Source organism: Pseudomonas sp. PS01297 (assembly GCF_029959305.1).
Lineage (GTDB): Bacteria > Pseudomonadota > Gammaproteobacteria > Pseudomonadales > Pseudomonadaceae > Aquipseudomonas > Aquipseudomonas helleri.
In genome coordinates, this window is record NZ_JASCPQ010000019.1 from 1 (window position 1) to 55,044 (window position 55,044).

Consider the following 55,044-nt stretch of genomic DNA (forward strand, 5'->3'; position numbering starts at 1 on the left):
GAGCTTGCCTCGCGATCTTTGGGGCTTTTAAAAGATCGCGAGGCAAGCTCGCTCCTACAGGTTGGATGCGTAATAAACCGAATTGATTGAATGGCGCGGTCCGGTTGTGATCGCGTTTAAGACTGCTGGAGGTCGAATTGGACAAGAACATGAAAATCCTCATCGTTGATGATTTTTCAACGATGAGGCGGATCATCAAAAACCTGTTGCGTGACCTCGGGTTCACCAACACGGTCGAGGCGGATGACGGCACCACGGCGATTCCGATTCTCAATCTGGGGCATATCGACTTTCTGGTCACCGACTGGAACATGCCGGGCATGACCGGTATCGACTTGCTGCGCCACGTGCGTGCCGACGAAAAACTCAAGCACTTGCCGGTCTTGATGGTCACCGCCGAAGCCAAGCGCGAGCAGATCATCGAGGCTGCCCAAGCCGGTGTGAACGGTTATGTGGTCAAGCCATTCACCGCCATCGCCCTCAAGGACAAGATCGAAAAGATCTTTGAACGCATCGGTTGAACGGTTCCCCGGGGGGCACTATGGAGCGGCAGGAATCAACAGTGGGCGAGTTTGAATCGACCCTCAAAAAACATGCTCAAGAACTGGTAGAAAGCCTTGAAAAAGGCCAGTTCGGCGACGCGGTACAGCTGATTCATGAACTGAACCAGACCCGCGATCGTGGCCTTTATCGTGAAGTCGGCAAGCTGACGCGTGAATTGCACAGCGCGATTGTCGATTTTCATATTGATCCGACCATGCCGCGCGCCGAAGAAGTGTCGCAGATCACGGATGCGACCGAGCGCTTGGCTTATGTTGTGAAGCTGACGGAAGCCGCCGCTAACCGGACCATGGATCTGGTCGAGAACTGCACGCCGCTGGTCAATGGCCTTGGTCAGGAAGCCAAGGCTCTGAGCGCGGACTGGGGGCGTTTTATGCGCCGCGAAGTCGGTGCTGAGGAGTTCCGCGAGCTGGCGCGTCGGGTAGACAGTTTTTTGACGCGCAGCGAAGCCGAACAGCAGATCGTCTCCAGTAACCTGACTGACATTCTGCTGGCCCAGGATTACCAGGACCTCACCGGTCAGGTGATCAAACGGGTCACGCAGTTGGTCACCGACGTCGAGCAGAACTTGCTCAAGTTGGTACTTATGGCCAGCCAGGTCGATCGCTTTGCCGGGATCGAGCATGACCACGAAGCGCTGCGTGCTGAAAATAATTCGCAAAAAAACCTGGCGAAGGGTGAAGGTCCGCAGATTCATGCCGATAAGCGTAGTGACGTCGTGTCCGGCCAGGATGATGTAGACGATTTGCTGTCCAGTTTAGGTTTCTAGGTCTTGAGTAGGCGTGCGGGCGCTGTTGTCCGGCGCTGAAAGGTCCTCCTTCAAGGAGCACACACATGAGCTTCGGCGCCGATGAAGAAATCCTTCAGGATTTTTTGGTTGAGGCCGGCGAAATTTTAGAGTTGCTGTCTGAACAACTGGTCGAGCTGGAAAGCCGACCGGATGATGCTGACTTGCTCAATGCTATTTTTCGCGGTTTTCACACTGTAAAAGGAGGCGCCGGCTTCCTGCAGCTCAATGAGTTGGTGGAGTGCTGCCACATCGCCGAGAACGTGTTCGACATCCTGCGCAAGGGTGAGCGCAGCGTCGACGCGGAACTGATGGACGTGGTGCTTGAGGCCCTGGACGCGGTCAACGGGATGTTTGCCCAAGTGCGCGAGCGTAGCCCGATCACCGCCGCCAGCCCCGAGTTGCTGGCCGCGTTGGCGCGTTTGGCCGAGCCTGCCGCCGCACCGGCAGCGGTCGAAGCGCCTGCTGCGGTGGTCGAGGCCGTGTCGATCGACAGCAGCGGCGACATTACCGATAACGAATTTGAACAACTGCTCGACTCGCTGAATGCGGTCAAAGCGGATGCGGCGCTTGTCGAACAAGCCCCTGAAGACGCGACCCTGAGTGACGAAATCAGCGACGCCGAGTTCGAGTCATTGCTCGATCAGTTGCACGGCAAAGGCCAGTTCTCTGCGAACGCCGTGGCCACGCCCGCAGCCGCTACAGCTCCGGCAGCGTCAGCTGCGGCCAGCAATGAAATCACTGACGATGAATTCGAAGCGCTGTTGGACCAGTTGCACGGCAAGGGCTCGTTCAGCGCAGAAGCCCTTGAGGCTGTCGCTACTACCCCTGCTGACGTTGCGGCTGAACCCGTCGCGGACACCCCGGCAGCCCACATCACCGATCAAGAATTTGAAGCGCTGCTCGACGAGTTGCATGGCAAAGGCCAGTTTTCGGCCGAAAGCCCAGCGGTTGCCGCGACGGTCAGTGCGGCTGCAGCGCCGGTCGCCAACAAGGTCGAAACCAAGCCCGAAGCCAAGCCTGCCGCCCCGCGCCCGGCGCCCGCCCGGGCAGCACCGGCACCGCAGGAAAAACCGGTGGCCAGCGAGGCCGAAACCACGGTGCGGGTAGACACCGCGCGGCTCGACGAAATCATGAACATGGTTGGCGAACTGGTGCTGGTGCGTAACCGCCTGGTGCGCCTGGGCCTGAGCATTCATGACGAGGCCATGGCCAAGGCGCTGTCCAACCTCGACGTGGTCACCGCAGACCTGCAAACCTCGGTCATGAAGACCCGCATGCAGCCGATCAAGAAAGTTTTCGGCCGCTTCCCTCGTCTGGTTCGCGATTTGGCCCGTCAGCTGAAAAAAGAAATCAGCCTGGAACTGGTGGGCGAAGACACCGACCTCGACAAAAACCTCGTGGAGGCGCTGGCCGACCCGTTGGTGCACTTGGTGCGCAACGCGGTTGACCATGGCTGTGAAACCCCTGAAGAGCGTGAAGCCGCGGGCAAGTCGCGGTGCGGGCGGGTGGTGCTGTCCGCCGAGCAGGAAGGCGACCATATCTTGCTGTCGATCTCTGACGACGGCAAAGGCATGGACGCCAATGTGCTGCGCGCCATCGCCGTCAAAAAAGGCCTGATGGACAAGGACGCCGCCGATCGCCTGAGCGAAAACGACTGCTACAACCTGATCTTTGCCCCGGGCTTTTCGACCAAGACCGAGATTTCTGACGTGTCGGGCCGTGGCGTGGGCATGGACGTGGTGAAAACCAAGATCGCCCAGCTCAATGGCTCGTTGGCCATTGAGTCGACCTTGGGCAAGGGCTCAAAAATCGTCATCAAGGTGCCGCTGACCCTGGCGATCATGCCAACCCTGATGGTCATGCTGGGCAATCAGGCGTTTGCCTTCCCGCTGGTCAACGTCAACGAAATTTTCCACCTGGACCTGTCGCGCACCAACGTGGTCGACGGCCAGGAAGTGGTGATCGTGCGCGACAAAGCGTTGCCGCTGTTCTACCTCAAGCGCTGGCTGGTGGCCTCGGCCGCCCATGAAGAGCAACGCGAAGGGCATGTGGTGATTATCTCGATTGGTACCCAGCGCATCGGCTTTGTCGTCGATCAACTGGTGGGCCAGGAAGAAGTGGTGATCAAACCGTTGGGCAAAATGCTTCAGGGCACGCCGGGCATGTCGGGCGCCACCATTACCGGTGACGGTCGCATTGCCTTGATCCTGGATGTGCCGAGCATGCTCAAGCACTACGCCTCGCGGCGTATTTGATTCTCGTAGCAGGGCGCGCCAGCGTGCCCTGCCGCCTAACGGAGTGTTTATGGTAGTCAAGGTCCTGGTGGTGGACGATTCTGGGTTTTTCCGCCGTCGTGTGTCGGAAATTCTGTCGGCTGACCCGACGATTAAAGTGATCGGCACCGCCACCAATGGCAAGGAAGCAATTGATCAGGCGTTGGCGCTCAAGCCCGACGTGATCACCATGGACTACGAAATGCCGATGATGGACGGCATCACCGCGGTGCGCCACATCATGCAGCGCTGCCCGACGCCGGTCTTGATGTTCTCGTCGCTGACCCATGAAGGCGCGCGCGTGACCCTCGATGCGCTGGACGCCGGGGCCGTGGACTTCCTGCCGAAAAATTTCGAAGACATCTCGCGCAACCCCGACAAGGTCAAACAGCTACTGTGTGAAAAGGTCCATACCATTTCGCGCAGCAACCGGCGCCTGTCCAGCTACAGCGCGCCGCCGCCCGTTGCCGCACCGGCACCTGTGAGCCGTGCGCCGCTGGCTGGGGCGCCTGCGCCTGCCCCCGCGCCGACCCGCACCACACCGATTGCCAGCCGTGCGGCGCCAGCCCCGGCCGCTCATTCGCCTGCACCCAAACGCAAGCCTTACAAGTTGGTGGCCATTGGCACGTCAACCGGTGGCCCGGTCGCGTTGCAGCGGGTATTGACCCAGTTGCCGGGCAATTTCCCGGCGCCCATTGTGCTGGTGCAGCATATGCCGGCGGCGTTCACCAAAGCCTTTGCCGAGCGTCTGGACAAGCTGTGCCGCATCAGCGTCAAGGAAGCCGAAGACGGCGACACCTTGCGCCCCGGGCTGGCCTTGCTGGCACCGGGCGGCAAACAAATGATGATCGACGGTCGCGGCATGGTACGGATTCTGCCGGGCGATGAGCGCCTGAACTACAAGCCCAGTGTCGACATCACCTTTGGCTCGGCGGCCAAGACCTACGGTGACAAAGTTTTGGCGGTGGTCTTGACCGGCATGGGCGCAGACGGCCGTGAAGGCGCGCGCTTGCTCAAGCAGGGCGGCAGCCAGGTGTGGGCGCAAGACGAAGCCAGCTGCGTGATCTACGGCATGCCCATGGCCATTGTTAAGGCCAACCTCGCTGACGCGGTGTACAGCCTTGATGACATGGGCCGCCACTTGGTTGAGGCGTGTCACTGATGGACGTGCTCAGCCTGATCGGCATCATCATGGCCTTTGTCGCGATTATCGGCGGCAACTACCTCGAAGGCGGGCACCTGGGCGCGCTTGCCAATGGCCCGGCGGCACTCATCGTTTTGGGCGGCACCATTGGCGCCGCACTGTTGCAGTCGCCCATGAGCGCCTTCAAGCGGGCGATCCAGACCGTGGGCTGGATTTTCTTCCCGCCGCAGATCGACATGGCGGGCGGCATCAACCGCGTCGTCAACTGGAGCCTCACGGCGCGCAAGGAAGGCTTGCTGGGCCTTGAAGGCATGGCCGATTCCGAGCCCGACAGCTACTCGCGCAAGGGCCTGCAACTGCTGGTGGACGGGGTTGAACCCGAAGCCATTCGCAGCGTGCTGGAGGTCGACTACATGACCCAGGAAACCCGTGACATTGAAGCCGCCAAAGTGTTTGAGTGCATGGGCGGTTATGCGCCGACCATCGGCATCATTGGCGCGGTGATGGGCTTGATCCATGTGATGGGCAACCTGGCCGACCCGACGCAGTTGGGCAGCGGCATTGCCGTGGCGTTTGTGGCGACCATTTACGGGGTGGCCAGCGCCAACCTGGTGTTGCTGCCCATTGCCAGCAAGCTCAAGGCCATTGCGTTGCGCCAGTCGTTGTACCGCGAGATGTTGCTTGAAGGCATCCTGTCGATTGCCGAGGGTGAGAACCCGCGGGCCATCGAACTCAAACTCCAAGGGTTTACGGGGTAACGATGAGCCGACGCCGCCGCGCTGCTGAAGAGCACGTCAATCATGAACGCTGGCTGGTGTCCTACGCAGACTTCATCACCTTGCTGTTTGCCTTTTTTGTGGTGATGTACTCGATCTCGTCGATTAACGAAGGCAAGTACAAAGTGATCTCGCAGGCGCTGGTGGGGGTGTTCAACGACACCGAGCGCAGCATCAAGCCGATCCCGGTGGGCGAAGAGCGCCCGCTGACCACCAAGCCGGCCGAGCCGCTGATCAAAGACAGCGAAAACACTGACGCGGGGTTGGGCCAGGCCCAGGACGATCCGCTGAAAACCATCGCCAATGACATCACCCAGGCCTTTGGCGACTTAATTGCCTCGCACCAGCTCACCGTGCGTGGCAACGAGCTGTGGGTCGAGATCGAACTCAACTCCAGCCTGCTGTTTGGCAGCGGCGATGCGATGCCCAATGACCTGGCGTTCAGCATCATCGACAAGGTGGCGGCGATCCTTAAACCCTTCGACAACCCGATTCACGTCGAAGGGTTTACCGATAATCTGCCGATTCGTACTGCGCAATATCCCACCAACTGGGAGCTATCGTCAGCGCGCTCGGCGAGCATTGTGCGCATGCTGGCGATGCAAGGCGTAGACCCGGGGCGCATGGCGTCGGTGGGCTACGCCGAGTTTCAGCCGGTGGCCAATAACGCAACGCCAGAAGGGCGTGCGCTCAACCGTCGCGTGGTGCTGGTGGTGTCACGCAACCTGGAAGTGCGTCGCAGTTTGACCAGCAGCGGCGCCGCCAACGTCACACCGGATGCCGCTTTGAAGCGTGCTGGCACACAAACTGCACCGCCACGATCAACGCCGCTGGTTCGAGGGAATGCCGTCAATTCCCCGTCACCGTCCCTATAAGTGCATGGCAATTCTCGGTCGGCACGCGTGCAACCGGGAGGAATAACTGAATGAGAGTCTGGACTGTAGCTAATCAAAAAGGTGGGGTCGGCAAGACCACCACCTCCATCGCCCTGGCGGGTTTGCTGGCCGAGGCGGGCAAGCGCGTGGTCGTGGTCGATCTCGACCCGCATGGCTCCATGACCAGTTATTTCGGTTATGACCCGGACGCCCTTGAGCACAGCAATTACGACCTGTTCTTGCACAAGGGGCAGGTGCCCGACGGCCTGACCGCGCAACTCCTGTTACCCACCAGCAACGAGCAGATTGCCTTGTTGCCGGCCAGCACCGCACTGGCAACGCTTGAGCGCCAATCGCCGGGCCAGAGTGGCCTGGGGCTGGTGATCGCCCGTGCCCTGGCGCAACTGTGGCAGGACTACGACTACGCGATCATCGACAGCCCGCCCTTGCTCGGCGTGCTGATGGTCAATGCATTGGCGGCCAGCCAGCAGTTGATCATCCCGGTGCAAACCGAACACTTGGCCCTGATGGGCTTGGAGCGCATGGTCAACACCCTGGCGATGATCAACCGCTCGCGCAAACAGGCATTGCCGTTCTGCATCGTGCCGACCCTGTTTGACCGCCGCACCCAGGCTTCCATGAGCACCTTGCGGGTACTGCGTGACTCACACCCCGAAACGCTGTGGCAGGGCTTTATCCCGGTCGACACGCGTCTGCGTGACGCCAGCCGGGCAGGGCTCACGCCTTCGCAGTTCGACGGCAAAAGCCGGGGTGCGATTGCGTATCGCGCGTTGCTCAAACACATGTTGACCCAGCAACTCACACCGCAGCCGGTGTGAGCTGGGCGTGCATTCAAGTATCTGCATGGCGTGGCCGATAACCCTTAGAGGTCATGGTCGCGCCAAGGTTGAGTGAGGCACCTGATGAAGCAACCGGTCGCGCTGTCTACAAGCCCGCAAGTAGCCTTGCAGGCTTACCTGGACAACTTGCTGTTTGATACAACCGAAGAGGCGCTGCAAGCGCCGGAGCCTGTACTGACGGCCGAGCCCGAGGCGCTGGACGAATTCGCCGCTGCGGTGCTGGAAGAGCAAGTCCGTGATGCCCGCCTGACGCCTCAGGAGCCTGTGCAGGAACTGGCGGTGCCGGTGCCGTTGTCAGAGGTGCTGCCGAATGCCGACTTACTGGCGCCACCGCTGCTCGACGTGCCGCGCCCTAACGCAACCGGCACCCGCTTGCCGGTGCAGGACGATGGTCGCCCGGCGTGGGCCAGCGAGCCGTTTGAATGCCTGTTGTTCGATGTCGCAGGTCTGACCCTGGCGGTGCCGCTGGTGTGCCTGGGTTCGATTTACGCGTTGCACAATCGCGAGTTGACCCCGCTGTTTGGTCAGCCTGACTGGTTTTTGGGCATTCTGCCGAGCCAGAGCGGCAAGCTCAACGTGCTCGACACGGCGCGCTGGGTAATGCCGGAGCGTTACCGCGACGATTTTCGTGAAGGACTGCAATACGTTATTTCGGTTCAGGGCTATGAATGGGGGCTGGCGGTGCATCAGGTCAGCCGTTCATTGCGCCTGGACCCTAACCAGATCAAATGGCGTTCGCAGCGCGGGCAACGCCCGTGGTTGGCGGGCACTGTGATCGAACACATGTGCGCGTTGCTGGACGTGGCAGAACTTGCCGACTTGATCGCCAGCGGCGCGACCCGCCATCAGGTGGATACATAAATGACCGGGCTTGAGCGCGGTTAGACAACACACACCGTTAAGTTTTTAGTCAGGGGTTTGGGGTATGAAGCAATCAGCCGCACAGGGTTCCGATGATCCGATCCTGCAATGGGTCACCTTCAAGCTGGACAACGAGACCTACGGCATCAACGTCATGCAAGTGCAGGAAGTGCTGCGCTACACCGAAATTGCCCCGGTGCCGGGTGCGCCAGCCTATGTGTTGGGCATCATCAACCTGCGCGGCAACGTGGTGACCGTCATCGACACCCGTCAGCGTTTTGGCTTGTACAACGCTGAAATCACCGACAACTCACGCATCGTCATCATCGAAGCCGACAAGCAAGTGGTGGGCATTCTGGTCGACAGCGTGGCGGAAGTGGTGTATCTGCGTCAGTCTGAAATCGAAACGGCGCCGAACGTGGGCAACGACGAGTCGGCCAAGTTCATTCAAGGCGTGTGCAACAAGAACGGCGAGTTGCTGATTCTGGTTGAGCTGAACAAAATGATGACCGAAGACGAGTGGTCAGACCTGGAGAACATCTGATTGATCCTTGAGGTGGCGGTAATCGTGCTGGCCCTGCTGTGGGCTGCGAGCCTGTGTGCGTTTGTGCTCTACGTGCGCAAACAGCGCGTGGCCGCCGTGCAGCAGGCCGAGGCCGACGCCCGCCGCGACCGCCGCCTCAAGGAACTCAGCCGCCGTCTGGATACTTACCAGAACGGCAACGTGCAAATGGGCGAAGAACTGCACGAAATGCGTTCGGTGGTGGCCCCCCTGCCCGAAAAACTCACCCGCCTTGAACAACGCGACCCTACCAGCCTGTCCTTTGACCAGGCCGCGCGACTGGTCGGCATGGGCGCCAGCGTCGACGAACTGACCCAGTCCTGTGGCCTGACCCAGGCCGAGGCCGAGTTGATGAGCAAGATGCACAAGGGTTGAAACGGGACGTCTCTTAGTCCGCAGCGTATTGATAAAATATTGTTTCTTTAGAGTGAGTATTTAGGCGTTTCGGATGTTTTTAAGTGAGTTGTGAATATGAATAAGTCGGTTTTGTTTGTTGTACATTATCTGGTGGCTTAATTTATTTAATTCATAATTATGCCTTTCACTTCTTTGGTTTGTTGGTGTGTTTAGTAGTTGTTTTTTTTTGCTTTCAAAGTAAATATTGGTGGCGTCAAATGCGGTGGTGTCTACTGCGGAAGGGTGGCCGGGTGGGCCAGGGAAATAATAGGGTTCTATGTTGGGTCGAGGCTTTACATTAAATTTGTAAATTGCTTGAGCATCTGTATACGCTTTATTGATATCGATAGTCGATGAGGGTGTCTCATAGACTGAGACACGACCTATAAATTCACCCCGTTTTTCAGCGTCGACGGCTAGATAATAATCTAACCTTTTTTTAAGTGCACTCTGAGTGTTGCTGAACGCCTGTTTTGCGCGCTCAACTGCAGTCTTTGCAGGCTTGACTCTTGGTATTTTAGTGACTAAGGAAGCTATCTTCTTTATGGGAATATTGCCCGACGGGTCATTCCAGTTAATGGGGTCGTTTCTACAATAGGCATAAGCATTTATGCCTCCGCCCTCAAAGGGGCTCATGGGGTCAGGGCTATTGAATCTCATCAGTACGGGATTGAAAGCGCGAGTGCCATTGCCCAATAAATAATGTCCGGTCAACGACTCGCAACGCTCGCCATTAAAACCTAATAGACTGACGAACCCGCTGTGATCGGACTGATATCCGTAAAGGGTATAAGTAAGGGTATTAAACTGTGTTTCTGTTATTGCTTGAGTCACCGAACCTTGTGGGTCATTGGCTAATAGAATGTTTTCCCGTTGAGGTCCTTGTTGGCGAAACTGTGCCAAGCTGTTTTTGTCGTATTGGAACAGCGAATAACTGGCCGGTCCTTGAATGTCTGTCACAAGTTTATTGGCGCAATAAAAGCGTTGTCCGCTGGCTTGCGTGTCTGACAAACAACTCATCAATCGATCCAGCGGATCATAACGATACATAGCGGCCATGCCCGGAACTCCTGTCAGGTAAGTTCAAGATCGCAGAATCGGTTGTATGAATGGCGTTGTCTACTAGCAGAACTGACAGGTAGATCATGGTCATTGTCTGCGACGTGAACTCAACACAACCCCTGCACAAATTCCAGAAACGCCCGCACTTTAGCCGCCGGTAAATGCCGCGACGGGTAGAACGCGTACAGCGGAAAACGCTCATCGGGCCAGTCGGGGAATACGTCTACCAGGCGCCCGTCCTTGAGCGCGGGCGCCAGCCCCAGATCGAGCATTTGCGCCACCGCGTGACCGTGCTCGCACACGCTGTACAAGGTGCTGGCGTCGTTGATGATCAACCGGCCATTGGTGGGCACGATGAGTATGTGCCCGTCGCGATGAAACTCCCACGCAAACGGTCGTCCGGTCTGTGTGTCGCGAAAGTCGATGCACACGTGCTGGCCGTGTTCAAGGTCCTGCGGCCTGTCAGGGCGCCCGTAACGCTGGAAATACGCGGGTGCGGCGACGGTCAGTACGCGCACCTCCATGAGCTTGCGCGCCACCAGCGAAGACGACTGCGGGTGGCCAAAGCGAATGGCCAGATCAAAGCCGTCAGCCACCAGATCGCCCAGTTGGTCTTTGGTGTGCAAGTCCAGCTGCAATTGCGGGTGGCGGCGCATGAACTCGCCCAATACCGGGCCCAGTACCAGCCTTGAGAAATACGGGTCGATATTGACCCGCAAGCGCCCGCGTACGGTCAGCGCGCTGTCAGCCGCCGAATTGGCCGCGTCTTCAAGCCCGGCCAGCAGCGGGGCGACTTCCTGATAAAAGCGACACCCTTCATCGGTCAATTGCACCGAGCGCGTGGTGCGGTCGAACAGGCGAATGCCCAAGCGTTTCTCCAGCCGCGAAATTGCCCGGCTTACCCCGGAAGGCGTGATGTCCAGCCGGTCGGCGGCCTTGGCAAAACTGCCGCTGTCGACCACCGCGCTCAACACGCCCATGCCGCTGGCCAAACCCGGATCAAAGCTCATTAGTGATTACCTGTCACGTATGCAATGACACTGATGCTATCGAAGAATCAGGTGTCTGCGCTTGATAATTTCTGCCAACACAACAGCCGTTGTTTGAGTTGAGGAGAGGCACATATGTACGCAGTCACAGGCATTACCGGGAAAGTGGGTGGCGCTGTCGCGCGGGCATTGCTAGGTGCCGGTCAGCCGGTGCGGGCGGTGGTGCGCAGTGCCGAAAAAGGGCTGCCTTGGGCCCAATTGGGTTGTGAGCTGGCGCTGGCAGAAGTCGACGATGCCCAGGCCATGACGCAGGCGTTTAGCGGTGTCGACGGGGTGTTCATCATGTTGCCGTCCAACTTCGACCCTTCGCCGGGGTTCCTTGAGGCGCGGGTGCTGGTCGACAACATTCGCCAGGCACTGCAATGCGCCCGGCCGGGCAAGGTGGTTTGCCTGTCAACCATCGGCGCTCAGGCCGCACAGCCCAACCTGCTGAACCAGTTGCAGCTACTTGAACAGGCTTTGGGGTCGCTGGCCATGCCGGTGACGTTTCTGCGCCCCGGCTGGTTTATGGAGAACGCCTTGTGGGATGTCGCCCCGGCGATTGAGAGCGGGTTGATCCCAAGCTTTCTGCAGCCGTTGGACAAGCCGGTACCCATGATTGCCACGGCGGACGTGGGGCGGGTAGCTGCCGAGTTGTTGCAGGAGACCTGGCAAGGGCAGCGCATTGTTGAACTGGAAGGCGCGCAGCGTATTACCCCGAACCAGATTGCCGAGACCTTCGCCCGCTTGCTCGACAAACCGGTGAGCATGCAGGTCGTGCCGCGTGATCGCTGGCAGGCGCTGTTTAGCGAGCAGGGCATGCGCAACCCGTTGCCACGCATGCAGATGATCGATGGCTTCAACGAAGGCTGGATCGAATTTGCCGGCACGCCGCGCAAAGAGCAGGTTGAGCTTGAGACGGTGTTGAAGGGGCTTTTGCTGTAGCTGCAGCTCCATCTTCGACACCACGCTGTCGCGTAGTAAACAGGCCACCGATAATCTTCAGCATCCCCCAATCAGTTCCCTCTCCTTCGGGAGAGGGCTAGGGTGAGGGGGCTCTTGATCTGGGTAGATAAAACCTGCGTTCGGCCAGCGTGATTTAACGGGGCCTCCTGGATCAACAGCCAGATCAAGATCAAAAGATCGCGAGGCAAGCTCGCTCCTACAGGGGAGGGGTATAGATCGTAATTTACGGCTGCAACAACGCACTGCTCAGCGCTGCAACCATCCGTGGTTTGGCGCTGTGTGCGTGGCTGATCAGGACGATCTCGCGGTGGTAACGCTCGTCGCCCACGGGCTCTGCCACGCAACCGCTGGCCCAGCGTTCAAAGCCGGACCAACGGGGCACCAGGCTCACGCCCAACCCTTCAGCGGTCAGCAGGGCTATTGTTTCCAGGGCGTCCAGTTCCAGCACGGCGGTAGGCAGCAAACCGTGGTCTTGCAGGTACTGCGAAGCATGCCGGGCGCCCCAGGCGTCGGGGTCGTATTGAATGTAGGGCTGGCTCTGCAAACGCAGGTTGACGCTCTCGGGCGAGGTTTCACGGGCAATAAACACCAAGGGTTCCCGGCGCAACAACTGCGCATTAAACCGCTTGGCCAGATCAAATGGCGGTGCTACCACAATCACGGCATCCAGCTCATTGGCTTCTAATGCCTGAAACAGCGAGCGCGAGGTGCCCGGCACAATGATCGGCTTTAGCTGCGGGCTTGTGCCGGTCAAGGTGCGCAAAGCAGCTGGCAGGATGCCAGTGAGCGCGGTTGAAATCGCGCCGATGCGCAACGGGCCGGTCAGCCCCTCAGCGTCGGCATCGCCGGCCAGCAGCGCTATTTCATGGGTGATGCGCCGTGCTCTGGGCAATAAGTCCAGGCACGCGGCGCTGGGCTTGGCCTCATGCCCGACGCGCAGCAACAACTCCAGCCCCAGTTGGCGTTCCAGCGCGACGATGCGCTGGCTGATCGCGGCCGCGGTCAATCCTTCAAGGCGTGCGGCCTTGGCAATGGATCCGCATTCCACCACTGCGATCAGGCTTTTCAGGTAGCGCGTATCCATAAGAATTAATTTCGTTCTGGAAAAAAATAACAGGTTATCTCTTTTGAGCATGACGCGGCATGCTTTCTGCCCCGATCATGTGGCCGCATCCGGCTCAAGGAGCTTGCTGTGAAATCGCTATTTCATTTCGCTTACCACGTTCACGATTTGGCCGCTGCGCGTGGGTTCTATTGCGGGGTTTTGGGCTGCATCGAGGGGCGCAGCACTGAGACCTGGCTGGACATCAGCTTTTTCGGCCATCAATTGTCACTGCATCTGGGCGAGCCGTTTGCCGTCACTAACACTGGCAAAGTGGGCGAGCATTGGGTGCCCATGCCGCATTTTGGGGTGGTGCTGGAAATGCCGGACTGGCTGGCGTTGAAAGCGCGGCTGGAGGATCGCCGCGTCGACTTTGTGATGGTGCCTACCCGACGCTTTGTGGGAACGCCGGGTGAACAGGCGACGATGTTTTTTCTTGATCCGTCGGGCAATCCCATTGAGATCAAAGGATTCACCGATTGGTCATCGGTGTACGCCGTTTAACACCCTTAAAGCCAAGAGGTGAGTTCAACCATGAGCCTTCTAGACACCGCCGATGCCGGGATGATTGCCGAGCAGGTGCGCACTGCGCGTATCAGCCCCGCCGAAGTTGCTGAGCATTTTTTGGCGCACACCCATGCGCGCGAAGCTGACATCCAGGCCTTTGTTTCGCTGGACCCCGCCGCGCTGCGCACGCAAGTGGCGCAGTTGAAAGGGCCTGCACTCAACGGTTTGCTCGCGGGTGTGCCGGTGGGCGTCAAGGACATCATTGACACCCATGATCATCCCACGTGTTTTTACTCTCCGATCTATCAAGGCAACCAACCCTCGCGCGATGCCCATGTGGTGACGCTGCTGCGCCAGGCGGGCGCGCTGATCATGGGCAAGACCCATACCACCGAGTTTGCTTATATGCAGACCGGGCCAACGCGTAACCCCCATGACCTGAGCAGAACACCCGGTAGCTCCAGCGCCGGTTCTGCTGCGGGCATGGCGGCCGGGTTTTTTCCTCTGGCGCTGGGCACGCAGACCGCTGGATCGTTGCTCAAGCCTGCGTCGTACTGTGGCTTATATGCGTTCAAACCGTCCTACGGGCTGGTCTCTCTGGAGGGGATCAAGCCGCTGGCGCCGAGCTTTGACACGTTGGGCTGGTATGGGCGCTCGGTGGGGGATCTGGCTTTGGTTGCGCAGGTGCTGATTCCGGGGCTGACCAGCAGCCCTAGGGCGAGCGGGCGCAGAGCGTTTGGATTTTGCCGCACGTCACGCTGGGGCGACATTGAACAGCCGGTGGCCGACGCGTTGTTGGCGTCACTCGAGGTGCTCAGCGCGGCGGGGCACACGGTGACGCAGGTCGAGTTGCCCGAGGCGTTTGCCGGGGTGTTTGACGACCATCTGTTGATCAACGATTGCGAGGGTGCGCGTTCGCTGGCTAAAGAATGGCAAGCCAGCCCTGAGTTACTCAGCCCGCAGGTAGTGGCCATGATCGAGCGGGCCCAACAGACCACGTGGCAGCAGGAAACCGCCGCCAAGGCCCGCCTGGCCGCGCTGGTCCCGGTCCTCAAAGCGCTGTTTGCTCCTTATGACGCCATGCTCGGGGCCAGCTGCGGCATGGTCGCGCCCCTGGGGCTGGAGGCCACAGGGCCGTCTGACTTCTGCAAGTTTTGGATGGCATTTGGCTTGCCGCAGATCAACCTTCCGCTGCCCAGAGCGCCGGGCGAACTGCCGGTCGGGCTGCAAGTGGTGGGAGGTTTTCGCAGCGACAGCCAACTGCTGGACGCGGCGCAGCACGTCGACAGTGCGCTGAACGGTGGGGTTACGGCGGCGTGATGTCGCGCTCCACCGGCCCTGCATCCGGGTCAAATCCTTGTGGGTATTTGCCTTTTAGCTGCCAGGCAAAAGCAATGATTTCAGCCAGGGTTCGGTACAGCTCCTGGGGGATGCTGTCGCCCAGCTCCATGCGCGCCAATAATCTGACCAGCTCAGCATTCTCATAAATAGGCACTTCGTACTCGCGGGCCAGTGCGAGGATGGCTTCGGCCAGTGCGTCGTCGCCTTTGGCGGTCAGGGTGGGCGCCTGTTTGCCGTCGTACTTGAGGGCAATCGCCTGACGCGGTTCGGGGGGTGTGCTCATGCGGTTTCGTCGACCCAGCGTTGTTCAAGGGGGGTATGGCCATGGGCGGGCGGAGTGCCCTGATGGCAATCGAGATCGGTCACGCTGAGCCCCGCGTCCTTCAGGCGCTGGCGCAGCACGTCCAGTTGGCTGGCGATCAGTTCGGCGGTGGCGCTGTGTTGCGCCCACAACTGGCCGGACAGGTTGCCGCGCAGCAGTTGCGCCTGCACATGCAGCGGGCCCAGCGGCGTGAGGTCAAAGGCCAGTTCAACCCGCCACAGTTGATCTTTGCTTTCGCGGTGTTCGCGTTTGTCTTCAGGCCCTTGCTCGGGCGGATCTTCACGCTGGAACTTGACCTGCAACGGCACGATGTCGTGGGCGTTGCGCAGGGGGATTTCCAGTTGCCAGGTGGTCAGCAGGCTACCGTCTGCGGTGCGCCCGCTTTGCTCCAGGCTCGACAATTGATGGCTTTGCAGGCGCGAAATGGCAGCGGCGGCGAGCTTGAGCAGGTTTTCCAGGCTGTCTTCGCCTTCGCCCCGTTGCAGCAGGCGCGGCGGCAGCGGAAAACCGCCCGGCTGCGGTTTGGCGCTGACTTGCCCAAGCATGCCCAGTGCATTGCGCACAAACGTCGGCAGGGCTTGCGCCTGGGTGCTGGCGGCGACACCGGGGTTGAAAGTGGGGTTAGCCGGCACGCCGGGTACCATTTGCGCAATGAGTCGCAACAAGGTGGCTTTCATGTCGGGGGCGAGGTTCTGTAACTGCCCATCGAGCAGCTTGGCTTCGAGAAATGCGCCGCTGTTGAGCAGGGCATTACTGAGTGTGGCGGGGTTGCTCAGTTGTTGCGGCGTAAGCAAGCCGCTCAACAACTTGTCGATAGAGGCGCGCAAAGCGTCGGGCATGCTCTCGCTGGGTGGAAGTTTCTGCAGGGCGTTCAACAGGCCGTCGAGCGAGCCCTGGCGGCTTTGTTGGGCAGCCAGTTGCTGGGTAATCGCCAGTTGGTCTTGGCGGCCGCTCAGGGGTACGAAGTTCAGGCTCTGGCTGCCTTGCACTTGCGCGGTCAGCAAGCTGTCAACGCGCAAAGGTCGCGGGCTGTCGACGGTCAGGGTGCTGCCGCTCAAGGCGCTATTAAGCAAGGTCACCAGTGAGCGATAGACGGCCGGTTGCCCGGCGGCTTGCGCCAACACCTGGGTGCTCAGCACTTTGCCTTGTACTAACGTGCCCACCGGCAGTTGCTGCGGATCAAGGCGGGTGAGGGCGCTGGCATTGTTGCTCAGGGCTTGTTGCAGGCTGATCGCCAGGCTGGCGGGTGAAGGTTGCGTCACCGACAGCAGCGTGCCCAGAGGCAACGGCTGGTTGCTGCTGACCTGCACGTTGGTTTGGCGGCCGCTGTCCAGGGTCAGCTTGAGCAGCAGCTGAAACACCGCATCGCCCTGTTTAAGTGACAGCACTTGCGCCTGGGCGCTTTGCCCCGGACTGATCAAACCCTCGAGCGGTTGCAGCAACTTGAGCACTTCACCGCCTGCTGCACCGGGGCGTACGGGATTGGACGCAGCAGGTGGGATGGGTGGAATATTCATGTCGCTTTTCATTGTTACAACCTTATGAATATGCCCTCTTTAGAGTAGGACATGGCATGTATAATGCTGCCCCATCGTTTAAGGTGCCTAAAAACAACACAATTCTTTGATCCAGCTCTCTTAAACAGGCCGCAAATGTATCTATCCTGCATCACTTTAACGGCCACGCCCGGGCCGACTTGAACCGTGAAGGCCTCAACGACGTGACCAGCCCTCTTTTAGAAACCGTATCGCTGACCTGTGAGCGTGACGGGCGCCTGCTATTTGAAAATCTCGAATTGCGACTCAGCTCCTGCGACATGCTACAGATCAGCGGCCCCAACGGCAGCGGCAAGACGAGCCTGCTGCGCTTGTTGGCGGGCCTGATGCAGCCCACCGAGGGCGAGATTCGGCTGAGCGGGCAACGGTTGAACGAGCAGCGTGCAGAACTGGCCAGCAATCTGCTGTGGATCGGCCATGCGGCCGGGATCAAAGATTTGCTGAGCGCCGAAGAAAACCTGCATTGGCTGTGCGCCCTGCATCGTCCGGCGAGCCGTGAGGCGATTTGGGCCGCATTGGCCGCCGTGGGCTTGCAGGGGTTTGAAGACGTGCCGTGCCATACCTTGTCGGCCGGGCAGCAGCGGCGCGTTGCTTTGGCCCGGTTGCACCTGGACAGCCCGGCGCTGTGGATTCTCGACGAGCCGTTTACTGCGCTCGACAAACAAGGCGTTGCGGCCCTTGAAGAACACTTGGCCAGCCACTGTGAGCGGGGCGGCATGGTGGTGTTGACCACGCACCATACCTTGACCCGCACACCTGCCGGTTATCGCGACATTGATCTGGGGCAGTGGGCCGTATGAGTGTGTTTGCATCGTTGTTGGCCCGTGAAGCGCGCTTGTTGTTTCGCCGCCCGGCCGAGTTGGCCAACCCGCTGGTGTTCTTCGCAATTGTGATTGCGATGTTCCCGCTGGCGGTTGGCCCGGAGTCTCAATTGTTGCAAACCTTGTCTCCCGGACTGCTCTGGGTGGCAGCGCTATTAGCGGTTTTACTCTCGCTGGACGGGCTGTTTCGCAGTGATTTCGAAGACGGTTCACTGGAGCAGTGGGTCCTTTCGCCGCACCCTCTGGCGCTACTGGTGTTGGCCAAGGTGCTGGCACACTGGGCGTTTTCCGGGCTGGCACTGGTGATTTTGTCACCGTTGCTGGCGCTGATGCTGGGATTGCCGGTGGCCTGTTTGCCGGTGCTGTTGTTGTCGTTGTTGCTCGGAACGCCCGTGCTGAGCTTGCTCGGCGCGGTGGGCGCCGCGCTGACCGTGGGGCTTAAACGCGGCGGCTTGCTGTTGGCGTTGCTGATTTTGCCCTTGTATATCCCGGTGCTGATTTTGGGCAGCGGGGCTTTGCAAGCAGCTTTGCAAGGCATGCCTGCGACCGGTTATCTGCTCTGGCTTGCCAGCCTGACCGTGCTGGCAGTCACCCTTACACCTTTTGCAATAGCGGCCGGCCTGAAGATCAGTGTCGGCGAATAAATAATGAGGTCTGGCCCTGCACAGGCCAGTAAAGACCCGCGCGTTGATGAGGCCGTGCACAGGCCGCGTCAAAGCACCGTGATGGAAACAGCGTGATGAACTGGACTTGGTTTCACAAACTCGGCTCACCCAAATGGTTCTATGCCATCAGTGGACGTTTACTGCCTTGGCTGAGCATTGCCGCCGTGCTGCTGATGGTCGTCGGCGTGATCTGGGGCCTGGCTTTTGCGCCACCGGACTACCAGCAGGGTAATAGTTTCAGGATCATTTATATCCATGTTCCGGCCGCCATGCTGGCGCAGTCCTGCTATGTGATGCTGGCGGTGTGCGGGGTGGTGGGACTGGTCTGGAAGATGAAAATCGCTGACGTCGCGCTGCAATGCGCCGCCCCCATCGGCGCGTGGATGACCGCCGTGGCGCTGGTGACCGGGGCCATCTGGGGCAAACCGACCTGGGGCTCGTGGTGGGTCTGGGATGCGCGCCTGACCTCGATGCTGATTCTGCTGTTTCTGTACTTCGGCCTGATTGCCCTGGGCAACGCCATTACCAATCGCGACAGCGCGGCCAAGGCCTGCGCGGTGCTGGCGATTGTGGGCGTGATCAACATCCCGATCATCAAATACTCGGTGGAGTGGTGGAACACCCTGCACCAGGGTGCCACTTTTACCCTCACTGAAAAACCGGCGATGCCTGTAGAAATGTGGCTGCCGTTGCTGCTCACCGTGCTGGGTTTTTATTGTTTTTTTGGCGCGGTGCTGTTGCTGCGCATGCGCCTCGAAGTGCTCAAGCGCGAAGCGCGCAGCAGTTGGGCCAAGGCTGAAGTGTTAAAAGCGCTGGAGGGTACGCGATGAGTTTTGCTTCTTTCAGCGACTTTGTCGCCATGGGCCAGCATGGCCTGTATGTGTGGTCGGCCTACGGCATTTGCCTGGCGGTGCTGGCGCTTAACGTGGCGTTGCCGCTGACGGCGCGTCGGCGTTATCTGCAACAAGAGGCGCGTCGTTTGCGCCGGGAGAATTCGAAGTGAATCCGCAGCGCAAGAAACGTTTGATCATCATTTTGGCGATTCTGGTGGGCATCGGCGCGGCCGTTGCCCTGGCCCTGAGCGCGCTGCAGCAAAACATCAACCTGTTCTACACGCCGACCCAGATCGCCAATGGCGAAGCGCCGTTGGACACGCGGATCCGTGCGGGCGGCATGGTTGAAAACGGTTCGCTGAAACGCTCTGGCGACTCGCTGGACGTCGAATTTGTGGTCACCGACTTCAACAAGGGCGTGACCATTCAATACCGTGGCATCTTGCCGGACCTGTTCCGCGAAGGGCAGGGCATCGTTGCGTTGGGCAAGCTCAACGCCCAGGGTGTGGTGGTGGCCGACGAAGTGCTGGCCAAGCATGACGAGAAGTACATGCCGCCCGAGGTGACCAAGGCGCTGAAGGAGAGCGGCCAATCCGCCCCGGCACCGGCTAACGAGGTTAAGTGATGATGTCTGGACTGTTTATTCCTGAATTGGGCCACCTGGCCATGATTCTGGCGCTGTGCTTTGCCATCGTGCAGGCTATCGTCCCGCTGCTCGGTGCCTGGCGCGGCGACAAACTGTGGATGGGCCTGGCCCAGCCGGCGGCCTGGGGGCAATTTGCTTTTATGCTGTTTGCCTTCGGTTGCCTCACCTACGCCTTTATGGCGGACGATTTTTCGGTCCGCTACGTGGCCAGCAACTCCAACAGCGCCTTGCCCTGGTACTACAAATTCAGCGCCGTGTGGGGTGCCCACGAAGGCTCGCTGTTGCTCTGGGCGCTGATTCTAAGCGGCTGGACATTTGCCGTGTCGGTGTTCTCGCGCCAGTTACCGCAAGTCATGCTGGCCCGCGTGCTGTCGATCATGGGCATGATCAGCGTCGGATTTTTGCTGTTTCTGATCCTCACCTCCAACCCGTTCGCACGCCTGCTGCCGCAAATGCCTGCCAATGGCAACGACCTTAACCCGCTGCTGCAAGACATCGGTCTGATCGTGCACCCGCCGATGTTGTACATGGGGTATGTCGGTTTCTCGGTGGCCTTTGCCTTTGCCATTGCGGCCTTGCTCGGTGGTCGACTGGATGCGGCATGGGCGCGCTGGTCGCGGCCGTGGACCATTGTCGCGTGGGCCTTTCTGGGGATTGGCATCACCCTGGGTTCGTGGTGGGCGTATTACGAGCTTGGCTGGGGCGGCTGGTGGTTCTGGGACCCGGTTGAAAACGCCTCTTTCATGCCATGGCTGGTCGGCACGGCGCTGATTCACTCGTTGGCAGTGACCGAAAAACGTGGTGTGTTTAAAAGCTGGACCGTGCTGCTGGCCATTGCCGCGTTTTCGTTGAGCTTGCTCGGGACATTCCTTGTGCGTTCCGGGGTGCTGACGTCGGTGCATGCGTTTGCGGCCGACCCGGAGCGCGGCGTGTTTATCCTGATCTTCCTGCTGTTTGTGGTGGGCGGTTCGCTGACGTTGTTTGCGTTGCGTGCGCCCGTGGTCAAAAGCCATGTCGGTTTTAACCTGTGGTCACGTGAGACGTTGCTGCTGGGCAACAACCTGATTCTGGTGGTGGCCGCTTCGATGATTCTGCTCGGCACCTTGTACCCGTTGATTCTCGACGCGATCAGCGGGGCGAAGATGTCGGTCGGCCCGCCGTACTTCAATGCGCTGTTTATCCCGTTGATGGCCTTGCTGATGGTGGTCATGGCGGTGGGTGTGCTGGTGCGCTGGAAAGACACCCCGGTCAAATGGCTGCTGGGCATGTTGACCCCGGTGTTGCTGGGCAGCGCGGCGCTGTCGGTGATTGCCGGTGTGGCCTATGGCGACTTCAACTGGGCGGTGATCGCGACCTTTATGCTGGCGGCCTGGGTGTTGCTGGCCGGGGTGCGCGACATCGGTGACAAAACCCGTCACAAGGGCCTGGTCAAAGGCCTGCGCAGCCTGACCCGCAGTTATTGGGGCATGCAGATCGCGCACTTGGGTATCGCGGTGTGCGCGCTGGGTGTGGTGCTGTCGAGCCAAAACAGTGCCGAGCGCGATCTGCGCCTGGCGCCGGGCGAGTCGATGGAGCTGGCCGGTTATCAGTTCATTTTTGACGGCGCCCAACATTTTGAAGGGCCGAACTTCACCTCGGACAAAGGCACCGTGCGGGTGCTGCGCAATGGCAAGCAAGTGAGCGTGCTGCACCCGGAAAAACGTTTGTACACGGTACAAAGTTCGATGATGACCGAGGCCGGTATCGACGCCGGTTTTACCCGCGACCTGTATGTGGCGCTGGGTGAACCGCTGGGCGATGGCGCCTGGGCAGTGCGGGTCCACGTTAAACCGTTTGTGCGCTGGATCTGGCTGGGCGGTTTGCTCACCGGCTTTGGCGGTTTGCTGGCGGCGCTGGACCGACGTTATCGAGTCAAGGTTAAAACCCGCGTGCGCGACGCGCTGGGCATGAAAGGAGAAACAGCATGAGACGCTGGCTAATGCTGGCCCCGCTGGCGGTGTTTTTGGGCATGGCGTGGTTTCTGTACAAAGGCTTGTATCTGGACCCGACCGAACTGCCGTCGACCCTGATCGACAAGCCGTTCCCGGCGTTCAGTCTGCCAGCGGTCGAGGGCGGAAAAACCCTGACCGAAGCCGACCTCAAAGGCAAACCGGCACTGGTTAACGTCTGGGCCACCTGGTGCATCTCGTGCAAGGTCGAGCACCCGGTGCTGACCAAACTGGCCGAGCAGGGCGTGGTGATCTATGGCGTCAATTACAAGGACGTCAACGAGGACGCGAAACAGTGGCTCAAGGAATTCCACAACCCGTACCAGCTGGACATCAACGATGAGGCCGGTTCGCTGGGCTTGAACCTGGGCGTGTACGGCGCCCCGGAAACCTTCCTGATCGACAGCCAGGGCATCATCCGCCACAAGTTTGTCGGCGTGATCGACGAGCGCGTGTGGCGCGAACAACTGGCCGGCAAGTATCAGGCGCTGGTTGATGAGGCCAAGCCATGAAGCGTTGGTTAGCAGCGCTGGTGTGCGGGCTGGCCTTGACCGGCATCGCCCATGCGGCCATCGACACCTATGAATTTGCCAATGACGCTGAGCGCGCGCGTTTTCGCGAGCTGACCCAAGAACTGCGTTGCCCCAAGTGCCAGAACCAGGACCTTGCCGACTCCAACGCGCCGATTGCCACCGACCTGCGCCGCGAAATTTTCCGCATGCTGGGCGAGGGCAAGGACAACCAGCAGATCATCGACTTTATGGTCGACCGTTACGGCGACTTCGTGCGCTACAAACCGGCGTTGACCAGCAAGACCGCGGTGCTGTGGTTCGGCCCGCTGGCTTTGTTGGTGGGCGGTGTAGTGGTGATCGGGGTGATTGTGGGGCGTCGCCGTCGTACAGCGCGGGCCGAAGCTTCGGACACTCTTTCTGCCGAGGAGCGTCAGCGCCTCGCTACCTTGCTGGATAAAAACAAAAATGATTGATTTCTGGCTTGCAGCGGGCTTGCTGCTACTCATCGCCCTGAGTTTTTTGCTGATCCCGGTGCTGCGTGGTCGCCGTGCCCAGCGTGAAGAAGACCGCACTGCCCTGAACGTGGCGCTGTACCAAGAGCGCGTGGCGCAATTGCAGGGCCAGCGCGAAGAGGGCGTGCTGACCGAACAACAACTGCAAAGCGGTCGCGACGAAGCCGCTCGTGAGCTGCTGGCAGACACCGAAGGCGTGGCGCCGGGGCGCAGTTCCAGCTTAGGCAAAGTAGTGCCCATACTGGCGGCGTTCATGGTGCCGGTGCTGGGTGTAGGCCTGTACCTGCACTTTGGTGCCAGCGACAAGGTTGAACTGACCCAAGAGTTCGCCACGCCACCGCAATCGCTAGAGCAAATGATCTCTCGTCTTGAGCGGGCCGCTGCTGCCCAGCCGGACTCGGCCGAGAGCTGGTACTTCCTGGGGCGTGCCTACATGGCACAAAATCGTTCGGCAGAGGCCGCCAAGGTGTTTGAACGCGCCGTAGCGCTGGCCGGGCGCCAACCTGAGCTGTTGGGCCAGTGGGCGCAGGCGCAGTACTTTGCTGACGATAAAAAGTGGAGCGACAAGACCCAGGCCCTGACCGACGAAGCCTTGAAAGCCGACCCCAACGAAGTCACCAGCCTGGGCCTGCTTGGCATTGCGGCGTTTGAGGGCCAGCGTTATCAGGAGGCCATCAATTACTGGCAGCGACTGCTCAATGAACTGCCTATAGGCGACCCGTCCCGCGAAGCGCTGGAGGGCGGCATCGAGCGCGCCCGCGGGCAATTGCTGGCCAGCGGCGGCAAGGTTGAAAGCGCCCCCGTGCCTGCGGCGCAGGCGTCGATCAAAGTCAGCGTCGATTTGGCTGATGCTGTCAAAGCCAGTGTGTTGCCGGGCGACAGCGTGTTCATCTTCGCTCGCGCCGTGTCGGGCCCGCCGGCCCCGTTGGCGGTCAAACGCGTGACCGTGGCGGACCTGCCGATCACCGTGGAACTGAGCGATGCCGACGCAATGATGCCGCAGTTGAAACTGTCTAACTTTCCTGAAGTCCAACTGGTTGCGCGCATCTCCCGTGCAGGCCAGCCCACCGCTGGCGAATGGGTAGGGCGCGGCAAACCGCTGCCCAACAGCACCCAGACGTTGCAACAGCTGACAATCGACAGCCCGGATAAATAAATACATCAGGGCCAAATCTGTGGGAGCGGGCTTGCCCGCGATGAGATCGGCAAGGTGTAACAGATACACCGCGTCGTTTGCATCGCGAGCAAGCCCGCTCCCATAGGTCCTTAGGACTTGCACGAGACCCCGTTATGGCCGTATTTGCTCGAATCACCCTGCTTAGCCTGGCCATCGGCCTGAGTGCTTGCTCGGTTCATCAACCGTACGAATCCACGCCGCCTACGCCACCCAGTCCGATCCCGCAACCGCAACCCTCGGACAAGCCGCTGCCGGACATGCCCATCCCGCAGCCGCCCAAACCGTTGCCGCGCACCTCGGCCACCTTCGCCCCGCCACCGGGCGGCCCGAGCCACTGGGACGCCCGCCTTGGCGTGTATGTGCTGGATGACCAGAGCAACATCTTCTATCGCCAGCGTACCTACTACCGCTGGGACAACGGCTGGAGCCGCGGGATCAGCCCGAACGGGCCCTGGGAAGAAACCGATACCAGCGGCGTACCGCCGGGGTTGAGCCGGCAGTTCAAGTAACGCGGTCGATTACCCCGGCGCCGCGCTGTCGCGCAGCATACAGGCCACCGATTATCTTCAGCATCCCCCAATCGGTTCCCTCTCCTTCGGGAGAGGGCTAGGGAGAGGGTGCTCTTAGATAAAGAGCCAGATCAAAAACATAGCCCTGCGCTACGCAAAAATTTTGTAGGAGCTGCCGCAGGCTGCGATCTTTTGATCTTTTTAAAAAAAGCGCCTGCATAGCGGTAGGATGGCCCACTCACTACACAAGGAACCCGCCATGAGCCTCTTCGATTTCAAGCAAGTTGATGTGTTTAGCACGGTGGCCCTCAAGGGCAACCCGGTGGCGGTGGTGTTGAATGCCGACGGCTTGAGTGATGAGCAAATGGCCGATTTCGCGCGCTGGACCAATCTCAGTGAAACCACGTTTGTACTGAAGCCACAAAACCCCGAGGCGGATTATCGGCTGCGGATTTTTACCACCCTGCGCGAGTTGCCGTTTGCCGGGCACCCTACGTTGGGCAGTTGCCATGCCTGGCTCGAAGCCGGTGGCAAGCCGCGTGGTGAGGAGATCATTCAGGAGTGTGCGGTAGGCCTGATCCGGGTCCGCCGCAACGCAGGGCAATTGGCCTTTACCGCGCCGCCCTTGTTGCGCACTGGGGAGGTCGATGAGGCGTTGTTACAGCGTGTGTGCCAAGGCTTGGGCATTGAGCCGCACGCCGTGCAGCAAGCGCGTTGGGTCGATAACGGGCCGGGCTGGTTGGCGCTGCTGCTGGCGGATCGCGAGCAGGTGCTGGCGATTAAGCCGGACTACTCGCAATTACACGGTCTGGCCTTGGGTGTGGTGGCGCCTTGGTCGGCTGAGCGTGATGGCGCTGAGGCGCAGTTTGAAGTGCGGGCCTTTCTGGCGGGCGACGGGATGCAGGAAGACCCGGTCACCGGCAGTTTGAACGCAGGCTTGGCGCAATGGTTGATCGCTGACGGCCTGGCACCGCAGCGCTATGTGGCGAGCCAGGGCACGGCCCTGGGGCGGGCAGGGCGGGTGTTCATTGAACAGCTCGGCGAGGACATCTGGGTCGGTGGCGCGGCGGTGACGTGTATTTCTGGCACGCTGAGCCTTTGACCCTCGTCAGGCACTTTTAGCTTTTGTGACGCGCTTTGGCTTGGCCTTGCTGGCCGGGCTTTTGCGTTTTTTCTTCCAGGGCGGTGTGACGCCCGCCGGGCTGGCCGGGCCGCTGATGGTCATGCTCATGCCGCTGCAGCGCTCGATGTGTTTGCTCATCCAGGCAGCCTGCTTGGCGACGAAGATATCAAGGGACATTTCGCCGCTTTGCACCATGTCCAAAGCCTGTTCCCAAATGGCGGTGGTGCCGGGGTCGGCGATGGCGCGGGGCACCGCGTCGATCAGGCTGAAGGCCGGAGGCGTGGCGGCCAGCGCCTTGCCGTTTTTGATCAGGTAGCCGCGATCGAGCAAGCCTTGAATGATCCCGGCACGGGTGGCTTCGGTGCCGATGCCGGTGGTGTCTTTGAGCTTTTGCTTGAGTCGCGGGTCCTGGACCAGTTTGGCGACGTTTTTCATTGCCTTGATCAGGTCACCTTCGGTAAACGGCTTGGGCGGTTGGGTCCACAGGTCTTTGAGGTTGACGTTGGCGACCGCGCAGTCGAGCCCTTCGCGCAAGGCCGGTAAGGGTTGCGGGGCCGGGGCTTCGCGACCTTTGGCCGGGGCCAAAGCTTCGGGCAGGGCGCGTTTCCAGCCGGGTTCGACGATTTGCTTGCCGACGGCCCGCAAGTGCTGGCCCGCGCAGTCGAAATCAGCCTGGGTGCGGTCGTATTCATGGTTGGGCAGAAACTGCGCCAGGTAGCGGGCACGAATCAAGGTGTACACGGCGCGGTGTTTGCCGCTCAGGCGTTCGAGGTTCTTCGCCGCTGCCGTGGGGATGATGCCGTGGTGGGCGCTGACCTTGGCGTCGTTCCAGGCCCGTGAACGGCGTTGCGGGTCGAGGTGCCCGGCCAGTGGCGCAAGGCTGGGGTCGGCCTGACGCAAGGCGGCCAGTATGGAGGCAGCCTCGCTGTGCTGGCTGAGCGGCAGGTAGCCGCAATCGCTGCGCGGGTAGGTCACGACCTTGTAGGTTTCGTACAGCGCCTGGGCGACGTCGAGGGTTTCTTGCGCGCCGAGGCCGAGTTTTTTTGAACACACTTCTTGCAGGGTGCCGAGGTCGAAGGGCAACGGCGCGACTTCGTGCATGCGCTCGGTGTGCAATTTGCTGACCCGCGCGTGGCTGGCGTTGCTGATGGCGGCAGCAGCCTGTTGCGCGTGGGCCTGGTTGAGGCAGCGGTCCTGATCGTCACAGGTGTCGGGATCGGCTCGCCATTGCGCGGTGAACAGTTGCTCGTCGTGCTTGAGTTGCACGTCGATCGCCCAGTACGCCACCGGCACAAAGTCACTGATGCTGCGATCACGGTCGACCACCAGGCGCAGGGTCGGGGTTTGCACCCGACCGACCGGCAATACACCCTGATAGCCGGACTTGCGCCCGAGCAGGGTGAACAGGCGGCTCATGTTCATGCCGATCAGCCAGTCGGCCCGCGAGCGGCCCAAGGCCGAGTGATAGAGGTTAAAGGTTTCGGCACCGGGCTTGAGTGCCGCCAGGGCTTTGCGAATGGAGGCGTCGTCCAGTGCGGACAACCACAGGCGCTGGATGGGCCCGCGATAGCGGCAATGTTCGACCAGTTCGCGGGCGATCATTTCGCCTTCGCGGTCGGCGTCGGTGGCAATCACCAGTTCGCTGGCTTCACCGAGCAGGCGTTTGACGGCTTTGAACTGGCTGGCGGTTTTGGGCTTGACCCGCATCTTCCATTTGTCAGGGATGATCGGCAGGTCGGCCAGCACCCAGCGCTTGTAGCGCTCGTCGTAGGCGTCTGGCGGGGCGGTTTCGAGCAGGTGGCCAATGCACCAGGTGACGGTTGCAGTGGGGCCCACCCAGCAGCCATCACCGCGTCGGCTGGCGCCGAGCACGGCCGCAATATCTTTGGCCTGGGAAGGTTTTTCACACAGAAACAGCCGCATAGCTCCACTCATTCATGCATCGCAGAAGAGGTGCAGCATGGGCAGTCATTGGCTGGAGATCAAGCGTTTTTACTGTGTTTTTGTACAGGTTGTGAGGGCGGGCTTGCTTCGCGAGCTTTTAGAACGTCAAAAGATCGCGAGGCAAGCTCGCTCCTACGCGGGCGTGGGGTTATTGGCCGCTGTAGATCTGATCGAACACGCCGCCATCGCTGAAGTATTTTTTCTGCACTTCACGCCAGTCGCCGAAGGTTTTCTCAACCGACAGGAAGTCGACTTTCGGGAAGCGGTCGTTGTACTTGGCCAGGATCGCTTTGTCGCGTGGGCGCAGGTAGTTTTTGGCAGCAATTTCCTGGCCTTCTGGAGACCACAGGTATTTGAGGTATTCCTCGGCCTCGGCGCGAGTGCCTTTTTTGTCGACGACTTTATCGACCACGGTCACTGGCGGCTCTGCTTCGGCGGAAACACTTGGGTAAATCACTTCGAACTGGTCACGACCAAACTCGCGGGCAATCATTTCTGCTTCGTTTTCGAAGGTCACCAGCACGTCGCCGATCTGGTTGGTCATGAACGTGGTGGTGGCCGCACGGCCGCCGGTGTCCAGTACAGGTACTTGCTTGAACAGTTTGCCGACAAACTCTCGGGCTTTTGCTTCATCGGCGCCGTGTTTTTGCGCATAGCCCCAGGCCGAGAGGAAGGTGTAGCGGCCGTTACCCGAGGTTTTCGGGTTGGGCACGATCACTTGCACGCCGTCCTTGAGCAGGTCTGGCCAGTCGTTCAGGCCTTTAGGGTTGCCTTTACGGACGATAAATACGGTGGCCGAGGTGAACGGCGCGCTGTTATCCGGCAGGCGGGTGACCCAGTTTTCCGGGACCAGTTGGCCGTTGTCAGCCAGGGCGTTGATGTCGGTGGCCATGTTCATGGTGATCACGTCGGCCGGCAGGCCGTCGATCACTGCGCGTGCTTGTTTGCTCGAACCGCCGAAGGACATCTGCACAGTCGGCTTTTCGTTCTTCTCTTTTTCCCAGTGCTTTTGGAACGCAGGGTTGTAGTCTTTGTAGAAGTCGCGCATCACGTCGTAAGACACGTTAAGCAACGGTTTGTTGTCGGCGTGGGCGAGGCTGCTGAGTGCAAGGCCTGCGACCAACAAAGAGGCGCTAAAGAGTTTTTTCACTGCGTATTCCTTGTTATAGGGGGCAAAAGAGGCAATATGCCAGCGACTATAGCGGGTGGCGCATAGTCCTTAAAAGATTAAAAAGCACTTTGTTTATACGTTTTTGACGAACAGCGCATTACCACACCGGGAACAAAAAGACGCCGAGGCCTCATGTTGGGCTTTTTTGCAGGTAGTGCAGGTGTGTTGCAGCTGTTCGCCGCGCATGGCGTTGGCCAGTTCGGCGGTAAAAATACCGGTGGGCACGGCGATGATTGAGTAGCCGGTGATCATCACCATGGCCGAGATCACTTGCCCGGGTATGGTCTGCGGGACGATGTCGCCATAGCCGACGGTGGTCAGGGTCACGATGGCCCAATAGATGCTGACCGGGATACTAGTAAAGCCGTGATCCGGGCCTTCAACCACGTACATCAAGGTGCCGAACACAGTGACCAGGGTGGATACCCCGACCAGGAATACGATGATTTTCTGCTTGCTGCCGCGCAAGGCCGAGAGCAGGTAGTTGGCCTGGCTCAGGTAGGGCAACAGTTTGAGGATCCGGAAGATCCGCAGCATGCGGATGACACGAATAATCAACAGGTACTGCGCGTCGCTGTAATAAATCGCCAGGATCCCCGGCACGATGGCGAGCAAGTCCACCAGCCCATAGAAGCTGAACGCGTAGCGCAATGGTTTGGACGAGCAGTACAGGCGCAGGCCGTATTCGATGGCAAACACAAAGGTGAAGCCCCATTCGATATACGCCAGCAGGTCGCCATATTGCAGGTGAATGCTGTTGATGCTGTCGAGAATGACCACCACCAGACTCGCCATGATGATCAGCAGCAGGGTGGTATCGAAACGGCGCCCGGCGGGGGTGTCAGACTGAAACACCATCACGTACAGGCGCTGACGCCAATCCTGATTCTTCATGTAGATCGCTCGATACCCAAAACCCAGAAGATTCGGGTATTAACGTTCGATGCGCAACCTGCTTTGCGCTTCTCTGTCAGCGGGCTTGCGGCTTAACACGCGAACACCGCCACCGATAATCCAGCAACTGAGCACAAAGGGTGCGGTTAAAAGAGGCAGCCCTAGCGCACTGAAGCCTGGCGCCAGAGCCAAGGTCACGACGATGCCCAGCAACGGCTTGCAGATTCGGCTCCCTTGCTGGCTCAAGGCCAATGCTGCCAGCGCCGGGTTGTAGCCAGCCAGCCCGTTGAGTGCGGCCCCGGTGTCTTGTTGGTAGAGGCTCCATAGCAGCCCGGCGAGTGAGCCGGTCAGCGCCCACAGGGCCGCCCGCCAGTGGCTCAGGCACAAGCCGATAACAATCAGCAGCCCGGCGACCGGGTGATTTAGCAGCATGACTTGGCTGATCCCTTTGAACAGGGCTTGCAGCAGCGTCCAGGCGTTGAGGGCATATGGCTCAACGCTGTACTCCGGTGTTCCTTGCAGGGTGAGCAGTACCCAGCCGATGGCGACAAAAGGGGCGGTGTAAATCATCACACTATGGGGGTGAGTGGCACGTTTGAGCCATTGATGCACCACCATGCTGCTGATCCCGGCGCTGGCGATGATCAACAGTGGCAGCATGGCTGACCACGGCAATTGATGGCTCAGCAGCAGCCCCAGCAACACACCGTTGTAGCAGTAGAGCCCGGCCTGACGTTCGGTTTTGGCGTAGCCGCGACGTTGTGCCGTCAGCAAGCCTGCGACTGCACCGAGCAACGCCCCGCCGAGCAGCGCAGGAGCGCTGACGACAATGGCCAGCAGGCACAACACGCCGCAGAGTGGGTGACGTTGCAGGAAGACTTGGCTGAAACCATTGCACAGGGCCGTGGCCCAGTCGGGGCAATGAGTCATGGCGCAATCAACTTTCTTGAGGGTGAACGAATGCCCCGCAGAAAGTGCAGCAGGCTGCGATCGTTTTAAAAAACTAAAGATCGCAGCCTGCGGCAGCTCCTACGGTGGGTGGACCGCAGAGGTTATTTGTCGCGAATGGAGAAGTTGGCCATGTGTTCCAGGCCTTTGATCAGCGCCGAGTGGTCCCAGTTGCCGCCACCGAGAGCGGCGCAGGTGCTGAACACTTGCTGGGCGCTGGCGGTGTTGGGCAGGTTGATCCCCAGCTCGCGGGCGCCAGCCAGCGCCAGGTTGAGGTCTTTCTGGTGCAGGCTGATGCGGAACCCCGGATCGAAGGTGCCTTTGATCATGCGCTCGCCGTGTACTTCGAGGATTTTCGAAGAGGCGAAGCCGCCCATCAGGGCTTCGCGAACCTTGGCCGGGTCCGCGCCGTTTTTGGCGGCAAAGACCAGGGCTTCGGCCACGGCCTGAATGTTCAGGGCGACGATGATCTGGTTGGCCACTTTGGCGGTTTGGCCGTCGCCATTGCCGCCGACCAGGGTGATGTTTTTACCCATGCTTTGCAGCAGGGGCAGGGCACGGGCGAAGGTTTTTTCGTCACCGCCGACCATGATGCTCAGGGTGCCAGCCTTGGCGCCGACTTCACCGCCAGACACCGGGGCGTCGAGGTATTGCGCACCCTTGGCGTTGATTTTTTCGGCGAAGGCTTTGGTCGCAGTGGGCGAGATCGAACTCATGTCGATCACCACTTTGTTCGGGCTCAGGCCTGCGGCAATCCCGTTTTCACTGAACAGGACTTCGTCGACCTGCGGGGTGTCGGGCACCATGATGATGATGAATTCGGCTTCCTGAGCGACTTCTTTCGGGCTGGCCAGGGCGATGGCGCCAGCTGACAGCAGGTCGCTAGGTGCTGCGCCGCGATGGGTCGACAAAAACAGGCTGTGCCCGGCCTTTTGCAGGTTGCTGGCCATAGGCGAACCCATGATCCCGGTGCCGATAAATCCGATTTTAGCCATGACAAATCCTCTTGTTTTTATTGAATAGTCAGCAAATTCTTACACCGCGTTATGCGTCTTCAGCCACACCAGCCCGGCTTCGGTGCTGGTCAGCGGCTTGTACTCGCAACCGACCCAGCCCTGATAGCCGATGCTGTCGAGGTGGTCGAACAGGAAGCGGTAGTTGATCTCGCCGGTGCCCGGTTCATGGCGGCCGGGATTGTCGGCCAGCTGGATGTGGTTGATCTGCGCCAGGTGCGTTTGCATGGTGCGCGCCAGGTCGCCTTCCATGATTTGCATGTGATAGATGTCGTATTGCAGGAACAGGTTGGCGCTGCCGACCTTGTCCTGAATCGCCAGTGCCTGCGCGGTGTTGTTGAGGTAGAAGCCTGGAATGTCGCGGGTATTGATCGCTTCCATCACCAGCTTGATGCCTGCCGCTTGCAGTTTGTCGGCGGCGTATTTGAGGTTGCTGATGAAGGTTCTTTCGACGGTGGCGTCGTCTACGCCTTGTGGGCGAATCCCGGCCAGGCAGTTGATTTGCGTGTTGCCCAGTACTTTGGCGTAGGCGATGGCCTTGTCGACGCCTGCGTGGAACTCCTCGACCCGGTCGGGGTGGCAGGCAATCCCGCGCTCGCCCTTGGCCCAATCGCCGGCGGGCAGGTTGAACAGCACTTGGGTCAGTTTGTTGGCATCCAGGTGATGTTTGATTTCTTCAGCGCTGTAGTCGTAAGGGAACAGGTATTCAACGCCGTGGAAACCAGCGTTGGCAGCCGCTTGGAAACGGACAAGGAAATCCTGTTCGGTGAACAGCATGGACAGGTTGGCGGCAAAACGCGGCATGGTGAACTCCTGCTTTTTTGTTCCCTCTCCACGCAGGAGAGGGCTAGGGCTTAGGGGTTAATCGAGCATTGAAATGGCGGTCGGTGCATCGTTACCCACCAGCGCCAGATCTTCAAATTCATTGACGGCGTTGATTTCGGTGCCCATCGAGATGTTGGTCACGCGCTCCAGAATAATCTCTACGACCACCGGTACGCGGAACTCTTTGAGCATGTCTTGCGCCTTGCGCAGTGCAGGCTGGATCTGGGCCGGTTCGAATACGCGCAGCGCTTTGCAGCCAAGGCCTTCGACCACGGCGACGTGGTCGACGCCGTAGCCATTCAGTTCTGGGGCATTAAGGTTGTCGAAAGACAGCTGCACGCAGTAGTCCATTTCGAATCCACGCTGTGCCTGACGGATCAGGCCAAGGTAGGAGTTGTTCACCACCACGTGGATATAGGGCAGGTTGAACTGAGCGCCCACGGCCAGTTCTTCGATCATGAACTGGAAGTCATAGTCACCCGACAGGGCAACAACGTTGCGGCTCGGGTCGGCTTTGACCACGCCCAGCGCCGCCGGAATAGTCCAGCCCAATGGCCCTGCCTGACCGCAGTTGATCCAGTGGCGTGGCTTGTAAACGTGCAGGAACTGCGCGCCGGCAATCTGCGACAAACCGATGGTGCTGACATAGCAGGTGTCTTTGCCGAACACTTGGTTCATCTCTTCGTACACGCGTTGCGGCTTGACCGGCACGGAGTCGAAGTGAGTCTTGCGATGCAGGGTGGCTTTGCGTTGTTGGCAGTCTTGCAGCCAGGCGCTGCGGTTTTTCAGCTTGCCGGCGGCTTTCCATTCGCGGGCCACTTCGAGGAACACAGTGAGGGCTGCGCCTGCGTCGGAAACGATGCCCAGATCCGGGGTGAAAACGCGGCCGATTTGCGTCGGCTCAATGTCCACGTGGATGAATTTACGGCCTTCGGTGTACACCTCGACCGAACCGGTGTGGCGGTTGGCCCAGCGGTTGCCGATGCCCAATACTACGTCGGATTTGAGCAGGGTGGCGTTGCCATAACGGTGCGAGGTTTGCAGGCCGACCATACCGACCATCAGCGGGTGATCGTCGGCAATGCTGCCCCAGCCCATCAACGTCGGGATCACCGGGATGCCGGTCAACTCGGCGAACTCCACCAGCAACGCGCTGGCGTCGGCGTTGATCACGCCACCACCGCTGACCAGCAGCGGGCGTTCGGCCTGGTCGAGCATGGCCAAGGCTTTTTCGACCTGTACACGGGTGGCCGAAGGTTTGGCCAGCGGCAGGGGTTCGTAGGCGTCGATGTCGAATTCGATTTCAGCCATTTGCACATCAAATGGCAGGTCAATGAGCACAGGGCCAGGGCGCCCGGAGCGCATTTCATAAAAGGCTTTCTGGAAGGCGTAAGGCACTTGGCCCGGCTCGAGCACGGTGGTTGCCCACTTGGTCACCGGCTTGACGATGCTGGTGATGTCGACGGCCTGGAAGTCTTCTTTATGCAGGCGGGCCCGTGGCGCTTGGCCGGTGATGCACAGAATCGGGATCGAATCGGCAGAGGCGCTGTAAAGGCCGGTCACCATGTCAGTGCCCGCAGGGCCGGAGGTGCCGATGCACACGCCGATATTGCCGGCCTTGGTCCGGGTGTAGCCCTCGGCCATGTGCGAGGCGCCTTCCACGTGACGAGCGAGGACGTGATCGATGCCGCCCACTTTTTGCAAGGCTGAATACAGCGGGTTGATGGCGGCGCCCGGAATACCAAAAGCGGTGTCAACGCCTTCGCGACGCATCACCAAAACTGCGGCTTCGATTGCTCTCATTTTGCTCATTTGATTGTGCCTCTTACGTTTTATAATTGTATACAAGTGGCTGATGGCTGAGTTTATTCATGGTCCGGCCTGCAGGTCAATGGCTTTTGTTTAATCCATGGCAAGACGGTTAGGAGGCCCTATTTCAGGAGGTTTTAGATTTTTTGGAATTTGTTATTCTAAAAACTGTATACAAATAATCGTATTTTTGTGTTCTATTGCTCTCATTGGTTCTGCCTGAAGCAGGCGGGGCAAGGCTTCCAATAACAAAATAAGGACGGCAACCATGAGTGCTTTAACCTTGAAAGTCGCTTTAACCCTGGCGGCTCAAGCCTTGAACGCGGGTCGCAGCATCAACGCATCCCCGCTGACGGTCGCGGTACTCGATTCGGGTGGGTATTTGCTGGCGTTGCAGCGTGAAGACGGCGCCAGTCTGTTGCGCCCCAACATTGCGATTGGCAAGGCCTGGGGGGCGATTGCCCTGGGCAAGGGATCACGTGCACTGGCGCTGGACGCGCAGCAGCGCCCGACGTTTTTCGCGGCGCTCAACGGCATGGGCCAGGGCGATATCGTGCCGGTGCCAGGTGGCGTCTTGATCCGCGATGCTCAGGGCAAGGTACTGGGGGCGATCGGTATCAGTGGCGATACCTCGGACATTGATGAGCAATGCGCCATCAGTGCGATAGAAGGGCAAGGGTTGCGCGCGGATGCGGGAGTGGCGGCTTAATCACGTTTTTCTGTAGGAGCGAGCTAGCCTCGCGATCTTTTGATCTTGATCTTGCTTTTGATCTTGATCTAAAAGGCCCCATTAAACCACGCTGGCCGAACGCAGGTTGTGCGCAGTGGGTAACCCGGCAGGACGCCGGGTTAGCCGCGACACGGCCATGGATGGCCGATCGCGGCGGGCCTACGGAGCAAGGCCTGTGGTGAGGGCATGCCGAGCCAAAGCGAGGCACCGAGGGGTAGGGGCAAAAGCGTTTTGGTTACTTTGCCGCTTTTGCAAAGTGACGCGGCGTAAGGCCGGAACCCTAAGTGGCCGTTGCCGCAGCAACGGATATGTACTCAAGTCAAAAGCCCCCTCACCCTAGCCCTCTCCCGGAGGAGAGGGAACCGATTGGGGGATGCTGAAGATACTCGGCGGCCTGTTTGCTGCGCGACAGCGCGGCGTCGAAGACGGGGCGGCCCCTCCTACAGGTTTTGCGCCGTAGCAGTTGACGAGCTTTGCGAGGCTACGTCCAATGTCCAACATCACCTTAGCGGTTATAGTGCTGGCAGTTTTTATACGGAGATGGCTCTGTGCGCATTGCTCTTTTTTTGTCGGCCTGGCTGGTGTGTCTGGGGGCAGTGGCGGCGCCCAATGATCCGGCGACGCTGGACCGTACGACCTGGCCAGAGCCATTGAGCAGTCCGGCCCTGTTCGATGTCGCCTCGCGTGCCGAGATCCTGACGTTCGCCCACGCCTTGCTGGTCAGCGAAGGGCTGGATGAGAACGGCCTTAAAGAGCGACTGGGCCTCAAGGTCATCAATATGGATGCGATTGATAAAGTCCGTCAGCGCCTGTGGCAACGCTTGTTGGCCAATTACAACTTTGCTCAGCAAAGCTGTGATCAGGATGCTTCGTTCTGTTATTACGTCGAAGACATGGCCAGCCTGCGTGAACAAGCAGGCAAGTTCGAAGTGGCCGATGATTCTTTCTACGTGAAGTGGGCCGAACCGAGTGCCGGGTTTCACCGCCGCTACTTGGATGAACAGTTGCGGCTGGCCGCACTGTCGCCACAAATCAGCAGCGAAATCGCTCTGCTGGGTGATCAGGAGTTCAATGGCGAGGACATGCACGACCGGCTATTCATGCTGACCTTCGACAGCGGCCCGACGGTCATCGGCAGCACCACCGACTGGCTCACTGACTATCTGCGCAAACAGTCCATGAGCGCGACGTTTTTTGTCTTGGGCAACAGCTTGAAAGCTCGCCTCGACAAAAGCTCCGACCAAGCCCTGAGGGCGCTGTACAAAGGTCAATGTGTAGGCGTGCAAGGGTGGGAATACCGGGCCCACAGTCATTGGCAAAACTGGCAGGACTCGGTGCTGCGCAGCACCGCGCTGGTGAAGCAGGTGTTGCCGCAAAACTACGTGCCGTTGTTCCGGCCGCCTTACGGTCAGCGCCGGGCTGACAGCGGGGCGTTTTTTGAATCCCAGGGCTTGCAGGTGGCGTTGTGGAACATTGACTCGCAAGACCTGGCCGGCAGCCTCACGGCCGAGCAGTCGGCACACCGCGTATTAACCTTGATGCTGTTGTGGCGCCATGGGCTGATTGCCTTCCACGACACCCAGGACAAAGTCCGCAGCGCATTGCCCTGGCTACTCAAGGCGACGGTGCAGAGCGGGCTGGGCTGGGAGGCGTGCGAGGCTTTGGGAGCTCAGTAATCAGGGCGCCCGCCCGATTGGGCGAGCGCTTTGCTGTGACCGTTACAAAAGGTGTAAGGCCAGGTCGGCACCGACACGAAGGTATTCCACTTGTGACACCACGGCATCTTTGACGATGGCTTCCCCGGTATCCGTCAGTTGGGCTTTTTTTGCATCAATGACCGACAGCTGTAGCAGTTGCATGGCAACGTCCATGGCTTTTTGAAAAGCGGTGATGTTGTTGTGCTGGCCAAACTCATTGATGACCGCCGCCATACGTTCGTCAGCGTTGTCGCGCAGCTGGCGGTATTCAGTAACAGACACGCTGCCGTCCTGGTAAATCTCGAGCAGCATTTGCTCCAGGGTTTTGGAAATAGGGGTCATACGGATTCCTTTGGCATAAAAAATGTGAGCGCAGGCCTTAATGAACCGGTGCGTCACGAAGCTTAGTGCTGCCAAAGAGAAAGACGGGTAGGGGGCATCCCAGCGTTTTGTAAGAGCCGTCCGGCCTTGTGGGGAGAGATTTCGAGGCGGTATTTTCGGCGCGCTGATGCAGGCAAATAGTGAATTTAATGCCCAAGCGTTGTGTCACGTAATCATTGAGCCTAGTAGCAATTTTGCAGGTCGCCAAGGCTATTCGTCAGGCACAAAAATAAAACCGCCAAACTGTAAAAATACTTTTTTTTGTCACACGAATTGGAGTATTACCAAGACAGACCGCCGAAACCTGCAACACAGGTGGCGTCTTCCAAGACCCATCGGGCAGGGCATTCATCTGACAGAAACAGATGAATTCGGCAGTCACTCGAGGCGCAGCACTGTTGCGGTATTGCGTCGAATGGCTCCCACAAAGGTGACCGAGTATGGATGATCACGGACGCACTCCTTCTTCCAACCAGCCAATCCTTTATGTACTCGATACCAATGTTCTGATTCACGATCCAAATGCTTTGCTCAACTTCGAGGAACACCACGTCGCTATCCCGATGACGGTGCTTGAAGAACTCGACAAACTCAAAACCGGCAAGCTACTGGTGGCAGCGGAGTGTCGCCAGGCAATTCGTTTGATCGATCAGACCCTGGGCGTAGCTTCGCCAGAAGACGTTGAAAAGGGCGTGCCGATCCAGCGCGGCAAAAGTGGCCCCAAGGGTTTTCTGTCAATCCTGATGAACAAGCGCAGAGAGCCTAATGCGCTGCTCCCTGAAAACCTCAACGACAACATCATCATCAATCAACTGATTGACCTGCACGCCCGTGAACCGAACCTGCACGTGGTGCTGGTAACCAAAGACATCAACATGCGGCTCAAGGCGCGCGCCTGTGGGGTCGAGTCCGAGGACTACAGCACTGACCAACTGGTTGACGACGTGTCGATGCTGTCACGCGGCTATCACACCATGACCGGTTCGTTCTGGGACCGCGTGAGCAAGGTCGAAACCCGTCAAGGGCATGGCCGCACCTGGCATCAGGTGCAAATGAACGAAAACCTGCCGGCGGTGCACATCAACGAATTCATCATTGATGAGCAAGGGTTTGTGGGCTGGATCAAAGAGGTGCGCAAGGACCACCTGCTGATTCTCGACATGCACCAGGAACCGTTGCTGCACCAGGAAGCCTGGGGCCTGAAGCCGCGGGATATTTACCAGGGGCTGGCGCTGTTTGCCTTGCTCGATCCGGATATCCATCTGGTTAATCTGTCGGGTGCGGCGGGTTCGGGCAAGACCATTCTGGCGCTGGCGGCGGCGATTGAACAAACCATGGTCAGCAAGCGCTACCGGCGGATTATCTGTACCCGCAGCGTGCAAGGGCTGGATCAGGAAATCGGCTTCCTGCCGGGCACCGAGGCCGAGAAGATGGAGCCGTGGCTGGGGGCCATCACCGACAACCTTGAAGCCCTGCACATGGATGACGAAAACACCCACGGCAGCGTGGATTACATCCTCAGCAAAGTGCCTTTACAGTTCAAATCGCTGAACTACATCCGGGGGCGTAGTTTCCAGCAAAGCCTGATCTTGATTGACGAGTGCCAGAACCTCACGCCGCACCAGATGAAAACCATCATCACCCGGGCGGGCGCGGGCTCTAAAGTGGTGTGCCTGGGCAACCTGGCGCAGATCGATACGCCTTACCTGTCAGCCACCAGTTCGGGGCTGACCTACCTGACGGAGCGTTTCAAAGACTTCCCCAACGGTGTGCACATCGCCCTGCAAGGCGTCCCTCGTTCGATCCTGGCCGAGTACGCAGAGTCGCATCTCTAACACTTCTGACATAACCTTGATCCGGGCGGCCTAGAGCCGCCCGGTTTCGTTATGGCACCAGCCATGTTTATTCAGGAGCTGCCAAGGTGTTACTGCGCACTATCGATTTGAACCTACTGGTGGTGCTCGATGCGCTGCTCACGGAAAAGCACGTAACCCGCACCGGTGTGCGTTTGCACTTGAGCCAGCCGGCCATCAGCCATTCGCTGAGCAAGCTGCGGTTATTGCTCAATGACCCGCTGCTGATTCGGCAGGGCAACGAGGTGGTACTCAGTACGCTGGCGCAAAACCTTCAGGCGCCGCTCAAGGTGATTCTGGGGCAGATCGAAACCCTGCTCGGTCAGTCGGTCGACTTTGTGCCGGAGGAATCGCAACGCACATTTCGCGTGGCGATGTCCGATTACGGCGCGGCCATCGTACTGCCCAAGTTGGTGGAGCAATTACGCGAACTGGCGCCCGGCATCTCGCTGGTGGTGGTCCAGGACAGCCGCCTGGGCATGCTCGAACAACTCGAACACGGCAAGATCGACCTCGCGCTGGGTGTTTTTGCCACGCTGCCCGAGTTCCTCTGCAGCGAGGTGTTGTTCGAAGAAACCTTTACCTGCCTGCTTAACTGCAACGCCCTGCCCGAGAATGGCGTGCTGGACCTCGATACCTATCTGCAAAGCCCCCACGTATTGGTGTCGATGGACGGTAACACCCAGGGCGAAGTCGACAACGTGTTGCGCGCCCAAGGCTTGCAGCGCCATGTCGCGGTGAACGTGCCTCATTGGAGCGCAGCCCCGAGCGTGATTGGCGATACGGACCTGATCCTGACGGTTGCCACCCGCACCCTGGACAGCCTGCCATTGGCCGATTCACTGGTCAGATTGCCGCCGCCGTTGAACGTGGCGCCGTTTAACTACGTGCAGGTCTGGCATCAGCGTTTCAGCGACGATCCGGGGCATCGCTGGCTGCGGGGTGTGCTTCGCCAGATTTCACTGTAGGAGCGAGTTTGTCTCGCGATCTTTTAAAAAATCAAAAGATCGCGAGGCAAGCTCGCTCCTACACACATAATCAGCCGCGCGAAGCGATCAAAAATCCGGCCAGCACCACACTCACGCCCAACAGTTTTTGCAGGCTGGGGGTGTTTTTTGGCAGTCCGAGCAAACCGAAGTAATCAATCGCCAGCGAGATAATCAACTGGCCCACCACCACCGCCATGATGAAGTTGAGCGCGCCCAGACGTGGCACGGTAATCAGCGCCACGGTGATGTAAAACACCCCGGCCAGGCCGCCAAGCCACATCCACCAAGGGCCGCCCAGCAGCGCGCCAAGATTGGGGCGGGGCACTTTGACCAGCAGCATCACCACGGCAATCGCCGCGCCGCTGACCATCAGGGAAATGACCGTGGCCCAGAACGGGTGACCGAGCACGGCACCGAGTCGGGCGTTGCTGCCGGCTTGCATCGGCACGGCGGCGCCGGCCAGTAAACTCAGGGCAATGGCTATAAAAAATGGCATGGATTTGACCTCTCTGAACGATGTGCACGTTGTACGTGCAAACCCGCCAGGCGGCCAATTCGATGTTCTGATGCGCGGTATTCGTAAGGTCGATGCCCGTCGCATACGTGGGCAAAACGCAACCTCGGGCTTACACTGGCAGCTCTTGTCTGGAGAACTCCCTGTGCTGACTCATTTAGATGCCCAAGGCCGCGCCAACATGGTTGATGTCACCGATAAAGCGGTGACGTCCCGTGAGGCGGTGGCACAAGCCGTGGTACGCATGCGTGCTGAAACCCTGGACATGATCGTCAACGGCGGCCACCCCAAGGGCGACGTGTTCGCCGTGGCGCGAATTGCCGGGATTCAAGCGGCGAAGAAAACCTCGGATCTGATCCCGCTGTGCCACCCGTTGATGCTCACCAGCGTCAAGGTTGAACTCAGCGCCCAAGGCACCGACGCGGTGTTGATCGTCGCGCGCTGCAAATTGTCCGGGCAGACCGGGGTTGAGATGGAAGCCCTCACCGCTGCCAGCGTGGCGGCCCTGACTATTTACGACATGTGCAAGGCGGTCGACCGTGGCATGACCATCGAAAACGTGCGCGTGCTCGAAAAGCTCGGCGGCAAGAGCGGCCACTTTCAGGCAGACGCGTCATGACACTCCTCGTGCAATTTTTTGCCCGCTATCGTGAGGCGCTGGGGCTGGATAAGGTCTCGGTCGAAGGCCAATTCACCTCTGTTGATCAGTTGCGCCAGCACCTGCTGCAACAGGGCGATGCGTGGCAGTTCTTGGCCGACACCAACCTGATGTGCGCGCGCAATGAAGAACTGTGCAAGCTCGACGAATCGCTGTCAGACGGTGACATCGTGGCTTTTTTCCCGCCCGTGACCGGAGGCTGAGCCATGGCCATTCGGGTGCAAACGACTGCCTTTGATCCGGGTTTAGAGGTCAACGCACTGCACGCGGCCAATTTGGGCGTGGGGGCGGTGGTGAGTTTTGTGGGGTATGTGCGCGACTTCAATGACGGGCGCGACGTGGCGGGGATGTTTCTCGAGCATTACCCCGGCATGACCGAAAAGGCCTTGGCCAAAATCGTGGTCGAAGCGCAACAGCGCTGGCCGCTGCTCAGCCTCGAGGTGCTGCACCGGGTGGGTGCACTGGAGCCGGGTGAGCCCATTGTCTTTGTCGGTGTGGCCAGCGCCCATCGTCAGGCGGCTTTTGATGCCTGCGCGTTCGTGATGGACTACCTGAAAACCCGCGCACCCTTCTGGAAGAAAGAACACACCGCCGACGGCCCGCGCTGGGTCGAAGGCCGGTCCAGCGACGACGCCGCCGCTAAGCGCTGGCAGCGTTCATCCTCCGAATTGTAGGAGCTGGCGAGGCACGAAGGCTGCGATCTTTTAGGGAACAAAATATCGCAGCCAGGACACAGCGTGATTTCTTTTATTTTTTTCAGAAGTCTCCTACAGCGTCGATTCCTGTTCATCCGTTAGCGTGCCTGCCTCTCTGTCGGGAAGGATTCACGGATGGCCATTTCAGCCCGTAACAACCGTTTTAACCTGAGCATCAAGGGCGTCGACCATGAGCTTCAGGTGTTGGCCTTCACGGGCAATGAAGCCATCAGCACGCCTTATGCCTTTGAACTTGAACTGGTCAGCGCACGCGCTGACCTGGACCTCGAGGCATGGCTGCATCAGCCTGCGTTCCTCGCATTTGACGGCCAAGGGCTGGGGATCCACGGGCATATTTCCAGCATGGGTCGCAGCAGCCCCGGCACGCGCTTGACGCACTATCGCCTGACACTGGAACCGCAACTGGCCTACCTGGCCCATCGCACCAACCACCGTATTTTTCAGCATTTAACCGTGCAGCAAATCATCGAGACCCTGCTCGAAGAGCACGGCATTCTCGGCAACGCCTACACCTTCAATTCGTTTTCGTCTTACACACCACGGGATTATTGCGTGCAATACGGCGAGTCCGATTTGCACTTTATTCAGCGCCTGTGTTTCGAAGAAGGCTTCCACTACCACTTTCGGCATTCGCCAGACGGCCATCACCTGGTGTTCGGCGATAAACAGCAAGCGTTTGCCTCGCTCAACCAACCGACGCCCTACGTACACCGTGCGGGCATGGTTGCCTCAGCGCCGTCCATCGACCACTTTGGACTGCGCTTGCAGGCCAGCACCAACCGTTCGTTTCGCCGCGATTATGACTTTCAGCAGGCCAGCCGCACGCTGGAGGCAGGTAGCAGCGCTGAACGTAACGAGCGCGCGCTTGAAAACTACAGCTATCCGGGGCGCTTCACTGAAACGGCTCAAGGCCAACGGCAAAGTCTGCGCACACTTGAGCAACATCAAGCCGGCTACTCCCAGGCCAGCGGCAGCAGCAATCAACCGAGCCTGTGCACGGGACATTTTTTGCCGATGACCGGGCACCCCAACGCGACGTTCAATAGCGGCTGGCTGTTAATTGGCGTTCAGCACGAAGGCAAGCAGCCTCAAGTGCTGGAAGAATATGGCGCCAACACGGCACAAGCTGATGCTGGCGGCTTTAGCCAAGGCTATCGCAACACCTTCCAGGCGACGCCAGAGTCGGTGACCTACCGCCCGCAAACCGTCTTCCCCAAGCCACGCCTGATCGGCAGCCAAACGGCTCGCGTCACCGGGCCCGTGGGGGAAGAGATCCATTGCGATGAGTACGGCCGGGTCCGGGTTAAATTTCATTGGGACCGCAGCGCTATCGATGACGATCAAAGCAGCTGCTGGTTACGCGTTTCGTCGAGTTGGGCGGGAGACAACCACGGCGCGGTGACTATCCCCCGCGTGGGCATGGAAGTGCTGGTGGGTTACCTCAATGGTGACCCGGACCAGCCCATCATCAACGGTTGCCTGGCCAACAGCCTCAACCCGACCCCGCTCGCACTGCCCGCCAACAAAACTCAAAGCGTATTACGCAGCCGCAGCACTCCAGGCGGGAGCGGCTACAACGAACTGCGCATCGAAGACCGCAAAGGCCTGGAACATATCTACCTCCACGCCCAGCGTGATCTGCAACAACACATCAAAAACGACAGCCGCTTGCAGGTCGAGGGCAAGCGCGAAGAAACCGTCACCGGCAACAGCGTCTCGGTGCTCAAAGCACAAGAACAGCGCACCATCAGTTTGGATCGCAAGGTCCAGCTCAACGCCAACGACCACCTGGCCGTGGCCGTCAGCAGCCACACCCTGGTGGGCGGCGCGCTAGTGGCTGAAGCAGGGATGCAAGTGCATATCAAGGCCGGGGCGCGGGTAGTCCTGCAGGCCGGGGCCAACATCACCCTGATGGCGGGCGGGCAGCATGTATTGATTGGTGCGGCGGGCATCTACGCCAGTTGCCCGATAGTGCTGGGCGGCTTGCCCGTGCCGGGCCTGCCTGCGGTGCCATTGTTGCCGGGGGAAGTGGCGCCCATGCAGGGCATGTCGCTAGCGCCTTCAACGCAAATGCTGGCGTTGAGCGAAGGCAAATCAGTGTGCCCGCAGTGCGAAATGCTCAAAAAACCACTGTAGGAGCGAGCTCGCCTCGCGATCTTTTGGCTTAAAAGATCGCGAAAACCCGCCCCCTATGCAGACGTCGGGGCTGACGTTTTAAGCCGTTTCACTCGGATCATGCGGCTTGCGTACCGCTCTGACCACAGGGCGCAGCAGTTCAGTTGGCGGTGTTTCGCAGCTGATTTTGCGGCCCAGCTTTTCTTCGATGGACGGCAACTGGTACGAGTCGTCTTCACCGGCAAAGCTGATGGAGACACCCGCTGCGCCCGCACGACCTGTACGGCCAATACGGTGCACGTAGTCGTCCGGCACTTCGGGCAGGGTGAAGTTGATCACGTGGCTGATGCCGTCGATGTGGATGCCGCGACCCGCGACGTCGGTGGCCACCAAGACGCGGATTTTGCCTTCGCGAAAGCCTTCGAGGGTCTTGATGCGTTTGTGCTGGGGCACGTCACCCGACAGTTGCGCAGCATTGATGCCGTCGCGCACCAGGCGTTCTTCGATGCGCCGCACTTCGTCTTTGCGGTTGGCAAATACGATCACGCGTTCCCAGCCGTTGTCGTTCACCAGGTTGAACAACAGTTTGTATTTGTCAGCACCCGCCACCGCGTACACGTGTTGCTCAACCAATTCGTTGGCCACGTTCTGCGCTTCGATTTCAACGATTGCAGGGTCGGTGGTCCACTGTTTGGCCAGGTTCATCACGTCTTCGGTGAAGGTCGCGGAGAACAGCAAGGTCTGACGCTCAGCCTTCGGCGGCGTCTGGCGAATGATCTGGCGTACTTGCGGGATGAAGCCCATGTCGAGCATGCGGTCAGCTTCATCGAGCACCATGACCTCAACCATGTCCAGGTGCACTTCGCCGCGCTGGTTGAAGTCCAGCAGACGGCCCGGTGTGGCCACCAGAATGTCGCAGTGACGGGCTTCCAGCTGCTTGAGCTGTTTGTCGAAGTCCATGCCGCCCACGAAACTCATGACGTTGAGGTTGGTGTATTTGGTCAGGTCGGCGGCGTCTTTAGCGATTTGCACGACCAGTTCGCGGGTCGGCGCAATGATCAGCGCGCGCGGCTCGCCCATGTAACGCTCTTTGGGCGGCGGGGTCTGGGTCAGTTGGCTGATGATCGAGACCAGAAACGCTGCGGTTTTGCCGGTGCCGGTCTGGGCGCGGCCAATGGCGTCGCGGCCACTCAAGGTGTAGCCCAGCACTTGCGCCTGGATCGGCGTGCAGTACGGGAAACCCAGGTCCTGGATGGCGTGCATCAGTTCAGGGGTGAGTTTGAAGTCATGAAAGCGGGTTTTGCCTTCTTGTGGCTCAACCACGAAGTCTTCGAGTTTCCACGGGATGACAACTGGCTTGGGTGCCGGTGCACGCCGTGGTTTGGCCGCTTTGGGTTTTTCTGTGCGCGCAGGTTCTGGTGCGGGCGTGGCTGCGGGCGTGGACACCGCGGCGGGTGCAGGTGCAGAACGGCCAGGCTGTTGCGCGTCGGTTCGCGGGCTGGGGCTGCTGGGGGGAGTCATGGACGCTGGCGCGAGCGGCTCAGCCTCGCTTTTGCCGAATATTTTTTTGAGTGCTTTGAGCACGGTCATCTCATCAGTTGGTTAAGGAGTGTACGCCGGGCAGTGTAATGCAAGTCGCGTGCTCGGCGTAGTAAACGACTGGATGTTTCGTTTTTAGCGCAGGCGCTCGGTCAGCCAGGCACCGATGTCGCGAATTTCTTCTGGTAACACTTCGTGCCCCATCGGGTACTCCTGCCATGTAACGCTCACACCCAAACGCTTCAAGTGTTCATACGCGGTACGGCCCATGGAATTCTGGACGACCTCGTCATATTGGCCATGCAGGCACAAAGCCGGCGTGCGTTGCTGGCTGGCGGACAGTTCCAGCTCATTACTGAAGGTTGGGGCATAGGTGGAGAGGGCAAGTACGCCACCCAATGCGCCCTGCCATTTTAGATAGGCGGTATGGAAGACCACGGCGCCGCCTTGGGAAAAACCGGCGAGGAAAATTCGGCTGGCGTCTATTCCGGCACTTTTCTGTGCTTCGATCAGCGCAACCACAGTGTCTGCCGATTCGTTGAGCTCTTGTTCACTGATCGAACGGGCCGGGCTCATGGCCTTGATGTCGTACCAGCTGGGCATGGCATATCCGCCATTAATCGTCACTGCACGGGTCGGCGCCTGTGGCAAAACAAACCGCGTGGTCAGCAGCGTTTCTTGCAGTGCTTCGGCCACCGGGAGGAAGTCGTAGCGGTCGGCACCTAGGCCGTGAAGCCAGATCACACAAGCGTCTGCGGGCTTTTGCGGTTGAAGGATCAGAGGTTCGGTCATGGCTGCTCCATTATTGGGCGCTCGCGCAAAAAGCGTGCGCAAGAAGAGTGCGTGTTCGATTCAAATTTAAAGAAGATGTCGCCTGCTTGAACGTTTTACCTAAAGAAACATATCGAGACGCATAAATCTCCACAGTGGTACGGGCCTTGCTATGAACACAGGGACGTTAGCTGAAGCATCTTCGCGGGTAACACTAACAGGCTACAGGCGAGGGTGGGGCAGCAAAACTCCTGACGGGTGAAGTTAGACAAGGAATTCAACGGCTCAAGTGAGCGCTTCAGTTTGAAGGCGAGTGCGATATATCCATCGCTCAAGGCTTATGCCGCTTGGCCCCATAAAAAGCCAACACGGGTCAACAATGCCTCACAAGGGGGCGGCGGGTCTTGTTCAAACACAACAAAGCAAGACTGGAGGTTTGAATGAAGCAGTTGAAATCCACCCTGGCCCTGGCCACCGCCGCTGTGGTGTTGAGTGTCACGGGTTTCGCTCATGCCGGCGCAACACTGGATGGCGTTAAAAAGAAAGGCTTCGTGCAGTGTGGTGTCAGCGACGGTTTGCCGGGTTTCTCGGTGCCTGACAAAGACGGCAAGATTTTGGGGATCGATGCCGATGTCTGCCGCGCCGTCGCTGCTGCCGTATTTGGCGACGCCACCAAGGTCAAATTCAGCCAGTTGAACGCCAAGGAGCGCTTCACTGCCCTGCAATCGGGCGAAGTGGATGTGCTGTCGCGCAACACCACCTGGACCAGTTCCCGTGATGCGGGCATGGGCATGCTGTTTACCGGCGTGACCTATTACGACGGCGTTGGCTTTTTGGTCAACAACAAGCTGGGCGTGAAAAGTGCCAAGGAGCTGGACGGTGCGACCATCTGCATTCAGGCCGGGACCACCACTGAACTCAACGTATCGGATTACTTTCGGGCGAATAACCTGAAATACACCCCGATCACCTTCGATACCTCTGACGAAAGCGCCAAGTCCCTCGAGAGCGGCCGTTGCGACGTGCTGACTTCGGACAAATCCCAGCTGTATGCACAGCGCAGCAAGCTGGCCAACCCGAACGACTACATCGTCTTGCCAGAAACCATTTCCAAGGAGCCATTGGGCCCGGTCGTGCGCAAGGGTGATGAAGACTGGTTCAGCATCGTGCGCTGGACCCTGTTTGCCATGCTCAACGCTGAAGAGGCCGGCATCACCTCTAAAAACGTCGTGGCTGAAGCCAAGTCGACCAAAAACCCGGACGTTGCCCGCTTGTTGGGTGCGGATGGCGAATACGGCAAAGACCTGAAACTGCCGAAGGACTGGGTTGTACAGATCGTCAGCCAGGTCGGTAACTACGGCGAAGTGTTCGAGAAAAACCTCGGTAAAAGCACCCCTCTGGCCATCGACCGCGGGCTGAACGCCTTGTGGAACAACGGCGGCATTCAATACGCACCGCCTGTGCGCTGATAAGCCCTGTCACCCGGTGGGCCAACCACCGGGTGCTGTTTTTGATCCATTTTTTACTGGGGCATTTCATGCAGACAAAAGTCAGCGCACCCAAGCCCAGGCTCAGCCTTGGCGATCCACGTGTGCGTGCGTGGGTATTTCAGATCATCACCGTCGCGTTGGTGGTCTTCATGGGTTGGTACTTGTTCAACAACACTCAAACCAACCTGCAACACCGGGGGATTACCTCGGGTTTCGACTTTTTGGAACGCAGTGCCGGGTTTGGTATTGCGCAGCATTTAATTGATTACACCGAGTCCGACAGCTACGCCCGGGTTTTTGTGATCGGCCTGCTGAACACGCTGCTGGTGTCGGTGATTGGCGTGGTCCTGGCGACCATTCTGGGCTTTATTGTCGGCGTCGCGCGTTTGTCTCCGAACTGGATGATCAACAAGCTGGCGACGGTCTACGTCGAGGTTTTTCGCAATATCCCGCCGTTGCTACAAATCCTGTTCTGGTACTTCGCGGTCTTTTTGACCATGCCGGGGCCGCGTAACAGCCACAATTTTGCCGACACGTTTTACATGAGCAGCCGTGGCCTGAACATGCCGGCCGCCATTGCGACACCCGCGTTCTGGCCGTTTGTGATCAGTGTGCTGCTGGCGATTGTGGCCGTGGTGGTGATGCTGCGCTGGGCGAAAAAACGCTTTGAAGCCACCGGCGTTGCGTTTCACACCTTTTGGGCCGCGCTGGGTCTGTTGCTGGTGATTCCAGGGCTGAGCGCGCTGGTCATGGGCGCGCCGGTACATTGGGAAATGCCCGAGCTCAAGGGCTTCAACTTTGTCGGTGGCTGGGTGCTGATCCCGGAACTGCTGGCGCTGACCATCGCCCTCACGGTGTACACCGCGGCCTTTATTGCCGAGATCGTGCGTTCGGGCATCAAGTCGGTCAGCCATGGCCAGACCGAAGCCGCGGCCTCGCTGGGCCTGCGCCCCGGGCCGACGCTGCGCAAGGTGATCATCCCGCAGGCGCTGCGAGTGATCATTCCGCCGCTAACCAGCCAATACCTCAACCTGGTGAAAAACTCATCGTTGGCGGCAGGTATCGGCTATCCGGAAATGGTTTCGCTGTTTGCCGGTACGGTGCTGAACCAGACCGGGCAAGCGATTGAAGTGATTGCCATCACCATGAGCGTTTATCTGGCGATCAGCATCAGCATTTCGCTGCTGATGAACTGGTACAACACGCGCATTGCGCTGATCGAACGGTGAGGGCGCGACCATGACTACGCATGTTTTCAAACCTGATATGCCGCCACCGGGCAACCGGATTGGCGTGGTTGCCTGGGCACGGGCGAACCTGTTTTCCAGTTGGCTCAACACCTTGCTTACGTTGTTTGCGCTCTACCTGGTCTGGTTGATCGTGCCGCCGTTGCTGAGCTGGACGCTCTTTGACGCCAATTGGGTGGGCACGACTCGGGCAGACTGCACCAAAAGCGGTGCGTGCTGGGTGTTTATCGAGCAGCGTTTTAGCCAGTTCATGTATGGCTATTACCCGGCAGCGTTGCGCTGGCGCGTCGATACGACGGTGTTGTTGGCCATCTTTGGTGCTGCGCCGTTGTTTATTTCGCGCTTCAAGCACAAGGCGGTTTACGGGCTGAGCTTTTTGGCGATCTACCCGATCCTCGCCTACAGCCTGCTGCACGGTGGGCATTGGGGCCTGACCACCGTTGCCACCAGCCAATGGGGCGGTCTGATGCTGACGCTGGTGATCGCCACCGTGGGCATTGCCGGGGCACTGCCATTGGGCATTTTACTGGCGTTGGGCCGTCGCTCGGACATGCCGGCGATTCGCGTGGTGTGCGTGACGTTCATCGAGTTCTGGCGTGGCGTGCCGTTGATCACCGTGCTGTTCATGTCGTCGGTGATGCTGCCGTTGTTTCTGCCTGAAGGCATGAACTTCGACAAGCTGCTGCGGGCGCTGATCGGGGTGATCCTGTTCCAGTCGGCGTACGTGGCCGAAGTGGTGCGCGGCGGCCTGCAGGCCATTCCCAAAGGTCAGTACGAAGCGTCGGCAGCCATGGGCCTGGGTTATTGGCGCAGCATGGGCCTGGTGATCTTGCCGCAAGCCCTGAAGCTGGTTATTCCCGGCATCGTGAACACCTTTATTGCCCTGTTCAAGGACACCAGCCTGGTGATCATCATCGGCCTGTTTGACCTGCTCAACAGTGTCAAACAAGCCGCCGCCGACCCGACCTGGCTGGGTATGGCGACCGAGGGTTATGTGTTTGCCGCCCTGGTGTTCTGGATTTTCTGTTTCGGTATGTCCCGCTACTCCATACATCTGGAGCGCAAGCTGGACACTGGCCACAAGCGTTAGTAGGAGTTGGATATGAGTGAAGCAATTAAAAAGCCTGCTAGCCCTGAAGGCATTATTCAGATGCAGGACGTTAACAAGTGGTACGGCCAGTTTCACGTGCTCAAAGACATTAACCTGAACGTGCAGCCGGGTGAACGAATCGTGTTGTGCGGGCCTTCGGGTTCGGGCAAGTCGACCACCATTCGCTGCCTCAATCGCCTTGAAGAACACCAGCAAGGGCGCATTGTGGTGGATGGAGTTGAGCTGACCAACGACATCAAGCAGATCGAAACCGTGCGCCGTGAAGTCGGCATGGTGTTCCAGCATTTCAACTTGTTCCCGCACCTGACCATCCTGCAAAACTGCACGTTGGCGCCGATGTGGGTGCGCAAAATGCCCAAGCGCGAGGCCGAAGAAATCGCCATGCATTACTTGCAGCGCGTACGTATTCCGGAGCAGGCCCACAAGTTTCCGGGGCAGTTGTCGGGTGGTCAGCAGCAGCGGGTGGCGATTGCCCGTGCGCTGTGCATGAAGCCCAAAATCATGTTGTTCGACGAACCGACTTCAGCGCTCGACCCGGAAATGGTCAAGGAAGTACTCGATACCATGATCGGCTTGGCCGAAGACGGCATGACCATGCTCTGCGTGACCCACGAAATGGGCTTTGCCCGGACCGTGGCCAACCGGGTGATCTTTATGGACAAGGGGGAAATCGTCGAGCAGGCCGCGCCGAATGACTTCTTCGACAACCCGCAGAACGACCGGACCAAACTGTTCCTGAATCAAATTCTGCATTGATGCAAACGTAATACGTGTAGCCGCTGCCGTAGGCTGCGATAAGGTCCGAAGGACCTTCGTTTCTTGTTCCAGGTCGGGGCTGCTTCTTATCCCATCGCATCCCATCGCAGCCTGCGGCAGCGACTACAGAGGGTTAACGTGTTTTTTCGCGCTGTTGTTGCTTTTGCTCCAACAGCGCATTGATATCCGCGCATTCGTAGATCGCGTGCAGCTCCTTGACCAGTTCCGGGTGGCGATCGAGCAGGCGCATCAACACAAACAGCGGTTTGGGCGGTTCGACTTCGGCCCGTTCATAGCGGCTGAACGCATTGTGGCCGCCGCCGGACAGTAACTGCACCGCGCTTTTTTGAGTGAAGTGCAATTTACGGCGGATGCGTTTCATCTCGTCTGCCACGACCCGCTTGGCATCCTCGATCAGTTCATCACCTGCCTGGGCATAACGCTCTGCGCTGGGCGCATCGAACTCGACCTCAGCACATTCGCTGCATTGCTCGCCTGCCAGATTGGGCACGTGGCGGGTTAATTGTTTGAACGTCACCGTGAAATCGCGGCCCTTGAACGGGTGCATCGCACTGGGTGCGCCGCAGGTGTAGCAATCATGCTTGCTCATCAATCTTTTTCCTTGAAGGCAAAGACGGGCGGCCCTCCACCGGGACGGTAGGTCACCTTGATGTACAGGGCCAAGCCGTAGGCTTGAGCGTGGTAGACGTCTTGCCAGACTTTGGGGTCTGCGTAAGTCGACATTGATTTGTACAAGAGCCTGCGCTCCAGAGACGCGATCACCCAGAGCATTTGGGCAAGTGTTAGCCCCAGCATGCGCCCACCATCCAGCGCACTTTTGGTAAACGCCACGGCTCCCAGCCGTTTGACGTCGTCCTGGATGCACTGAAGGGTGTAGTGGGGTGTCTTCTTTTCCATAAGAGAGTACCTCGATGCGCTCAAAACTACCCTTTAAGGGGTTTTTATTCAACGATTAATGTTCAAATTAAGCGGCCCTTTAATCTGTAGTTGATTGCTCTTATGGAAGGCGCTGACTAGCATGTAGGAAAATTCATCCTATGATTGGATGAAAGGACGGATTCCATGACAGACGCTTCCCCACTCATAAAACGCTCCCTGGTCGATCAGGCCCTTGAACAGCTGCGCGCACGGATCAACAACGGCGCCTGGGAGGTTGGCCAGCGGTTGCCAACCGAGCCGGAATTGGCGGCGGAGTTGGGCATAAGCCGCAATACGGTGCGCGAAGCCATGCGCGTGCTGGCCTTTGCCGGGCTGATTGAGATCCGTCAGGGCGACGGCAGTTATTTGCGCGGGCGGGTCGATCCCATGGACACCTTGCGCACGTTGTCGGCCTGTTCGATGGACCAGGTGCGCGAGATGCGCCACATCCTTGAAGTTGAGGCTGTTGGCCTTGCGGCTTTGCGCCGTACCGATGAGGACTTGCGCTTGATGCAGCAAGCGCTCGATCTCAGTGGCCAGCACTATCACGGCGAACTCGATACCTACATTTGCTGTGATTTGCAGTTCCATCAGCATTTGATTGATGCCGCGCATAACCCGGCGTTGACGGAGTTGTACCGCTACACCTCAAGCATTGTTTCCAGCCAGTTGCGCAAGACGCTGGATATTTACCCGCGCCGCCAATCGGTGTTCGACCTGCATGTCGAACTGTTGGAGGCCGTCAAACAACAAGACCCACAACGGGCTATGGCGCTTTGCCGGACGTTGATCAATGAACCCTGAACCGGAGAAGGCCATGAACCATCCCTCGTCAGCCAGCAGCGAAGCCGTTCGTCATCTGGATGAACTGGAAGAATTACTGATCGACGCCGAAGTTGATGACGAGCAACTGCAACAGACGCCGCCGGTGGTGCTGCGCCCGTGGTTGTTGCTGTTGGGGTTGGTGCTGGTGGCGCTCAATTTGCGCCCGGCGCTGTCGAGCGTGGCGCCCTTGCTGGGTGTTGTGTCGGACAGCCTGGGCTTGTCGGCCGCGCAGGCCGGTTTATTGACTACCTTGCCGGTGCTGTGCCTGGGCATATTTGCGCCCTTGGCGCCGATTCTGGCGCGGCGCTTTGGCACTGAACGGGTGGTACTCGGGATTCTTCTGACGTTGGGCGGCGGGATCGTGTTGCGCAGCTGCCTGGGCGAGGTCGGGCTGTTTGCCGGGAGTATTCTGGCAGGCGCCAGTATTGGTGTGATCGGCGTGTTGCTGCCGGGGATTATCAAACGCGATTTCGCCGGACATGCCGGGACCATGACCGGCGTCTACACCATGGCGTTGTGCCTCGGCGCAGCACTGGCGGCCGGGGCAACGGTACCGCTGAGTCATTACCTGGGTGACAGCTGGGCAATGGGGCTGGGCTTTTGGGCCTTGCCGGCCTTGTTGGCGGCTATTTTCTGGTTGCCGCAGGTGGGTAAACGTAAAGGCGCGCACAACGTGGCTTACCGGGTGCAGGGGCTTTTACGCGACCCGCTGGCGTGGCAAGTAACGTTCTACATGGGCCTGCAATCGTCGTTGTCCTACATCGTGTTCGGTTGGTTGCCATCGATTTTGATCGGTCGTGGCCTTACCCCGACCGATGCCGGTCTGGTGATGTCAGGTTCGGTGATCGTGCAGTTGGCCACAGCACTGACAGCGCCCTGGCTGGCGACGCGGGGCAAGGATCAGCGTCTGGCGATCGTGCTGGTCATGGGCCTGACCCTGGCCGGGCTGTTTGGCTGTCTGTATGCGCCGATGGACAGCTTGTGGAGTTGGGCTGTTGTGCTGGGCCTGGGGCAGGGCGGGGCGTTCAGCCTGGCGTTGACCCTGATTGTGCTGCGTTCTCGCGATTCCCATGTAGCCGCCAACCTGTCGGGCATGGCCCAGGGCGTGGGTTATACCCTGGCGTCACTGGGCCCGCTGGCAGTGGGCGTGGTGCATGAAGTGACCGGTGGTTGGGATGCACTGGGCTGGATTTTTGCCGTGATTGGCCTGTGTGCCATCGTCGCGGGCCTGGGGGCCGGGCGCGCGCTGTACGTCAACGTGCAGAGCGAGAAAATTCAAAGCCCGTAGTGTTTCGGCTCATTGCAGATTATCGTGCACAGATTCCTACCCGCACGGACCCCGCCATGAGCCAAGACCATCAAGCGTTAATCACGCGTTTTTACCAAGCGTTTGCACAGCTTGATGCGCAAGCGATGGGCGAGTGCTACACCGATGACGTAGTGTTCAGCGATCCGGTATTTGGCGTACTGCGCGGTCACAACGCCACCGATATGTGGCGCATGCTGACCACGCGGGCCAAGGATTTCAGCCTGACCTTCGATCAGGTTCAGGCCGATGCGCAACGTGGCAGTGCACATTGGGTGGCGACGTATCTGTTCAGCCAGACTGGCAATACGGTGGTTAACGATATTCATGCCCGGTTTGTTTTTCGCGACGGCAAAATCTGCGAGCACCATGACCACTTTGACCTGTGGCGCTGGTCGCGACAGGCGCTGGGGGCCAAGGGCGTTTTGCTGGGCTGGACACCGCTGGTGAAAAACGCCATTCGCGCTCAAGCGCAAAAAGGCCTCAAAGCGTATCAAGCCGGACGTTAAATGTGAGTTCCAAACCTTGGTTTGTGTATTTGGTGCGTGCGGCCAATGGTTCGTTGTACTGCGGCATCAGCGATGACCCGGCGCGCCGCTTCGTGCAGCATCAGACCGGTAAAGGCGCGCGCTTTTTTGCCTCAAGCCCTGCGGTGGCCCTGGTCTATGTCGAATCGTGGCCAGACAAAGGCGAAGCCTTGCGTCAGGAGCGGCTGATTAAAAAGCTCAAGAAAAGCGCCAAAGAGTGCCTGGTGCAAAGCCAGTTGGCGCATTGAACCCGGATCCTGGAACGCCGGAAAAATCGTAGGAGCTGCCGCAGGCTGCGATCTTTTGATCTTTAAAAAGATCGCAGCCTTCGTGCCTCGGCAGCTCCTACGGATTTGTGCGTACGTGCAGTTATTTCAACGCCGCGAGGATCGCGTCCGGGTTGAAGTCCCTGAGCAAGGTCCCATTGACGTCCAGAATCGGAATCCCGCGCCCGCCCAATGCTTCGTAGGTCTGGCGCGCGGCGGCATCCTTGTCGATATCAAACTCT

General features: G+C 59.2%; 59 protein-coding genes (1 of these 59 only partly in view). 40 read left to right on the top strand and 19 right to left on the bottom strand.

Features of this window, described 5'->3' with window-relative positions:
* Nucleotides 1-149: 149 nt before the first annotated feature.
* The 10 genes from QMX84_RS08410 to QMX84_RS08455 all read left to right on the top strand — a co-directional run bounded on the left by QMX84_RS08410 (nucleotide 150) and on the right by QMX84_RS08455 (nucleotide 9,077).
* Nucleotides 150-521, top strand: a complete 372-nt coding sequence (locus tag QMX84_RS08410; RefSeq protein ID WP_162207692.1) for a chemotaxis response regulator CheY — start codon at nucleotides 150-152, stop codon at nucleotides 519-521.
* Between the two features lie 20 nt (nucleotides 522-541).
* Nucleotides 542-1,330: a protein phosphatase CheZ gene (locus QMX84_RS08415; RefSeq protein WP_262122986.1), complete on the top strand. Its 789-nt coding sequence runs from the start codon at nucleotides 542-544 to the stop codon at nucleotides 1,328-1,330.
* A gap of 65 nt (nucleotides 1,331-1,395) precedes the next feature.
* Nucleotides 1,396-3,606 (top strand): chemotaxis protein CheA, encoded by a 2,211-nt coding sequence (locus QMX84_RS08420; RefSeq protein WP_282363580.1) that lies wholly within the window; start codon nucleotides 1,396-1,398, stop codon nucleotides 3,604-3,606.
* 49 nt (nucleotides 3,607-3,655) lie between these two features.
* The gene (locus QMX84_RS08425; protein WP_282363581.1) at nucleotides 3,656-4,786 is read left to right on the top strand and encodes a chemotaxis response regulator protein-glutamate methylesterase; all 1,131 of its coding nucleotides are present in this window, start codon (nucleotides 3,656-3,658) and stop codon (nucleotides 4,784-4,786) included.
* Nucleotides 4,786-5,526, top strand: a complete 741-nt coding sequence (locus tag QMX84_RS08430; RefSeq protein ID WP_048390386.1) for a flagellar motor protein — start codon at nucleotides 4,786-4,788, stop codon at nucleotides 5,524-5,526. The genes QMX84_RS08425 and QMX84_RS08430 overlap by 1 nt, the downstream gene beginning before the upstream one ends.
* Nucleotides 5,527-5,528: 2 nt before the next feature.
* Nucleotides 5,529-6,419 (top strand): flagellar motor protein MotD, encoded by an 891-nt coding sequence (gene motD / locus QMX84_RS08435; protein WP_262122979.1) that lies wholly within the window; start codon nucleotides 5,529-5,531, stop codon nucleotides 6,417-6,419.
* A 50-nt stretch (nucleotides 6,420-6,469) separates the two neighbouring features.
* The gene (locus QMX84_RS08440; RefSeq protein WP_048371367.1) at nucleotides 6,470-7,258 is read left to right on the top strand and encodes a ParA family protein; all 789 of its coding nucleotides are present in this window, start codon (nucleotides 6,470-6,472) and stop codon (nucleotides 7,256-7,258) included.
* 84 nt (nucleotides 7,259-7,342) lie between these two features.
* The gene (locus QMX84_RS08445) at nucleotides 7,343-8,140 is read left to right on the top strand and encodes a CheW domain-containing protein (protein ID WP_282363582.1); all 798 of its coding nucleotides are present in this window, start codon (nucleotides 7,343-7,345) and stop codon (nucleotides 8,138-8,140) included.
* A 64-nt stretch (nucleotides 8,141-8,204) separates the two neighbouring features.
* Nucleotides 8,205-8,684 (top strand): chemotaxis protein CheW, encoded by a 480-nt coding sequence (locus tag QMX84_RS08450; protein ID WP_262122976.1) that lies wholly within the window; start codon nucleotides 8,205-8,207, stop codon nucleotides 8,682-8,684.
* A complete protein-coding gene (locus tag QMX84_RS08455; protein ID WP_048371360.1) occupies nucleotides 8,685-9,077 on the top strand; it encodes a DUF2802 domain-containing protein in 393 nt (130 codons plus the stop codon).
* Nucleotides 9,078-9,137: 60 nt separating this feature from the next.
* On the opposite strand, the gene QMX84_RS08460 is transcribed toward QMX84_RS08455, so the two are convergent.
* Together QMX84_RS08460 and QMX84_RS08465 are read right to left on the bottom strand one after the other, a co-directional pair.
* Nucleotides 9,138-10,157 (bottom strand): RHS repeat-associated core domain-containing protein, encoded by a 1,020-nt coding sequence (locus QMX84_RS08460; protein WP_282363583.1) that lies wholly within the window; start codon nucleotides 10,155-10,157, stop codon nucleotides 9,138-9,140.
* 110 nt (nucleotides 10,158-10,267) lie between these two features.
* Entirely contained in the window at nucleotides 10,268-11,170 is a 903-nt protein-coding gene (locus QMX84_RS08465; RefSeq protein WP_262122972.1) for a LysR family transcriptional regulator, read from the bottom strand.
* 114 nt (nucleotides 11,171-11,284) lie between these two features.
* Between QMX84_RS08465 and QMX84_RS08470 the strand changes: the two genes are divergently transcribed.
* A complete protein-coding gene (locus QMX84_RS08470; RefSeq protein WP_282363584.1) occupies nucleotides 11,285-12,133 on the top strand; it encodes an NmrA family NAD(P)-binding protein in 849 nt (282 codons plus the stop codon).
* Nucleotides 12,134-12,377: 244 nt separating this feature from the next.
* On the opposite strand, the gene QMX84_RS08475 is transcribed toward QMX84_RS08470, so the two are convergent.
* Entirely contained in the window at nucleotides 12,378-13,238 is an 861-nt protein-coding gene (locus QMX84_RS08475; protein ID WP_262122968.1) for a LysR family transcriptional regulator, read from the bottom strand.
* Between the two features lie 108 nt (nucleotides 13,239-13,346).
* Between QMX84_RS08475 and QMX84_RS08480 the strand changes: the two genes are divergently transcribed.
* The gene (locus QMX84_RS08480; protein WP_262122966.1) at nucleotides 13,347-13,760 is read left to right on the top strand and encodes a VOC family protein; all 414 of its coding nucleotides are present in this window, start codon (nucleotides 13,347-13,349) and stop codon (nucleotides 13,758-13,760) included.
* 30 nt (nucleotides 13,761-13,790) lie between these two features.
* The gene (locus tag QMX84_RS08485; protein WP_282363585.1) at nucleotides 13,791-15,083 is read left to right on the top strand and encodes an amidase; all 1,293 of its coding nucleotides are present in this window, start codon (nucleotides 13,791-13,793) and stop codon (nucleotides 15,081-15,083) included.
* Here QMX84_RS08485 and QMX84_RS08490 read toward each other — a convergent pair.
* Both QMX84_RS08490 and QMX84_RS08495 read right to left on the bottom strand, forming a co-directional pair.
* Nucleotides 15,070-15,387, bottom strand: coding sequence for an EscU/YscU/HrcU family type III secretion system export apparatus switch protein (locus QMX84_RS08490; RefSeq protein ID WP_123751615.1), 318 nt, complete (start codon nucleotides 15,385-15,387; stop codon nucleotides 15,070-15,072). The genes QMX84_RS08485 and QMX84_RS08490 overlap by 14 nt on opposite strands.
* Nucleotides 15,384-16,955: a flagellar hook-length control protein FliK gene (locus QMX84_RS08495; RefSeq protein WP_262122962.1), complete on the bottom strand. Its 1,572-nt coding sequence runs from the start codon at nucleotides 16,953-16,955 to the stop codon at nucleotides 15,384-15,386. Before QMX84_RS08495 ends, QMX84_RS08490 begins: the two co-directional genes overlap by 4 nt.
* A gap of 191 nt (nucleotides 16,956-17,146) precedes the next feature.
* Between QMX84_RS08495 and ccmA the strand changes: the two genes are divergently transcribed.
* From ccmA to QMX84_RS08550, 11 genes are all read left to right on the top strand, one after another.
* Nucleotides 17,147-17,782 carry a cytochrome c biogenesis heme-transporting ATPase CcmA gene (ccmA, locus tag QMX84_RS08500; protein WP_282363586.1) on the top strand — a complete coding sequence of 212 codons (636 nt, stop codon included), beginning with the start codon at nucleotides 17,147-17,149 and terminating at the stop codon, nucleotides 17,780-17,782.
* Nucleotides 17,779-18,447, top strand: a complete 669-nt coding sequence (gene ccmB / locus QMX84_RS08505; protein ID WP_048390373.1) for a heme exporter protein CcmB — start codon at nucleotides 17,779-17,781, stop codon at nucleotides 18,445-18,447. Before ccmA ends, ccmB begins: the two co-directional genes overlap by 4 nt.
* A gap of 92 nt (nucleotides 18,448-18,539) precedes the next feature.
* Nucleotides 18,540-19,298, top strand: a complete 759-nt coding sequence (locus tag QMX84_RS08510) for a heme ABC transporter permease (RefSeq protein WP_173430622.1) — start codon at nucleotides 18,540-18,542, stop codon at nucleotides 19,296-19,298.
* On the top strand, nucleotides 19,295-19,471 hold the full coding sequence (gene ccmD, locus QMX84_RS08515) for a heme exporter protein CcmD (protein WP_048371340.1): 177 nt from the start codon (nucleotides 19,295-19,297) through the stop codon (nucleotides 19,469-19,471). The genes QMX84_RS08510 and ccmD overlap by 4 nt, the downstream gene beginning before the upstream one ends.
* Nucleotides 19,468-19,926 carry a cytochrome c maturation protein CcmE gene (ccmE, locus tag QMX84_RS08520; protein WP_178110195.1) on the top strand — a complete coding sequence of 153 codons (459 nt, stop codon included), beginning with the start codon at nucleotides 19,468-19,470 and terminating at the stop codon, nucleotides 19,924-19,926. Before ccmD ends, ccmE begins: the two co-directional genes overlap by 4 nt.
* A complete protein-coding gene (locus QMX84_RS08525) occupies nucleotides 19,926-21,914 on the top strand; it encodes a heme lyase CcmF/NrfE family subunit (RefSeq protein ID WP_282363587.1) in 1,989 nt (662 codons plus the stop codon). The genes ccmE and QMX84_RS08525 overlap by 1 nt, the downstream gene beginning before the upstream one ends.
* On the top strand, nucleotides 21,911-22,447 hold the full coding sequence (locus tag QMX84_RS08530) for a DsbE family thiol:disulfide interchange protein (RefSeq protein ID WP_262122950.1): 537 nt from the start codon (nucleotides 21,911-21,913) through the stop codon (nucleotides 22,445-22,447). Before QMX84_RS08525 ends, QMX84_RS08530 begins: the two co-directional genes overlap by 4 nt.
* A complete protein-coding gene (locus QMX84_RS08535) occupies nucleotides 22,444-22,920 on the top strand; it encodes a cytochrome c-type biogenesis protein (RefSeq protein ID WP_282363588.1) in 477 nt (158 codons plus the stop codon). The genes QMX84_RS08530 and QMX84_RS08535 overlap by 4 nt, the downstream gene beginning before the upstream one ends.
* Entirely contained in the window at nucleotides 22,913-24,115 is a 1,203-nt protein-coding gene (gene ccmI, locus QMX84_RS08540; RefSeq protein WP_262122947.1) for a c-type cytochrome biogenesis protein CcmI, read from the top strand. The genes QMX84_RS08535 and ccmI overlap by 8 nt, the downstream gene beginning before the upstream one ends.
* Nucleotides 24,116-24,249: 134 nt before the next feature.
* On the top strand, nucleotides 24,250-24,645 hold the full coding sequence (locus tag QMX84_RS08545; protein ID WP_123751610.1) for a hypothetical protein: 396 nt from the start codon (nucleotides 24,250-24,252) through the stop codon (nucleotides 24,643-24,645).
* 259 nt (nucleotides 24,646-24,904) lie between these two features.
* Nucleotides 24,905-25,747 (top strand): PhzF family phenazine biosynthesis protein, encoded by an 843-nt coding sequence (locus QMX84_RS08550; protein WP_282363589.1) that lies wholly within the window; start codon nucleotides 24,905-24,907, stop codon nucleotides 25,745-25,747.
* 6 nt (nucleotides 25,748-25,753) lie between these two features.
* On the opposite strand, the gene QMX84_RS08555 is transcribed toward QMX84_RS08550, so the two are convergent.
* From QMX84_RS08555 to gcl, 7 genes are all read right to left on the bottom strand, one after another.
* A complete protein-coding gene (locus QMX84_RS08555) occupies nucleotides 25,754-27,691 on the bottom strand; it encodes a DNA topoisomerase III (RefSeq protein ID WP_282363590.1) in 1,938 nt (645 codons plus the stop codon).
* 169 nt (nucleotides 27,692-27,860) lie between these two features.
* Nucleotides 27,861-28,862, bottom strand: coding sequence for a sulfate ABC transporter substrate-binding protein (locus tag QMX84_RS08560; RefSeq protein WP_262122941.1), 1,002 nt, complete (start codon nucleotides 28,860-28,862; stop codon nucleotides 27,861-27,863).
* A 93-nt stretch (nucleotides 28,863-28,955) separates the two neighbouring features.
* Nucleotides 28,956-29,777, bottom strand: coding sequence for an ion transporter (locus QMX84_RS08565; RefSeq protein WP_282363591.1), 822 nt, complete (start codon nucleotides 29,775-29,777; stop codon nucleotides 28,956-28,958).
* A 39-nt stretch (nucleotides 29,778-29,816) separates the two neighbouring features.
* Nucleotides 29,817-30,707: an urea transporter gene (locus QMX84_RS08570; protein WP_262122937.1), complete on the bottom strand. Its 891-nt coding sequence runs from the start codon at nucleotides 30,705-30,707 to the stop codon at nucleotides 29,817-29,819.
* 122 nt (nucleotides 30,708-30,829) lie between these two features.
* Nucleotides 30,830-31,720 (bottom strand): 2-hydroxy-3-oxopropionate reductase, encoded by an 891-nt coding sequence (locus tag QMX84_RS08575; RefSeq protein WP_262122935.1) that lies wholly within the window; start codon nucleotides 31,718-31,720, stop codon nucleotides 30,830-30,832.
* A gap of 39 nt (nucleotides 31,721-31,759) precedes the next feature.
* The gene (gene hyi / locus QMX84_RS08580) at nucleotides 31,760-32,542 is read right to left on the bottom strand and encodes a hydroxypyruvate isomerase (protein ID WP_282363592.1); all 783 of its coding nucleotides are present in this window, start codon (nucleotides 32,540-32,542) and stop codon (nucleotides 31,760-31,762) included.
* Nucleotides 32,543-32,599: 57 nt separating this feature from the next.
* On the bottom strand, nucleotides 32,600-34,375 hold the full coding sequence (gcl, locus tag QMX84_RS08585; protein ID WP_048371314.1) for a glyoxylate carboligase: 1,776 nt from the start codon (nucleotides 34,373-34,375) through the stop codon (nucleotides 32,600-32,602).
* Nucleotides 34,376-34,640: 265 nt separating this feature from the next.
* Here gcl and QMX84_RS08590 point away from each other — a divergent pair, with 265 nt between their 5' ends.
* Nucleotides 34,641-35,081 (top strand): heme-binding protein, encoded by a 441-nt coding sequence (locus QMX84_RS08590; RefSeq protein WP_282363593.1) that lies wholly within the window; start codon nucleotides 34,641-34,643, stop codon nucleotides 35,079-35,081.
* A gap of 569 nt (nucleotides 35,082-35,650) precedes the next feature.
* Complete coding sequence (locus tag QMX84_RS08595; RefSeq protein ID WP_282363594.1) at nucleotides 35,651-36,778, top strand: polysaccharide deacetylase family protein; 1,128 nt, start codon at nucleotides 35,651-35,653, stop codon at nucleotides 36,776-36,778.
* Nucleotides 36,779-36,820: 42 nt separating this feature from the next.
* Here QMX84_RS08595 and QMX84_RS08600 read toward each other — a convergent pair whose 3' ends face one another.
* Nucleotides 36,821-37,141, bottom strand: a complete 321-nt coding sequence (locus QMX84_RS08600; RefSeq protein ID WP_262123789.1) for a hypothetical protein — start codon at nucleotides 37,139-37,141, stop codon at nucleotides 36,821-36,823.
* A 479-nt stretch (nucleotides 37,142-37,620) separates the two neighbouring features.
* Here QMX84_RS08600 and QMX84_RS08605 point away from each other — a divergent pair, with 479 nt between their 5' ends.
* Together QMX84_RS08605 and QMX84_RS08610 are read left to right on the top strand one after the other, a co-directional pair.
* A complete protein-coding gene (locus QMX84_RS08605) occupies nucleotides 37,621-39,015 on the top strand; it encodes a PhoH family protein (RefSeq protein ID WP_282363595.1) in 1,395 nt (464 codons plus the stop codon).
* Between the two features lie 86 nt (nucleotides 39,016-39,101).
* Nucleotides 39,102-40,001, top strand: a complete 900-nt coding sequence (locus QMX84_RS08610) for a LysR family transcriptional regulator (protein ID WP_282363596.1) — start codon at nucleotides 39,102-39,104, stop codon at nucleotides 39,999-40,001.
* A 70-nt stretch (nucleotides 40,002-40,071) separates the two neighbouring features.
* Here the strand turns inward: QMX84_RS08610 and QMX84_RS08615 are convergent, their stop codons facing one another.
* Nucleotides 40,072-40,518: a DMT family transporter gene (locus QMX84_RS08615; RefSeq protein ID WP_048368235.1), complete on the bottom strand. Its 447-nt coding sequence runs from the start codon at nucleotides 40,516-40,518 to the stop codon at nucleotides 40,072-40,074.
* Between the two features lie 163 nt (nucleotides 40,519-40,681).
* Between QMX84_RS08615 and moaC the strand changes: the two genes are divergently transcribed.
* The 4 genes from moaC (at nucleotide 40,682) to QMX84_RS08635 (ending at nucleotide 44,046) form a co-directional block, all read left to right on the top strand.
* Entirely contained in the window at nucleotides 40,682-41,155 is a 474-nt protein-coding gene (gene moaC / locus QMX84_RS08620) for a cyclic pyranopterin monophosphate synthase MoaC (RefSeq protein ID WP_123750132.1), read from the top strand.
* A complete protein-coding gene (moaD, locus tag QMX84_RS08625; RefSeq protein WP_282363597.1) occupies nucleotides 41,152-41,397 on the top strand; it encodes a molybdopterin converting factor subunit 1 in 246 nt (81 codons plus the stop codon). The genes moaC and moaD overlap by 4 nt, the downstream gene beginning before the upstream one ends.
* A 3-nt stretch (nucleotides 41,398-41,400) precedes the next feature.
* Nucleotides 41,401-41,868, top strand: a complete 468-nt coding sequence (gene moaE, locus QMX84_RS08630; protein ID WP_282363598.1) for a molybdopterin synthase catalytic subunit MoaE — start codon at nucleotides 41,401-41,403, stop codon at nucleotides 41,866-41,868.
* A 156-nt stretch (nucleotides 41,869-42,024) separates the two neighbouring features.
* A complete protein-coding gene (locus QMX84_RS08635) occupies nucleotides 42,025-44,046 on the top strand; it encodes a type VI secretion system tip protein VgrG (protein ID WP_282363600.1) in 2,022 nt (673 codons plus the stop codon).
* A 78-nt stretch (nucleotides 44,047-44,124) separates the two neighbouring features.
* Here the strand turns inward: QMX84_RS08635 and rhlB are convergent, their stop codons facing one another.
* Both rhlB and QMX84_RS08645 read right to left on the bottom strand, forming a co-directional pair.
* A complete protein-coding gene (gene rhlB / locus QMX84_RS08640; protein WP_048368230.1) occupies nucleotides 44,125-45,615 on the bottom strand; it encodes an ATP-dependent RNA helicase RhlB in 1,491 nt (496 codons plus the stop codon).
* Between the two features lie 84 nt (nucleotides 45,616-45,699).
* A complete protein-coding gene (locus QMX84_RS08645) occupies nucleotides 45,700-46,356 on the bottom strand; it encodes a dienelactone hydrolase family protein (protein ID WP_282363601.1) in 657 nt (218 codons plus the stop codon).
* A gap of 419 nt (nucleotides 46,357-46,775) precedes the next feature.
* On the opposite strand from QMX84_RS08645, the gene QMX84_RS08650 reads away from it, so the two are divergent.
* The 4 genes from QMX84_RS08650 (at nucleotide 46,776) to QMX84_RS08665 (ending at nucleotide 50,939) form a co-directional block, all read left to right on the top strand.
* Nucleotides 46,776-47,804, top strand: a complete 1,029-nt coding sequence (locus QMX84_RS08650) for an amino acid ABC transporter substrate-binding protein (protein WP_048368227.1) — start codon at nucleotides 46,776-46,778, stop codon at nucleotides 47,802-47,804.
* A gap of 68 nt (nucleotides 47,805-47,872) precedes the next feature.
* Nucleotides 47,873-49,054 (top strand): amino acid ABC transporter permease, encoded by a 1,182-nt coding sequence (locus QMX84_RS08655; protein ID WP_282363602.1) that lies wholly within the window; start codon nucleotides 47,873-47,875, stop codon nucleotides 49,052-49,054.
* A gap of 10 nt (nucleotides 49,055-49,064) precedes the next feature.
* A complete protein-coding gene (locus QMX84_RS08660) occupies nucleotides 49,065-50,162 on the top strand; it encodes an amino acid ABC transporter permease (RefSeq protein ID WP_282363603.1) in 1,098 nt (365 codons plus the stop codon).
* Nucleotides 50,163-50,174: 12 nt separating this feature from the next.
* Nucleotides 50,175-50,939: an amino acid ABC transporter ATP-binding protein gene (locus QMX84_RS08665; protein WP_262123795.1), complete on the top strand. Its 765-nt coding sequence runs from the start codon at nucleotides 50,175-50,177 to the stop codon at nucleotides 50,937-50,939.
* A 133-nt stretch (nucleotides 50,940-51,072) separates the two neighbouring features.
* On the opposite strand, the gene QMX84_RS08670 is transcribed toward QMX84_RS08665, so the two are convergent.
* On the bottom strand, nucleotides 51,073-51,549 hold the full coding sequence (locus tag QMX84_RS08670) for a type II toxin-antitoxin system MqsA family antitoxin (protein ID WP_262123796.1): 477 nt from the start codon (nucleotides 51,547-51,549) through the stop codon (nucleotides 51,073-51,075).
* Nucleotides 51,549-51,857: a type II toxin-antitoxin system MqsR family toxin gene (locus QMX84_RS08675; RefSeq protein WP_282363604.1), complete on the bottom strand. Its 309-nt coding sequence runs from the start codon at nucleotides 51,855-51,857 to the stop codon at nucleotides 51,549-51,551. The genes QMX84_RS08670 and QMX84_RS08675 overlap by 1 nt, the downstream gene beginning before the upstream one ends.
* A 165-nt stretch (nucleotides 51,858-52,022) precedes the next feature.
* On the opposite strand from QMX84_RS08675, the gene QMX84_RS08680 reads away from it, so the two are divergent.
* From QMX84_RS08680 to QMX84_RS08695, 4 genes are read left to right on the top strand one after another with little or no spacing between them, the layout of a single operon-like run.
* Nucleotides 52,023-52,682 (top strand): FadR/GntR family transcriptional regulator, encoded by a 660-nt coding sequence (locus tag QMX84_RS08680; RefSeq protein WP_282363605.1) that lies wholly within the window; start codon nucleotides 52,023-52,025, stop codon nucleotides 52,680-52,682.
* Nucleotides 52,672-53,991, top strand: a complete 1,320-nt coding sequence (locus QMX84_RS08685; RefSeq protein ID WP_282363606.1) for a CynX/NimT family MFS transporter — start codon at nucleotides 52,672-52,674, stop codon at nucleotides 53,989-53,991. Before QMX84_RS08680 ends, QMX84_RS08685 begins: the two co-directional genes overlap by 11 nt.
* 56 nt (nucleotides 53,992-54,047) lie before the next feature.
* Nucleotides 54,048-54,518: a nuclear transport factor 2 family protein gene (locus QMX84_RS08690; RefSeq protein ID WP_262123798.1), complete on the top strand. Its 471-nt coding sequence runs from the start codon at nucleotides 54,048-54,050 to the stop codon at nucleotides 54,516-54,518.
* Nucleotides 54,519-54,520: 2 nt separating this feature from the next.
* The gene (locus tag QMX84_RS08695; RefSeq protein ID WP_262123799.1) at nucleotides 54,521-54,784 is read left to right on the top strand and encodes a GIY-YIG nuclease family protein; all 264 of its coding nucleotides are present in this window, start codon (nucleotides 54,521-54,523) and stop codon (nucleotides 54,782-54,784) included.
* 121 nt (nucleotides 54,785-54,905) lie between these two features.
* Here QMX84_RS08695 and QMX84_RS08700 read toward each other — a convergent pair whose 3' ends face one another.
* Nucleotides 54,906-55,044: the final stretch of a glutaredoxin family protein gene (locus tag QMX84_RS08700; RefSeq protein ID WP_282363607.1), read on the bottom strand. The gene runs 212 nt beyond the window's last position; only the last 139 of its 351 coding nucleotides appear in the window; its start codon lies off the right edge, out of view; the stop codon is at nucleotides 54,906-54,908.

Excerpts from the sequence above, each read along its gene's own strand:
- QMX84_RS08475 (WP_262122968.1), bottom strand. The coding sequence starts at position 13,238 with ATGGATACGCGCTACCTGAAAAGCCTGATCGCAGTGGTGGAATGCGGA.
- QMX84_RS08655 (WP_282363602.1), top strand. The coding sequence starts at position 47,873 with ATGCAGACAAAAGTCAGCGCACCCAAGCCCAGGCTCAGCCTTGGCGAT.
- gcl (WP_048371314.1), bottom strand. The coding sequence starts at position 34,375 with ATGAGCAAAATGAGAGCAATCGAAGCCGCAGTTTTGGTGATGCGTCGC.
- QMX84_RS08490 (WP_123751615.1), bottom strand. The coding sequence starts at position 15,387 with ATGAGCACACCCCCCGAACCGCGTCAGGCGATTGCCCTCAAGTACGAC.
- QMX84_RS08590 (WP_282363593.1), top strand. The coding sequence starts at position 34,641 with ATGAGTGCTTTAACCTTGAAAGTCGCTTTAACCCTGGCGGCTCAAGCC.
- QMX84_RS08485 (WP_282363585.1), top strand. The coding sequence starts at position 13,791 with ATGAGCCTTCTAGACACCGCCGATGCCGGGATGATTGCCGAGCAGGTG.
- moaD (WP_282363597.1), top strand. The coding sequence starts at position 41,152 with ATGACACTCCTCGTGCAATTTTTTGCCCGCTATCGTGAGGCGCTGGGG.
- QMX84_RS08525 (WP_282363587.1), top strand. The coding sequence starts at position 19,926 with ATGATGTCTGGACTGTTTATTCCTGAATTGGGCCACCTGGCCATGATT.
- hyi (WP_282363592.1), bottom strand. The coding sequence starts at position 32,542 with ATGCCGCGTTTTGCCGCCAACCTGTCCATGCTGTTCACCGAACAGGAT.
- QMX84_RS08690 (WP_262123798.1), top strand. The coding sequence starts at position 54,048 with ATGAGCCAAGACCATCAAGCGTTAATCACGCGTTTTTACCAAGCGTTT.
- QMX84_RS08410 (WP_162207692.1), top strand. The coding sequence starts at position 150 with ATGAAAATCCTCATCGTTGATGATTTTTCAACGATGAGGCGGATCATC.
- QMX84_RS08635 (WP_282363600.1), top strand. The coding sequence starts at position 42,025 with ATGGCCATTTCAGCCCGTAACAACCGTTTTAACCTGAGCATCAAGGGC.
- QMX84_RS08660 (WP_282363603.1), top strand. The coding sequence starts at position 49,065 with ATGACTACGCATGTTTTCAAACCTGATATGCCGCCACCGGGCAACCGG.
- ccmI (WP_262122947.1), top strand. The coding sequence starts at position 22,913 with ATGATTGATTTCTGGCTTGCAGCGGGCTTGCTGCTACTCATCGCCCTG.
- QMX84_RS08675 (WP_282363604.1), bottom strand. The coding sequence starts at position 51,857 with ATGGAAAAGAAGACACCCCACTACACCCTTCAGTGCATCCAGGACGAC.
- QMX84_RS08445 (WP_282363582.1), top strand. The coding sequence starts at position 7,343 with ATGAAGCAACCGGTCGCGCTGTCTACAAGCCCGCAAGTAGCCTTGCAG.
- QMX84_RS08665 (WP_262123795.1), top strand. The coding sequence starts at position 50,175 with ATGAGTGAAGCAATTAAAAAGCCTGCTAGCCCTGAAGGCATTATTCAG.
- moaE (WP_282363598.1), top strand. The coding sequence starts at position 41,401 with ATGGCCATTCGGGTGCAAACGACTGCCTTTGATCCGGGTTTAGAGGTC.
- QMX84_RS08650 (WP_048368227.1), top strand. The coding sequence starts at position 46,776 with ATGAAGCAGTTGAAATCCACCCTGGCCCTGGCCACCGCCGCTGTGGTG.
- QMX84_RS08615 (WP_048368235.1), bottom strand. The coding sequence starts at position 40,518 with ATGCCATTTTTTATAGCCATTGCCCTGAGTTTACTGGCCGGCGCCGCC.
- QMX84_RS08545 (WP_123751610.1), top strand. The coding sequence starts at position 24,250 with ATGGCCGTATTTGCTCGAATCACCCTGCTTAGCCTGGCCATCGGCCTG.
- QMX84_RS08415 (WP_262122986.1), top strand. The coding sequence starts at position 542 with ATGGAGCGGCAGGAATCAACAGTGGGCGAGTTTGAATCGACCCTCAAA.
- QMX84_RS08460 (WP_282363583.1), bottom strand. The coding sequence starts at position 10,157 with ATGGCCGCTATGTATCGTTATGATCCGCTGGATCGATTGATGAGTTGT.
- QMX84_RS08450 (WP_262122976.1), top strand. The coding sequence starts at position 8,205 with ATGAAGCAATCAGCCGCACAGGGTTCCGATGATCCGATCCTGCAATGG.
- ccmB (WP_048390373.1), top strand. The coding sequence starts at position 17,779 with ATGAGTGTGTTTGCATCGTTGTTGGCCCGTGAAGCGCGCTTGTTGTTT.
- QMX84_RS08680 (WP_282363605.1), top strand. The coding sequence starts at position 52,023 with ATGACAGACGCTTCCCCACTCATAAAACGCTCCCTGGTCGATCAGGCC.
- QMX84_RS08425 (WP_282363581.1), top strand. The coding sequence starts at position 3,656 with ATGGTAGTCAAGGTCCTGGTGGTGGACGATTCTGGGTTTTTCCGCCGT.
- QMX84_RS08420 (WP_282363580.1), top strand. The coding sequence starts at position 1,396 with ATGAGCTTCGGCGCCGATGAAGAAATCCTTCAGGATTTTTTGGTTGAG.
- rhlB (WP_048368230.1), bottom strand. The coding sequence starts at position 45,615 with ATGACCGTGCTCAAAGCACTCAAAAAAATATTCGGCAAAAGCGAGGCT.
- QMX84_RS08550 (WP_282363589.1), top strand. The coding sequence starts at position 24,905 with ATGAGCCTCTTCGATTTCAAGCAAGTTGATGTGTTTAGCACGGTGGCC.
- motD (WP_262122979.1), top strand. The coding sequence starts at position 5,529 with ATGAGCCGACGCCGCCGCGCTGCTGAAGAGCACGTCAATCATGAACGC.
- ccmD (WP_048371340.1), top strand. The coding sequence starts at position 19,295 with ATGAGTTTTGCTTCTTTCAGCGACTTTGTCGCCATGGGCCAGCATGGC.
- QMX84_RS08565 (WP_282363591.1), bottom strand. The coding sequence starts at position 29,777 with ATGAAGAATCAGGATTGGCGTCAGCGCCTGTACGTGATGGTGTTTCAG.
- QMX84_RS08430 (WP_048390386.1), top strand. The coding sequence starts at position 4,786 with ATGGACGTGCTCAGCCTGATCGGCATCATCATGGCCTTTGTCGCGATT.
- QMX84_RS08530 (WP_262122950.1), top strand. The coding sequence starts at position 21,911 with ATGAGACGCTGGCTAATGCTGGCCCCGCTGGCGGTGTTTTTGGGCATG.
- QMX84_RS08685 (WP_282363606.1), top strand. The coding sequence starts at position 52,672 with ATGAACCCTGAACCGGAGAAGGCCATGAACCATCCCTCGTCAGCCAGC.
- QMX84_RS08645 (WP_282363601.1), bottom strand. The coding sequence starts at position 46,356 with ATGACCGAACCTCTGATCCTTCAACCGCAAAAGCCCGCAGACGCTTGT.
- QMX84_RS08465 (WP_262122972.1), bottom strand. The coding sequence starts at position 11,170 with ATGAGCTTTGATCCGGGTTTGGCCAGCGGCATGGGCGTGTTGAGCGCG.
- QMX84_RS08600 (WP_262123789.1), bottom strand. The coding sequence starts at position 37,141 with ATGACCCCTATTTCCAAAACCCTGGAGCAAATGCTGCTCGAGATTTAC.
- QMX84_RS08495 (WP_262122962.1), bottom strand. The coding sequence starts at position 16,955 with ATGAAAAGCGACATGAATATTCCACCCATCCCACCTGCTGCGTCCAAT.
- QMX84_RS08575 (WP_262122935.1), bottom strand. The coding sequence starts at position 31,720 with ATGGCTAAAATCGGATTTATCGGCACCGGGATCATGGGTTCGCCTATG.
- QMX84_RS08470 (WP_282363584.1), top strand. The coding sequence starts at position 11,285 with ATGTACGCAGTCACAGGCATTACCGGGAAAGTGGGTGGCGCTGTCGCG.
- QMX84_RS08535 (WP_282363588.1), top strand. The coding sequence starts at position 22,444 with ATGAAGCGTTGGTTAGCAGCGCTGGTGTGCGGGCTGGCCTTGACCGGC.
- QMX84_RS08670 (WP_262123796.1), bottom strand. The coding sequence starts at position 51,549 with ATGAGCAAGCATGATTGCTACACCTGCGGCGCACCCAGTGCGATGCAC.
- QMX84_RS08570 (WP_262122937.1), bottom strand. The coding sequence starts at position 30,707 with ATGACTCATTGCCCCGACTGGGCCACGGCCCTGTGCAATGGTTTCAGC.
- QMX84_RS08555 (WP_282363590.1), bottom strand. The coding sequence starts at position 27,691 with ATGCGGCTGTTTCTGTGTGAAAAACCTTCCCAGGCCAAAGATATTGCG.
- QMX84_RS08605 (WP_282363595.1), top strand. The coding sequence starts at position 37,621 with ATGGATGATCACGGACGCACTCCTTCTTCCAACCAGCCAATCCTTTAT.
- QMX84_RS08440 (WP_048371367.1), top strand. The coding sequence starts at position 6,470 with ATGAGAGTCTGGACTGTAGCTAATCAAAAAGGTGGGGTCGGCAAGACC.